At 70.8% G+C, this 56,453-nt stretch carries 51 protein-coding genes (2 of these 51 cut by a window edge); 28 read left to right on the forward strand and 23 right to left on the reverse strand.

Annotation, left to right across the window (positions count from 1 at the left end; genetic code table 11):
- Positions 1–64 carry the final stretch of a GAF domain-containing protein gene (locus I4J89_RS07965; RefSeq protein WP_196413187.1) on the forward strand. The gene continues 494 nt to the left of window position 1, outside the view, so the window shows 64 of its 558 coding nt (coding positions 495–558); its start codon lies off the left edge, out of view; its stop codon occupies positions 62–64.
- A 6-nt stretch (positions 65–70) separates the two neighbouring features.
- On the opposite strand, the gene I4J89_RS07970 is transcribed toward I4J89_RS07965, so the two are convergent.
- The 3 genes from I4J89_RS07970 to I4J89_RS07980 all read right to left on the reverse strand — a co-directional run bounded on the left by I4J89_RS07970 (position 71) and on the right by I4J89_RS07980 (position 4,865).
- On the reverse strand, positions 71–949 hold the full coding sequence (locus I4J89_RS07970) for a bile acid:sodium symporter family protein (protein ID WP_196413188.1): 879 nt from the start codon (positions 947–949) through the stop codon (positions 71–73).
- Positions 950–1,064: 115 nt separating this feature from the next.
- Positions 1,065–4,073, reverse strand: a complete 3,009-nt coding sequence (locus I4J89_RS07975; protein WP_196413189.1) for a glycosyl hydrolase — start codon at positions 4,071–4,073, stop codon at positions 1,065–1,067.
- Between the two features lie 336 nt (positions 4,074–4,409).
- Positions 4,410–4,865 carry a hypothetical protein gene (locus I4J89_RS07980; protein WP_196413190.1) on the reverse strand — a complete coding sequence of 152 codons (456 nt, stop codon included), beginning with the start codon at positions 4,863–4,865 and terminating at the stop codon, positions 4,410–4,412.
- Between the two features lie 274 nt (positions 4,866–5,139).
- Here I4J89_RS07980 and I4J89_RS07985 point away from each other — a divergent pair, with 274 nt between their 5' ends.
- A complete protein-coding gene (locus tag I4J89_RS07985) occupies positions 5,140–7,485 on the forward strand; it encodes an AbfB domain-containing protein (RefSeq protein ID WP_196413191.1) in 2,346 nt (781 codons plus the stop codon).
- Here the strand turns inward: I4J89_RS07985 and I4J89_RS49380 are convergent.
- The 3 genes from I4J89_RS49380 to I4J89_RS08000 form a co-directional block, all read right to left on the reverse strand.
- Entirely contained in the window at positions 7,374–7,919 is a 546-nt protein-coding gene (locus I4J89_RS49380) for a glycoside hydrolase family protein (protein ID WP_230858497.1), read from the reverse strand. The genes I4J89_RS07985 and I4J89_RS49380 overlap by 112 nt on opposite strands.
- Before the next feature lie 78 nt (positions 7,920–7,997).
- Complete coding sequence (locus tag I4J89_RS07995) at positions 7,998–9,395, reverse strand: family 43 glycosylhydrolase (RefSeq protein WP_230858498.1); 1,398 nt, start codon at positions 9,393–9,395, stop codon at positions 7,998–8,000.
- A gap of 136 nt (positions 9,396–9,531) precedes the next feature.
- Positions 9,532–10,320, reverse strand: coding sequence for an inositol monophosphatase family protein (locus I4J89_RS08000; RefSeq protein ID WP_196413192.1), 789 nt, complete (start codon positions 10,318–10,320; stop codon positions 9,532–9,534).
- Between the two features lie 84 nt (positions 10,321–10,404).
- On the opposite strand from I4J89_RS08000, the gene I4J89_RS08005 reads away from it, so the two are divergent.
- Positions 10,405–11,031: a TetR/AcrR family transcriptional regulator gene (locus tag I4J89_RS08005; RefSeq protein WP_196413193.1), complete on the forward strand. Its 627-nt coding sequence runs from the start codon at positions 10,405–10,407 to the stop codon at positions 11,029–11,031.
- On the opposite strand, the gene I4J89_RS08010 is transcribed toward I4J89_RS08005, so the two are convergent.
- The 3 genes from I4J89_RS08010 to I4J89_RS08020 all read right to left on the reverse strand — a co-directional run bounded on the left by I4J89_RS08010 (position 11,018) and on the right by I4J89_RS08020 (position 13,768).
- Entirely contained in the window at positions 11,018–11,503 is a 486-nt protein-coding gene (locus tag I4J89_RS08010; RefSeq protein WP_196413194.1) for a cupin domain-containing protein, read from the reverse strand. The genes I4J89_RS08005 and I4J89_RS08010 overlap by 14 nt on opposite strands.
- Before the next feature lie 120 nt (positions 11,504–11,623).
- A complete protein-coding gene (locus I4J89_RS08015; protein WP_196413195.1) occupies positions 11,624–12,205 on the reverse strand; it encodes a DUF3455 domain-containing protein in 582 nt (193 codons plus the stop codon).
- A gap of 126 nt (positions 12,206–12,331) precedes the next feature.
- The gene (locus I4J89_RS08020) at positions 12,332–13,768 is read right to left on the reverse strand and encodes an MDR family MFS transporter (protein WP_196413196.1); all 1,437 of its coding nucleotides are present in this window, start codon (positions 13,766–13,768) and stop codon (positions 12,332–12,334) included.
- A gap of 90 nt (positions 13,769–13,858) precedes the next feature.
- Between I4J89_RS08020 and I4J89_RS08025 the strand changes: the two genes are divergently transcribed.
- Positions 13,859–14,608, forward strand: coding sequence for a peptidylprolyl isomerase (locus I4J89_RS08025; RefSeq protein WP_309238231.1), 750 nt, complete (start codon positions 13,859–13,861; stop codon positions 14,606–14,608).
- On the opposite strand, the gene I4J89_RS08030 is transcribed toward I4J89_RS08025, so the two are convergent.
- A complete protein-coding gene (locus I4J89_RS08030) occupies positions 14,523–15,491 on the reverse strand; it encodes a S1 family peptidase (RefSeq protein WP_196413198.1) in 969 nt (322 codons plus the stop codon). The two genes, I4J89_RS08025 and I4J89_RS08030, sit on opposite strands and share 86 nt — an antisense overlap.
- A 158-nt stretch (positions 15,492–15,649) precedes the next feature.
- On the opposite strand from I4J89_RS08030, the gene I4J89_RS08035 reads away from it, so the two are divergent.
- The 3 genes from I4J89_RS08035 to I4J89_RS08045 all read left to right on the forward strand — a co-directional run bounded on the left by I4J89_RS08035 (position 15,650) and on the right by I4J89_RS08045 (position 18,777).
- A complete protein-coding gene (locus tag I4J89_RS08035) occupies positions 15,650–16,309 on the forward strand; it encodes a response regulator transcription factor (RefSeq protein ID WP_196413199.1) in 660 nt (219 codons plus the stop codon).
- Positions 16,306–17,412 carry a HAMP domain-containing sensor histidine kinase gene (locus tag I4J89_RS08040; RefSeq protein ID WP_196413200.1) on the forward strand — a complete coding sequence of 369 codons (1,107 nt, stop codon included), beginning with the start codon at positions 16,306–16,308 and terminating at the stop codon, positions 17,410–17,412. The genes I4J89_RS08035 and I4J89_RS08040 overlap by 4 nt, the downstream gene beginning before the upstream one ends.
- Positions 17,413–17,541: 129 nt before the next feature.
- Entirely contained in the window at positions 17,542–18,777 is a 1,236-nt protein-coding gene (locus I4J89_RS08045) for a YncE family protein (protein WP_196413201.1), read from the forward strand.
- A 16-nt stretch (positions 18,778–18,793) separates the two neighbouring features.
- On the opposite strand, the gene I4J89_RS08050 is transcribed toward I4J89_RS08045, so the two are convergent.
- A complete protein-coding gene (locus tag I4J89_RS08050; RefSeq protein ID WP_196413202.1) occupies positions 18,794–19,855 on the reverse strand; it encodes a class I SAM-dependent methyltransferase in 1,062 nt (353 codons plus the stop codon).
- A gap of 78 nt (positions 19,856–19,933) precedes the next feature.
- Between I4J89_RS08050 and I4J89_RS08055 the strand changes: the two genes are divergently transcribed.
- The gene (locus tag I4J89_RS08055) at positions 19,934–20,863 is read left to right on the forward strand and encodes a LysR family transcriptional regulator (RefSeq protein WP_196413203.1); all 930 of its coding nucleotides are present in this window, start codon (positions 19,934–19,936) and stop codon (positions 20,861–20,863) included.
- Here I4J89_RS08055 and I4J89_RS08060 read toward each other — a convergent pair.
- Complete coding sequence (locus I4J89_RS08060) at positions 20,826–21,755, reverse strand: LLM class flavin-dependent oxidoreductase (RefSeq protein WP_196413204.1); 930 nt, start codon at positions 21,753–21,755, stop codon at positions 20,826–20,828. The two genes, I4J89_RS08055 and I4J89_RS08060, sit on opposite strands and share 38 nt — an antisense overlap.
- 815 nt (positions 21,756–22,570) lie before the next feature.
- Here I4J89_RS08060 and I4J89_RS08065 point away from each other — a divergent pair.
- The 5 genes from I4J89_RS08065 to I4J89_RS08085 all read left to right on the forward strand — a co-directional run bounded on the left by I4J89_RS08065 (position 22,571) and on the right by I4J89_RS08085 (position 26,846).
- On the forward strand, positions 22,571–22,972 hold the full coding sequence (locus I4J89_RS08065; RefSeq protein WP_196413205.1) for a hypothetical protein: 402 nt from the start codon (positions 22,571–22,573) through the stop codon (positions 22,970–22,972).
- 156 nt (positions 22,973–23,128) lie between these two features.
- Positions 23,129–23,740, forward strand: a complete 612-nt coding sequence (locus tag I4J89_RS08070) for a response regulator transcription factor (protein ID WP_196413206.1) — start codon at positions 23,129–23,131, stop codon at positions 23,738–23,740.
- A gap of 127 nt (positions 23,741–23,867) precedes the next feature.
- Positions 23,868–24,428 carry a hypothetical protein gene (locus tag I4J89_RS08075; protein ID WP_196413207.1) on the forward strand — a complete coding sequence of 187 codons (561 nt, stop codon included), beginning with the start codon at positions 23,868–23,870 and terminating at the stop codon, positions 24,426–24,428.
- 177 nt (positions 24,429–24,605) lie between these two features.
- Positions 24,606–25,253 (forward strand): hypothetical protein, encoded by a 648-nt coding sequence (locus I4J89_RS08080; RefSeq protein WP_196413208.1) that lies wholly within the window; start codon positions 24,606–24,608, stop codon positions 25,251–25,253.
- Between the two features lie 159 nt (positions 25,254–25,412).
- Positions 25,413–26,846 (forward strand): GGDEF domain-containing protein, encoded by a 1,434-nt coding sequence (locus tag I4J89_RS08085; protein ID WP_196413209.1) that lies wholly within the window; start codon positions 25,413–25,415, stop codon positions 26,844–26,846.
- Between the two features lie 323 nt (positions 26,847–27,169).
- Here the strand turns inward: I4J89_RS08085 and I4J89_RS08090 are convergent, their stop codons facing one another.
- A complete protein-coding gene (locus tag I4J89_RS08090; RefSeq protein WP_196413210.1) occupies positions 27,170–28,636 on the reverse strand; it encodes a glycoside hydrolase 5 family protein in 1,467 nt (488 codons plus the stop codon).
- A gap of 323 nt (positions 28,637–28,959) precedes the next feature.
- Here I4J89_RS08090 and I4J89_RS08095 point away from each other — a divergent pair, with 323 nt between their 5' ends.
- On the forward strand, positions 28,960–29,733 hold the full coding sequence (locus I4J89_RS08095; protein ID WP_196413211.1) for a cyclase family protein: 774 nt from the start codon (positions 28,960–28,962) through the stop codon (positions 29,731–29,733).
- Entirely contained in the window at positions 29,730–31,361 is a 1,632-nt protein-coding gene (locus I4J89_RS08100; protein ID WP_196413212.1) for a thiamine pyrophosphate-binding protein, read from the forward strand. The genes I4J89_RS08095 and I4J89_RS08100 overlap by 4 nt, the downstream gene beginning before the upstream one ends.
- On the opposite strand, the gene I4J89_RS08105 is transcribed toward I4J89_RS08100, so the two are convergent.
- The gene (locus I4J89_RS08105; RefSeq protein ID WP_196413213.1) at positions 31,355–32,560 is read right to left on the reverse strand and encodes a helix-turn-helix domain-containing protein; all 1,206 of its coding nucleotides are present in this window, start codon (positions 32,558–32,560) and stop codon (positions 31,355–31,357) included. The genes I4J89_RS08100 and I4J89_RS08105 overlap by 7 nt on opposite strands.
- Before the next feature lie 49 nt (positions 32,561–32,609).
- Positions 32,610–33,578 (reverse strand): alpha/beta hydrolase, encoded by a 969-nt coding sequence (locus I4J89_RS08110; protein ID WP_196413214.1) that lies wholly within the window; start codon positions 33,576–33,578, stop codon positions 32,610–32,612.
- A gap of 206 nt (positions 33,579–33,784) precedes the next feature.
- Between I4J89_RS08110 and I4J89_RS08115 the strand changes: the two genes are divergently transcribed.
- Positions 33,785–34,894, forward strand: a complete 1,110-nt coding sequence (locus tag I4J89_RS08115) for a serine hydrolase domain-containing protein (RefSeq protein WP_196413215.1) — start codon at positions 33,785–33,787, stop codon at positions 34,892–34,894.
- Positions 34,895–34,926: 32 nt separating this feature from the next.
- Complete coding sequence (locus I4J89_RS08120) at positions 34,927–35,712, forward strand: MerR family transcriptional regulator (RefSeq protein ID WP_196413216.1); 786 nt, start codon at positions 34,927–34,929, stop codon at positions 35,710–35,712.
- Between the two features lie 90 nt (positions 35,713–35,802).
- On the opposite strand, the gene aztD is transcribed toward I4J89_RS08120, so the two are convergent.
- The 4 genes from aztD to aztB form a co-directional block, all read right to left on the reverse strand.
- The gene (gene aztD, locus I4J89_RS08125; RefSeq protein ID WP_196413217.1) at positions 35,803–36,972 is read right to left on the reverse strand and encodes a zinc metallochaperone AztD; all 1,170 of its coding nucleotides are present in this window, start codon (positions 36,970–36,972) and stop codon (positions 35,803–35,805) included.
- A gap of 82 nt (positions 36,973–37,054) precedes the next feature.
- Complete coding sequence (aztC, locus tag I4J89_RS08130) at positions 37,055–37,945, reverse strand: zinc ABC transporter substrate-binding protein AztC (RefSeq protein ID WP_196413218.1); 891 nt, start codon at positions 37,943–37,945, stop codon at positions 37,055–37,057.
- Positions 37,942–39,081, reverse strand: a complete 1,140-nt coding sequence (locus I4J89_RS08135; protein ID WP_196413219.1) for a hypothetical protein — start codon at positions 39,079–39,081, stop codon at positions 37,942–37,944. Before I4J89_RS08135 ends, aztC begins: the two co-directional genes overlap by 4 nt.
- A 21-nt stretch (positions 39,082–39,102) precedes the next feature.
- Complete coding sequence (aztB, locus tag I4J89_RS08140; RefSeq protein WP_196413370.1) at positions 39,103–39,936, reverse strand: zinc ABC transporter permease AztB; 834 nt, start codon at positions 39,934–39,936, stop codon at positions 39,103–39,105.
- 45 nt (positions 39,937–39,981) lie between these two features.
- Here aztB and aztA point away from each other — a divergent pair, with 45 nt between their 5' ends.
- The gene (aztA, locus tag I4J89_RS08145; protein WP_196413220.1) at positions 39,982–40,584 is read left to right on the forward strand and encodes a zinc ABC transporter ATP-binding protein AztA; all 603 of its coding nucleotides are present in this window, start codon (positions 39,982–39,984) and stop codon (positions 40,582–40,584) included.
- On the opposite strand, the gene I4J89_RS08150 is transcribed toward aztA, so the two are convergent.
- Complete coding sequence (locus I4J89_RS08150) at positions 40,557–40,919, reverse strand: winged helix-turn-helix transcriptional regulator (RefSeq protein ID WP_196413221.1); 363 nt, start codon at positions 40,917–40,919, stop codon at positions 40,557–40,559. The two genes, aztA and I4J89_RS08150, sit on opposite strands and share 28 nt — an antisense overlap.
- Positions 40,920–41,016: 97 nt before the next feature.
- Here I4J89_RS08150 and I4J89_RS08155 point away from each other — a divergent pair, with 97 nt between their 5' ends.
- A complete protein-coding gene (locus tag I4J89_RS08155) occupies positions 41,017–41,847 on the forward strand; it encodes an SDR family oxidoreductase (RefSeq protein WP_196413222.1) in 831 nt (276 codons plus the stop codon).
- On the opposite strand, the gene I4J89_RS08160 is transcribed toward I4J89_RS08155, so the two are convergent.
- Entirely contained in the window at positions 41,830–42,723 is an 894-nt protein-coding gene (locus tag I4J89_RS08160) for an ion transporter (protein ID WP_196413223.1), read from the reverse strand. The genes I4J89_RS08155 and I4J89_RS08160 overlap by 18 nt on opposite strands.
- Before the next feature lie 63 nt (positions 42,724–42,786).
- Between I4J89_RS08160 and I4J89_RS08165 the strand changes: the two genes are divergently transcribed.
- The 5 genes from I4J89_RS08165 to I4J89_RS08185 all read left to right on the forward strand — a co-directional run bounded on the left by I4J89_RS08165 (position 42,787) and on the right by I4J89_RS08185 (position 48,737).
- Positions 42,787–44,331 (forward strand): class I SAM-dependent methyltransferase, encoded by a 1,545-nt coding sequence (locus tag I4J89_RS08165; protein WP_230858500.1) that lies wholly within the window; start codon positions 42,787–42,789, stop codon positions 44,329–44,331.
- 332 nt (positions 44,332–44,663) lie between these two features.
- Positions 44,664–45,812 (forward strand): aldose epimerase family protein, encoded by a 1,149-nt coding sequence (locus I4J89_RS08170; RefSeq protein WP_196413225.1) that lies wholly within the window; start codon positions 44,664–44,666, stop codon positions 45,810–45,812.
- Positions 45,813–45,821: 9 nt separating this feature from the next.
- Positions 45,822–46,955 (forward strand): sugar ABC transporter substrate-binding protein, encoded by a 1,134-nt coding sequence (locus I4J89_RS08175; RefSeq protein ID WP_196413226.1) that lies wholly within the window; start codon positions 45,822–45,824, stop codon positions 46,953–46,955.
- Positions 46,948–47,976, forward strand: a complete 1,029-nt coding sequence (locus tag I4J89_RS08180; RefSeq protein WP_196413227.1) for an ABC transporter permease — start codon at positions 46,948–46,950, stop codon at positions 47,974–47,976. Before I4J89_RS08175 ends, I4J89_RS08180 begins: the two co-directional genes overlap by 8 nt.
- A complete protein-coding gene (locus I4J89_RS08185) occupies positions 47,976–48,737 on the forward strand; it encodes an ATP-binding cassette domain-containing protein (RefSeq protein WP_196413228.1) in 762 nt (253 codons plus the stop codon). The genes I4J89_RS08180 and I4J89_RS08185 overlap by 1 nt, the downstream gene beginning before the upstream one ends.
- A gap of 20 nt (positions 48,738–48,757) precedes the next feature.
- Here I4J89_RS08185 and I4J89_RS08190 read toward each other — a convergent pair whose 3' ends face one another.
- Together I4J89_RS08190 and I4J89_RS08195 are read right to left on the reverse strand one after the other, a co-directional pair.
- Complete coding sequence (locus I4J89_RS08190; protein ID WP_196413229.1) at positions 48,758–50,689, reverse strand: pentapeptide repeat-containing protein; 1,932 nt, start codon at positions 50,687–50,689, stop codon at positions 48,758–48,760.
- Between the two features lie 50 nt (positions 50,690–50,739).
- Entirely contained in the window at positions 50,740–51,504 is a 765-nt protein-coding gene (locus I4J89_RS08195; protein WP_196413230.1) for a GntR family transcriptional regulator, read from the reverse strand.
- A gap of 187 nt (positions 51,505–51,691) precedes the next feature.
- Here I4J89_RS08195 and iolC point away from each other — a divergent pair, with 187 nt between their 5' ends.
- The 4 genes in view from iolC to I4J89_RS08215 are tightly spaced (at most 15 nt apart) and all read left to right on the forward strand, a layout consistent with a single transcriptional unit that may run on beyond the window.
- On the forward strand, positions 51,692–52,627 hold the full coding sequence (gene iolC / locus I4J89_RS08200; protein WP_230858501.1) for a 5-dehydro-2-deoxygluconokinase: 936 nt from the start codon (positions 51,692–51,694) through the stop codon (positions 52,625–52,627).
- A complete protein-coding gene (locus I4J89_RS08205) occupies positions 52,611–53,468 on the forward strand; it encodes a Cgl0159 family (beta/alpha)8-fold protein (protein ID WP_196413232.1) in 858 nt (285 codons plus the stop codon). Before iolC ends, I4J89_RS08205 begins: the two co-directional genes overlap by 17 nt.
- 11 nt (positions 53,469–53,479) lie before the next feature.
- Positions 53,480–55,348 (forward strand): 3D-(3,5/4)-trihydroxycyclohexane-1,2-dione acylhydrolase (decyclizing), encoded by a 1,869-nt coding sequence (iolD, locus tag I4J89_RS08210; protein WP_196413233.1) that lies wholly within the window; start codon positions 53,480–53,482, stop codon positions 55,346–55,348.
- A 15-nt stretch (positions 55,349–55,363) separates the two neighbouring features.
- Positions 55,364–56,453, forward strand: partial view of a CoA-acylating methylmalonate-semialdehyde dehydrogenase gene (locus I4J89_RS08215; RefSeq protein WP_196413234.1) — the 5' portion only. The gene runs 407 nt beyond the window's last position; 1,090 of the gene's 1,497 nt are visible here — the first part of the coding sequence; it begins with the start codon at positions 55,364–55,366; its stop codon lies beyond the right edge, outside the window.

Here is a 56,453-nt window from a genome sequence, read left to right on the forward strand (position 1 = left end):
ACTGCGCCTCATGGTGATCCGCGGCGCCATGGCCGAGCAGCGCATGCGGGAGACGCTCCGCTGAGTACGGTCACACGTGTGCTTCCGCGCGCTTCCACCGGCGGGTGACGAGGAGTCCGAAGGCGGCGGCCGTGAAGAACATGACGATGCCGTACACGGCGGCGGGAATCGCCATCTCGGTGCTGTTCAGCAGGGTGGGGCTGAGGGCGATCGTGATCGCCAGGGTGCTGTTGTGGATGCCGATCTCCATGCCGGCGGCGATCGACTCGCGCCTGCCGACGCCGGCCAGCCTCGGCGCGCCGTAGCCGATGGCGAGGCTCGCGACGTTGAAGATCAGGACCGCGATGCCGACGGCGACGAGGTAGTCCGCGACGTTCTCGCGTTCCTTGAACACCGTGCCCATGATCACCGCGACGAGCACGACGACGGACAGGATCTTGACGGGCCGGGCCAGGCGGTCGGCCAGCTGCGGGAACCGCGCCCGCAGCGCCATGCCGGCGGCGACCGGCACCAGGACGATCGCGAAGACCTGTAGCACCTTGTCGAACTGCAGACCGATGGATCCGGCGTCGCCGAGGAAGTGCGCCGCCGAGAGGTTCACGACCACCGGCAGCGTCACCACCGCGAGCACCGAGTTGACGGCGGTGAGGGTCACGTTGAGCGCCACGTGCCCGCCGAAGAGGTGGCTGTACAGGTTCGCCGTCGTACCGCCGGGTGACGCCGCGAGCAGCATCATCCCGACCGCCAGCTCGGGTCGCAGGCCGAGCGCGACGACCAGCCCGAAGCAGAGCGCCGGCAGCAGCAGTGTCTGGCAGGCGAGCGCGATCAGGGCCGGCCGGGGGTAGCTCACGACGCGGCGGAAGTCGGCGACGGTCAGGCCGAGGCCGAGACCGAGCATGATGATGCCGAGCGCGATGGGCAGCCCGACGGACGTCAATGGCGAGTTCATGGTGCGGCATTCTGCCCCGGCGGTCAGACGTGAGGAATCCTCGATTCAGCCACTGGTGCACCAGCGGCCGGGGGCAACTGCCCCCGGCCGCTCTCCGTCTACCGCCCGGCGTTCGCTACAGCGGCAGCCACAGCGACAGCGCGTTCGGCGGCTCCCAGCCCGGGAGTGACGTGTGCGCCTGACGGCACTGGAATCGCGCCCCGTTGTAGGTCACCACGACTCCGTTCGCGTACGCGGTGTTGGGCGCCCATGCCGCGCCGGCAGGCGGTGCGGTCGTGGTGCCGCAGGCGCCGAACACCTTGAACTCGAACAGCGAGTAGCCGTACGGCGTGCCCCGCGTGGTGCCGTTCATCCGGACGTAGCGGGCGCTGCCCGACAGCGTCAGCGTGTCGCTTCCGCCGTCGCCGTCGGTCACGGTGGCGGCGGTGGTCCAGGTGGTGCCGTTCGCCGAGGTCTGGATGGTGTACGCCCGTCCGAACGCGGCCTCCCAGGTCAGCTCCGCCCGGCTCAGTGACTGGGTCGAGCCGAGGTCCACCTGTAGCCACTGCGGATCGGCGAAGGCGCTCGACCAGCGGGTGGTGGTGTTGCCGTCGACCGCGTAGCTCGCCGCGTAGTCGGCCTCGACCGACGACGCCGTGGCGGGCCGGCCCTGCGACAGCAGCGCCCCGGCGGTGCAGCTCGGCGGCGGAGAGCTGCTCGGCGGCGGAGAGCTGCTGGGCGGCGGGGTGACGACTCCACCGCCGTTGGCGTTGCCGCCGCTCCAGGTGAGACCACCCGCGGTGGCGGTCTTACCGGCCGCGACGCTGAGCACGCGGCCGTCCGAGAACGTCACGTTCAGGGTGCTGTTGGTGATGTTCGAGGCGACGTACGTCCTGACGCCGTTCTTCGTGAACACCTTCGCGAGCGGGTGGTTCGCCGTGACGGTCTTGTCGATCGTCCCCAGCGCCGCCAGGTTGCGGATCCAGTGGAACGTGTGCGCCTTGCTCTCGCCCTCCTCGGACGTGTACGAGCCGCCACTGGCCCGGAACTTCGCCAGCGCCGCGTCCGGGTCGCCCAGCGCGAGGTACTGCCAGTGCATGTCCCGCCACTGCTGTGGTTCGCCGCCGTTGTTGCGCACCAGTTCGGCGTACGTGTCGCGTACCGATTGCGGGTGATCGCCGAGGTAGAGCTGACCGCCGGTCATCGGCAGCATGTTGATGCCGACGACCAGGGCGTGCTCGCCGCTGAACCAGGTGGCGTACGCCCCGCCGGAGCCCCAGACGATGGCCGCGTAGTTGTGCCCCCACTGCGAGGGGAAGTTCTCGCCGGTGACGTCGAACCAGTACTCGTTGATCGCGGCGGCCTGGGTGGTGTGCAGCCAGATGCCCGCGTCGCGCACGGTGGTGTTGCCGGTGGCCTGACCCCATTGGATGAGTGCGTTGGAGAAGTTCTGGCCCTCCGACGACGACTCCTGGTTGTTGCCCGCGCCGAACGCGCCGTGCCCGGACGCCCAGTCGTGGCCGGCGTAGATGTCGAAGTCACGCAGGTACGGGAACCGGGTGTCGTTGCGGTCGTAGTTGTTCGCGTCGCGGATCAGCAGGTCGACCATGCCGCCGTACTGGGTGCCGGACGCCCAGGCCGGGTCGAACTTGGCGAGCGTGGCGGCCGCGGCCACGTAGTAGCCGTAGTGGAAGTGGTGGTCGTTGAGGTCCTCGTCGCTGGCGTACGACGCCGGGTAGCCGATGAGGGTGCCCCAGTTCTTGTCGTAGTAGAAGACCCGCGAGGTCTTGCCGGCCGACGCGGTGAACCAGTCGGTGATCCGGGTCTTGATGACGCTGAGCGCCTTGTCCCGCACCGCCACGATGCCCAGCTGGTCGGCGATCTCCGCGATCCGGGCCGCCCGGCCGAGCCCCTTGCCGGTCCAGTAGGTGTCGTCACCGCGGAAGTCGGCCGGGTTGTTGAGCTCGGCGTTGAGGTAGTTCGTGATCGTGGTCAGGTCGGCGCCGCTGCTGTCGGCGACCGCCGGAATCTCCGGCAGCACGCCGGTGTACTTCATCGTGGTCTGGAACTGCGTCCCGGTGACGATCTTCATCCGGCCGCGCGGTGAGACGTACGTCTGCGCCGCCGGGGTCGATCCGGTGAGGTAACGCCACTGGTGCGGGTAGAGCGCGATGACCGTACCCGTGCCGGTGCCTTCCCGGGCCGTGGTCGTGAAGCCGTAGGTCGTGTTGACCGTCCCGGACGCCTGGTTGTACGAGTACGACACGCGCGTGCCGGTCACGTGGTTGTGCGCGTACTGGTTCCAGGCGTCGGCCAGGGCGAGCTTGTCGGCGGTGCTGCTGCCCGACGTGGTCGGCAGGACGCCGACGGTGAAGTAGCCCTTACCGGCGAGGTTCGAGCGGAACGTGTTGCCGCTGGCGCTCCAGGTGGCGCCGGCCGGTGCCCACGCCACGTAGTCCTGGCCGGCGATCGAGAAGCCCAGCCGGTTGCCGCTGTTCGACCAGGCGGTCGGCGGGCCGGTCACGGTCAGCAGCGCGTCGCCGCCGGTCGCCTGAAAGTAGGTCAGCGGCAGGCCGTGGCCGATGGTGGCCTTCAGCGTGCGGGTGCCGTCGGTCCACGAGGGCGTGACGGTCCAGTCGGTCCAGTTGTCGACCAGGGCCTTCGGCGCGTTCAGGCCGGCCACGCCGGCGACCACCTTCTGCGCGTACGGGAAGTGGTATTCACCCAGGCCGGTGGGGCTGCCGCTGATCGCGGGCGTCTGCTCGTACGAGAAGCCGAGCCCGCTGGCCACCGGCTTGTACGCGGCCGGGTGACCGAACAGCGGCTGCGAGAAGTTGCACTCGTCGCCCTTCTTGAACAGCAGCGACGACCACCAGTCGTTGGTCGGCACGGCACCCTTGGGCGCGTTCGCGGTGACGTTCTCCCGCGGGTTGGTCGACACCGATCCGCAGCCCGACGGCAGCTTGGCGCCGGCCGGGAGGGTCTCGGTGTAGCTGCCGGCGCCGATCGTGGCGGCGCTGGCGCTGCCCGAGAACGAGACGGCCAGGACGCCGGAGCTGATCGCGACCACGGTGGCGGCGGCCAGACCGACCAGTCGGGTCCGTCTGCGGCGATGACCGCGTACCGGGGTGGGGGATGAATCCATGGACGAAGCCTCCGGTGGGGATGGGATCCGGGGAGCGGGCGAGACCGTGAGAGCGCTCTCTGGAGCGAGAGGCTAGCCGTCGGCAGACGGGTTGGTCAATGTTTCAGACGAGTTAACCAACCCGGGTCCAAAGATGGGGATACAACGATTCAGCGCTGCGAAATGCGTATTTCCATCGATCCAATTCTGATTAACGACGGTTTAACTTCGCAGATCTCTCGCGCTGTTCATCACAGCGTGCGAGGCGTTCGAATCGACGCGGGGCAGACCGCGGTGCCGGGCCGCGCGGCCCGGCGTCGCAGCTCAGCGGGCTGCCACCGGAGAAGTAAGAGCTGTCTACGCGGCGACGGCCCTGGCGATCTGGACCCGGCTGCGACGAGCGAAGGCGCGAGTGTCGGCGCGGGCGCCGTCCGTGCGATTGGCGCTGGCCGGGGCGGTCATGGCGACGCGGGTCCGGCGCAGGCTCGGATGCCGGGTCTCCCACGCCTCACGGACCCGGGACGGCAGGTGCAGATCGCGCCACACCCGGCGCAACAGGGCCGGGTTCAGCAGGTCCTCGACCTCGCCGCAGTTCGCTGCCTCGCACAGCACCTGCTTGTAGGCGTGCCGGCACTGGACCGGGTCGTCGAGGTCGTACCGGCGCCGGCTGGCGTGCCCGGCGGCCATGTGGTGCGGCACCTCGAGCGGGCCGACGCTGTGGCCGTGCAGGTCGTCGAGGCGGTCGGGAACGGAGGGTGCCCGCACCGGGGCGCTGCGGTTCTTACGGCCGTCGCGGGCGGCAACATACGACATGCCGTTCAGGCTAGGCGAGCGGCGGGGCCGGCACAGGCGCGTCGCCGGGACCGGTGATTGCGGTCCACCGATGAGGCGCAAGCGGTGTGCTGGGCCTGGTGAGGCGACGAACCGGGTGAGCGGATTTGTTCGGGCGCAGGGCGAACGCTGTTCGTTTCGGTTTGACTATTGCAAGGTTCCTTTCACATATGTCAATGTGCCGATGACGTACGTCGCATCCGTCGCCTGTGTGGCCCGCCCGTCCTCGCGGCCACATACCGCCCAAGGAGAGCGCATGTCCCAACGCACCCGTGGCCGTACCGCCGCGGCGTTCATCACCGCACTGGTCTCCGCCATCGCCTTCACCGTCGCGCCCGCCTCCACCGCGGCCGCCGCACCGATCAAGACGCCGCCGCTGAGCACGCCGTGGACCAGCCAGGTGAATCCGGCCGCGCCGCTGCCGGAGTACCCGAGGCCGCAGATGACCCGCCCGGACTGGCAGAACCTCAACGGCGAGTGGCAGCTGCGGCAGTCCGCCACGAACGACGCTCCGCAGTTCGGTGTGACCCTTCCCGAGCGCGTGAACGTGCCGTACCCGGTGGAGTCGGCGCTGTCCGGCGTGATGCGCCCGGCGAACGACAACCGCCACTACCTCTTCTACCGCCGCACCTTCACCGTGCCGGCCGGCTGGTCCGGCCGGCGGGTGCAGCTGCACTTCGGAGCCGTCGACTGGGAGACGACGGTGTGGGTCAACGGCCAGCAGATGGGAACGCACCGCGGCGGTTACGACCGCTTCGAGTTCGACATCACCCCGGCGCTCAACGGGGGCACCAACGAGCTGGTGGTCAAGGTCTGGGACCCGACCGACTCCGAGCAGAACGGCATGGTGCAGGCGGTGGGCAAGCAGACCAAGACGCCGTCCGGCATCTTCTACACCCCGAACTCGGGCATCTGGCAGACCGTCTGGATGGAGCCGACACCGACGTCGTCGATCTTCAGTGTCGACTACTACCCGAACCTGTCCAACAACACCTTGCGGGTACGCGTCTTCACCAGAGGAAACGTCACCGGCCACTCGGTACTCGCCGAGGCGATGAACGGTACGACCGTCGTCGGCTCGGCCACCGGCGGCTTCACCGACTTCTCGGTGCCGGTACCCAACGCCCGCCGCTGGTCGCCGAACGACCCGTTCCTCTACAACTTGCGAGTGACCCTGCGCAACGCGTCCGGGGCGAACGTCGACCAGACGACGCACTACTTCGGCATGCGCGAGGTCGGCGTGGCCACCGTCAACGGCATCCGCCGGCCCACCCTCAACGGGCAGTTCGTGCCGCACGTCGGCACCCTCGACCAGGGCTACTGGCCGGACGGCGTCTACACCGCACCCACCGACGCGGCGCTCGCCTCCGACCTGCAGCGGCACAAGGACCTCGGGTTCAACATGGTCCGCAAGCACATCAAGGTCGAGCCCGCGCGCTGGTACTACCACGCCGACCGCCTCGGGCTGCTCGTCTGGCAGGACATCCCGTCGATGACGGCGGACGGCGGCGTCAACGCCAACGCGGCGCAGCAGGCGCAGTGGGAGACGGAGGCGCGCGAGATCATCGACGAGCACCGGTTCTCGCCGGCGGTAGTGCTCTACACGCCGTACAACGAGGGCTGGGGTGAGCTCAACCTGGCCACCACGACACGCGTCGGCAACGAACTCAAGGCGTACGACCCGACGCGCTACATGAACGTGCACAGCGGCTACAACTGCTGCCAGTCCAACGGTGACCCCGGCAACGGTGACCTGAAGGACTGGCACTACTACACCGGGCCGGAAGCGCCCCGTCCGACGTCCACGCGATGGTCGGCGCTCGGCGAGTTCGGCGGGGTGGGGCTGCGCAGCCCGGGCAACGAGTACAGCCCGAGCGGCAACTTCCAGGCGTACGAGATGGTCGGCTCCTCGGCGGCGCTCACCGACCGGTACGTGCAGCTGGTCGACGCGTCGGCCCAGCTGATCCGCAACGGCGGGCTCAGCGCGACCGTCTACACCGAGATCACCGACGTCGAGGGCGAGGTCAACGGCTTCCTCACGTACAACCGCCGGGTCGTCAAGATGGATCAGGCACGGGTACGCGCCGCGCACCAGAACCTGTTCAACCAGGCGGCACAGGCGCCGCTGCCCCGGGTCGGGTTGCCGGTCAACTCGCGGATCTCGCTCCAGGCGCAGAACGTGTCCAGCCGCTACCTGCGGCACCAGAACTCCCTGGCACGCACCGACCCGGTGACCGGCTCGAGCGACGCACTGACCAGGAACGACGCGACGTTCGTGGTGCGGCAGGGCCTGGCCGACCCGGCGTGCTACTCGTTCGAGGCGGTGAACGTCCCGGGCAACTACCTGCGGCACGCCGACTCGCGCGTACGGATAGCGGCCGGCTCGGGCGCCCTCTTCAACGAGGACGCGACCTGGTGCGCGCGCCAGGGGCTGAGCGGTTCGGGGGTCTCGCTGGAGTCGTACAACTTCGCCGGCTCCTACATGCGGCACTACAACTCCGAGGTCTGGCGGTCGACCGGCTCCGGCGGCGCGGCCTGGAACACACCGGCCCTGTTCGGCAACGACACAGTCTGGAATGTCGTGGCGCCCTGGGCGCCGTGACCGGCGGTGCGGCGGCGGCGTTCGACGTCGCCGCCGCACCTGCCAGGGGTGTCCGTAACGCGCTTACGAGACCCGGAAGGTGGCGTCCTGCCGATCGCTCGCGCTGGAGCTCGAGCTGAGCGGGTCGATGCGCAGCGCGCCACCAGGCCGTCGTACTCGGCGGCGGTGATGCCGGTGATCGAGCCGTGCTTGGCGTTCAGCGGCGGCGTGTAGTCGCGCTGGTTGAGCAGGGTCCAGGAGTTGGCGCCGACGTTCGAGGTGGACCACGCGTAGTAGTCGTTGTTGACCGGGCTGAACGAGTCACCCCACAACCGCCAGCCGCTCCCGCTGTTGTTCTTGAAGTAGCCGAACACGTAGGCGGTGTTGGCCGTCAGAGCGGCCGACGGCGCGCCGAGCAGGGTGGCGCCACCGGTGGCGGTGGTCAGCGCGCCCATGGCGGCCAAGCGGGTGAAGTCGCGTCGAGAAAGGTGCGCGGGGATTCGCCTTTCTAGCCGATGATGCGCGAGCAGCGCTCAGAGGGTGGGGATGACCGGCTGGATGGTGCCGTCGGCGTTGAACCGCAGCGGGTCGATGGTGACCTCGCGATTGGTGCCGTTGCCGGCCGGGATCGCGAACCGGTGGTAGGCGATGTACCAGGCGTCGCTGTCGGGTGCCTTGACCACCGACTGGTGCGCCGGGCCCTTGATGCCGAGGCTCAGGTTCTTGGCCAGGATGGTGCCGCGGTGCGTCCAGGGGCCGTAGGGGGACGCGCCGGTGGCGTACTCGACGTGGTAGTTCTCCGAACCGGTGTCGTCGACCGAGTACGTCAGGTAGTACGTGGTGCCGCGCTTGAACACGAACGGGGCCTCGCGGAAGTTGGGCAGGCTGAACGTGCGTACCTGCCCGGCGTCGAAGGAGATCATGTCGGCGTTCAGCGGGACCGCGTACGCCGAGCCGTTGCCCCAGTACAGGTAGGACCGCCCGTCGGTGTCGGTGAAGACGTGCGGGTCGATCATCTGGCCGCTGCGGAAGCCGGCGGGCACCAGGGGCCGGCCGAGCGGGTCGGTGAACGGGCCGGTCGGGCTGCTGGAGGTCGCGACGCCGATGCTGGTCGCCGCGCTGAAGTAGAAGTAGTAGCGGTTGTCGCGGTACGCGATCGTCGGCGCCCAGGCCCGGTCGTCGGCCCAGCTGATCTGCGGCCCGAGATCCAGGATGGTGCCGTGGTCGGTCCAGTTCACCAGGTCGGTGGAGGAGAACGCCTTGAACCGGGCGCCGCTCCAGCCGTTGTACCCGTCGGTGGTCGGATAGAGGTAGTAGCGGCCGTTGAGGTAGGCGATGTTCGGGTCGGCGTACAGGCCTTTGACGACCGGGCTGCGGCGGCCGGCCACCCACGGTGCGGTGATCCGGTACGAGCTGTCCGCGGCGAAGGTGGCCGGGTTGGTCGTCGACGGGTCGAGCCACAGCTGGTTGTCGCGGTGCCGGATGAACCGGCCGGGATAGTTGAGCGACTCGAGTCGTACCGACCCGGCGGCGGAGCCGTCCCGGACGCAGAAGGTGGCGTCGGCGAGGAAGACGGCGGTGCCGGCGTTGGCCTCCAGCCGGATCCGGTAGTCGCGGTGGCGTAACCACATGCCGTTGGCTGCCTGGAACGACACACAACCGGTGCCGCCCGCGAGCCCCGGGGTCACCGTGAAGGTCGCGTCGCTGCGGGCCTGTGCGGAGCTGCTGGAGCTCACCGCGGCGATGCCGCCGAGGTAGTCGGCGTGCCGCAGATAGGAACCGGGCACGTTCACCGACTGGAGCGACCGGGCACCGGTGGGGATCTCCGCCGCGAGGGCGGGCTGTGCCGTGGCGGTCACGGCCAGGGACGCGCCGAGGGCGATCGTCGTTATCCGGCCCACCAGTTTCCGGCCATGACGGGGCGAGGACATGGGGATTCACTTCCTTCGTGGACGCGGGGGAGTCCGGGGGACGGTCGCGGCGAGCTTTCCGCCCCGCTTCGCAGAGTGTTATCGCTCACATAGATGAGTGTCAAGCAGCTTGCGGCTGACCTCAGCAGCAGGCGTCCTACGTGTTCCCGTTAACAAAGGCGCGGACCCGCTCGGACAGGGCAGGCCACAGCGGTGCGGCGGCGCCGATGGTCAGCTCGGTGGAGAAGTCCGGGCCGTGCCCGCCGAGGACCACACCGGCCTCGCGGGCGATCAGAGCCCCCGCGGCGATGTCCCACAGGTTCGTGTCGAGCGCCAGCCCACCGTCCAGTCGTCCGGCGGCCTGGTACACCAGGTTCAGCGCCGCCGGGAGCCGGCGGATGTCGCCGACCAGCGGGAGCAGTTCCCGGATCACCCGGCCCGCGCGGGCCTTGGTCCGCGGGTTGGGCTGGAAGCTCACGCCCACGAGCGCCTCGTCCAGGGGCGGCCCGCTCGACGCCGAGATCGGCTCGCCGTTCAGGAACGCTCCGCCACCGTCGACGGCGCTGAAGATCTCGTTCGCGGCGGGATCGTGCACGACCGCCATCCGCGCCCGGTCCTCGTGATACAGCGCGACGCACACCGACCACGGGCCGGTGCGGCTGATGTAGTTGCGGGTGCCGTCCAGCGGATCGATGACCCAGACCCAGCCGCTCGTACCGGCTCGGCCGTGCCCCTCCTCGGCCTGCACCGCGTCGTCGGGCCAGGCCGAGTGGATCGCGTCCACGATGAGACGTTCGCTGGCGATGTCGACATCGGAGACGACGTCGTTGGCGTGCGCCTTGGGCGCACCCATCTTCAGGGTGTCGCGTCGCTCCAGTTGCAGCCGGCCGGCGCGGACGGCCAGTGCGGTGGCAAGGTCGCATGCCGCGAGGAGATCTCGATCCATTGCCGCGAGACTATCGGACGCGATTTCGACATACGATGTGTATGTCGAAATTGACGGTGCCGGGAAGCGTGGGAGGACGGCCGCATGGCGACCCGCAGGTACGACCAGGTGCTCCGCGCGGAGGCCGCCCGGGAGACCAGGCGGCGGATCCTCGAGGCGGTCGGGCGGCGCCTGCGGGAGGTGCCGACCGAGCAGCCGAGCCTGGAGCAGGTGGCGCGGCTGGCGAACGTGTCGCGGTCGACCATCTACGCGGACTTCGGCTCGCGTGCCGGTCTGTTCGACGCGTTCGTGGTCGACCTCTGGGAGCGAACCGGGCTCAGCGACCTCAGCCGGGCCGTCGCGTCCGACGACGCACGGGAGCACCTGCGGGAGGGCATCGCCGCGGCCAGCCGGATGAAGGGGCGGGACCTCGCGATCTACCGGGTGTTGCACGCCATGGACCGCCTCGACCCCGAGTCGGCGGGCGGCGCGGTGCGGCACATGGAAACCGACCGGCGGGCGGGCGTGGAGAGCCTCGCCGCGCACCTGGAACGGGACGGCGCGCTGCGCGAGGGTCTCAGCGTCGAGCAGGCCGCCGACGCGCTGTGGGTGCTGACCAGCTTCGAGAGCCTCGACCTGCTGGTCACCGGCCGCGGTCTTACGGTCGACGAGGCGATCGAGACCCTGGTGACGATGGCCGAGCGAGCGGTATGCCGCCTCAGGCGGCGTTGAGCCCGAAGCGGCGTACGACGTCGGCCAGCCACGGGGTGTCGACGAACTCGAGCCCGTGCTCGGCAGCGAGGGCCGCACCGCGCTCGGGGTCGGCCTCGCCGGACTCCAGCAGGTCGGCGACGGCACGGAAGAACAGCTCGAACCCGGCCGGGCTGATCACCTCGATCATGCGGGCCGGCTGGGAGCCGGCGTTCCACATGGCGTGCGCCTCGCCGCGTGGCTTGGTTATGTAGCCGCCCGCTCCGAGGACCGCCTCCTGGTCTCCGGAGCGGAAGCCGATCAGGCCGCGGGTCACGATCGAGTACTCGTCCTCGCGCGTGTGGACGTGCGGCGGCACCAGGGCACCCGGCGGGAACTCGTGCTCGACGATCGCCAGGGCGCCGCCGGTGTCGGCGCCCCAGAGCTTGAAGTCCACGGTGATGGCGCCGAGGTTGCCGCTGCGACCCTCACCGGGGTGGACGACCCGGATCATCGCCGGCCTCCGTACGTCGTTCGCTTCATGGAGACTCAGTCTTGATTTCGGCGGACAGGCTGTCAAGCGAATACAGCGACGGCTGGCACCGTCCCGGGACGGTGCCAGCCGAGATGCTGATCAGGCGGTGGGAGCGTCCCAGAAGACGTAGAGCGACCCGTACGGCACGCTGGCCGTCTGCCCGGCGGTGCAGGCACCGGTCGGCGCCACCCCACCGGAGGTGCGCAGCCGGTTGATGTAGTCGGCCCGGCTGAGGACGCCTTCCCCGGAGCGGGAGGCCACCTTGAGCAGCAGCTCCGGGATGGTGCCGGCGCGCGGTGACGACTCGACGCGGGTCGCGGTGACCAGGGAGCCGTCCCGGACCGACTGCCAGCTGGGGCCGGCGAAGTGATGCACGCGGCCGCCGGTGCCGATCAGCTGGGCTTCGGGAACCGATGCGCCGGTGTAGGCGCCGGTGGTCGCGCCGGCCGGCACGACGCAGGTGTAGGTCTGCGTGCCGCTGGTGACCAGGTAGGCGCCGACCAGCCGGGAGCCGGCCGGCGGTTGGATGATTTCCGGGATGAGCGGTGCGGTGGCCGCGTGGCTGTCGGCGGCGCCGGCGACGGCCGAGGTCTCGAAGGTGACGGTGACGGCCGCGGTGGCGACCGCCGCCATGCCCACCGCGGCGACCGCGCGGATCCGGGACCGAGTCGTGCTGAGCATGTTCCCCCCTGCGTAGGAAGGTGGGCGGAGCTGCCCACCGTCCTGACACACGGAAGTCATCCGCTGACGGATCTACATCGCTCGATTATTGGCCGATCGGTCCGGCGCCCTCTCGTCCGAACGGACTCACTCGTTGTCGCGTTTCGGCTCCTCGGTTCCGCTGGTGAGCGCGGCGTCGGCGGAGCGGGGGATCAGCATCGCGAGCCCCACCATCACGGCCGCCACGATGGTGACCCCGATGAAGATCCGATGTATGGCCGTGGTCATCGTGGCCGGGGTTGCCGGCCCACCGCCGACCGTCGCGTTGACGAGCGCCCCGAACACCGCGACGCCGAGGGCGCTGCCCAGGGAGCGCAGGAAGATGTAGTTCGCGGTGACCACGCCCCGATCCGCCCAGCCGACACTGGACTGCGCGGCGATTATGGTCGGCACCGAGGTCAGGCCCATGCCGAGTCCGGCGAGCAGGCAGTAGGCCGCGACCTCGAGCACGCTGGAGTCCCGGCCCAGCCGGAGCGTCATCAACGCCGAGCCGAGCAGCAACAGCACGCTGCCGATCAGCGCGCACGCGCGGAACCCCCATCGCAGATACACCTTGCCGGCCTGGCTGGCCGCGAGCGGCCAGCCGATGGTCAGCGCACCCAGCGCGAAGCCCGCCACCAGCGGTCCGGTGCCGAGTCCCTCCTGAACGTAGGCCGGTACGTACGAGCTGAGGACGAGCAGGATGGCGCCCACGCCGATCGCGAGCTGGCCGCTGACCAGCAGCAGCCGGCGCCGGAGAACCCACAGCGGCAGCACCGGATCCGCGACCGCGCGCTCGGCGACGCCGAACGCCACCAGCAGGACGGCGCCGGAGGCGAGCACCACGACGCTCGCCGGCGAGTCCCAGGCCCAGGCCTGGCCGCCCTCCAGCACGCCGAGCATCAGCAGCGTCAGCCCGGCGGTGAGCAGTGCGGCGCCGCGGTAGTCGACAGCCGGCCGGCCCCGCCGCACCCGCTCGTGGAACCGGCTACCGATCATCGCCCCGGCGGCCAGGCAGAGCGGGATGTTGACGAAGAAGATCCAGCGCCAGGAGACGTACTCACTGAAGACGCCGCCCAGGGTGGGTCCGACGACCGAGGCGAGGCCCCAGACGCTCGCCACGTAGCCCTGCACCCTGGCCCGTTCCCGCACCGAGTAGAGGTCGCCGATGATGGTCACCGTGGACGGCATGATCGCGCCGGCTCCGAGCCCCTGCACCGCCCGGAACGCGATGAGCAGCCCCATGCTCCACGCCGCACCGCACATGATCGAGCCGAGCAGGAACAGCCCGATGCCCCAGAGGATCACCGGCTTGCGCCCGAAGAGGTCGCTGAGCTTGCCGTAGATCGGCACCGAGACAGCCTGGGCGAGCAGGTAGACGGAGAAGACCCAGGGCAGCTCGGCGAAGCCGCCGAGGTCGCGCACCACCGACGGTACGGCCGTGGCGATGATGGTGGCGTCGATGGCGACCAGCCCGGTCGACAGCATCACCGCCGCGAGCACGGGCCCGCGCTCGGACCGCAGTCCGATCTTCGTGTCAGCCATTGGGTTCACGGTACCCAGCGCATTGGCCGGCGGAACTGGCCGAGCACCGCGTCTCAGATAGATTGTCGTAAATCAATGAGGGAGGACAACGTGGTCCAGCACCATCGGCAGCCCGCTCGTACGTGGCTGCGCCAGGCACTCGTCGTCACCGCCGCAGCCGCCCTGCTCTCCGTCGCCGCGCCGAGCCCGGCCCGCGCTGAGGGTGAACCGGCGCCCACCACCGGCCCCTGCCAGTACACCCCGACACCGGACGAGCCCGCCGCCCGTCCGGTGTCGTTGCCGCGCGACCCACGGCATACGCCCGACCGGGGCACGGTCACGGCTGTGCTGCGTACCAACCTCGGGCCGATCCCGCTGGTGCTGGACCGGGCCGCCGCGCCCTGCACGGTGCAGAGCTTCCTTCATCTGGCCCGGCACCGGTTCTACGATCGGACGATCTGCCACCGCCTCACCGCGTACCCGACGCTGAAGGTCCTGCAGTGCGGCGACCCGAGCGGCACCGGCTCGGGCGGTCCGGGCTACCGCTACCGCGACGAGTTGCCCACCGACCTGCCGCCGGCCCCCACCGATCCGACCGGTGTCCGCCGGCTCTATGCCCGTGGTGTGCTCGCGATGGCCAACGCCGGTCCGGACACCAACGGCAGCCAGTTCTTCCTGGTGTACGGCGATTCCGCGCTGCGCCCGAACTACTCGATCTTCGGTCACGTGACCTCGCGGGGGCTGGCGACGCTGGACCGGGTCGCGGCCGGCGGCATCACGCCGACCGCTGAGGACCCCGCTCCGGTCGACGGGACGCCCGCCCTGCGTACCGAGATTCGTAAGGTCCGCACGCATCGCTGACCCACCGTCGCCGCGCTGCTGCGGAAGTGGCCCGTCGTCGGACGACGGCGGCGGCGACGGCCGCTGCCAGCAGGAGCGCGGCGGCGCCGGCCCAGGCCAGGACCACCGGACCGGCTGGTGCGGGCCGGTCGTTCATGGTGCTGGTGATCCAGTCCCCGAGATTGTCCGTTCGGGCGCTGAAGTCCGGGCCGGGATGGGGGCAGCCGGGGCCGCTGCTGACGACCGCGGCCAGGACGGCTGTCCCGTCGGGCAGTTCGCGGAAGTAGGGCCCGCCGGAGTCATGCGGGCACGGGCTGGTGTCCGGGCGCGGGGCCAGGCCGGAGGCTTCGACGAGCGTGTCTCCGACGGCGTCGACGGTGAACTGCCCGGTCTGCATCCGATCGGTCGGTACGATCGCGCCGCCGTCGACGGTCAGCCCGAATCCGGTCAGCCGCAGGACTTCTCCCACCCGTGGCGGGCTGGTGGCGACCGGGATCGGAGTGACGCCGGTGACCGGATCGGCCAGCTCGGCGAGGGCCACGTCGGTGTGTTCGGCCTGGTGCACGGTGACGACCTCGGATTCGTACCCGTCCCGGCTGTGCAGGTCGGTGCGACCCACGGTGGCGATGGTCCGCCGCGCCACCACCCGGCTCACCCGCCGGCCGTTGCCGTCGCGGAAGCAGTGACCGGCGGTGATCACCCAGCGGGGTGCGATGAGGGCGCCGGAGCAGGAGCTGTCCCGGGTGCCGCCGCCGTCGGCGGGCAGTCCGGTCATGGTGAGCAGGACCGAGAAGTCGTAGGCGTCGGCGGGGGCGTTCTCCCCGTACGCGATCGCCGCGGCGGGCTTGGCCCCCAAGGGTGCGGCAACCACGACCAGCAGCAGAACTATGAGATGATTCTTCATATTTCTGAGCACGAGTGACCGTCCATAACTGGGATGTTCAAGGGCCGACCATGTTTCCGGCCGCCCCGTCCGGCGAGCGTCATCGGCGCCTTTATCAACCGCTTACCCGCGCTGTGAAAGCCTGTCGGACGGCGGTGATCGGAGCGGGAGGGCGAGGGATGCGGGTGCTGGTGGCGGACGACGAGCGGCTGCTGGCCGACACGGTGGCTCAGGGGCTGCGCCGCCTGTCGATGGCCGTCGACGTGGTCTACGACGGTGAGGCCGCCCTGGAGCGCCTCGGCGTCAACCGGTACGACGTCGCCGTCCTCGACCGGGACATGCCCGGCCGTACCGGTGACGAGGTGTGCCGGTGGGTCGTCGACTCCGGCGACACCACCAAGGTCCTGCTGCTGACCGCCGCGGCCGGGATCCGGGACCGGGTCGAGGGGCTCGGCCTCGGCGCCGACGACTATCTGACCAAGCCGTTCGCCTTCGCCGAACTGGCCGCGCGGGTGCAGGCGCTGGCCCGCCGTTCGGCGCCGGCGCTGCCGCCGGTGCTGGAGCAGGACGGGATCGTGCTGGACAGCACCCGGCACACCGCGTTCCGGGACGGGCGGTTGCTGTCGCTGTCGTCGAAGGAGTTCGCCGTGCTGCACGTGCTGATGCGAGCCGGCGGGCGGGTGGTCAGTTCCGAGGAGCTGCTGGAGAAAGCGTGGGACGAGCACGCCGACCCGTTCACCAACACCGTACGGATGACGGTCATGACCTTGCGCCGGAAGCTCGGTGAGCCGCCGGTGCTGCACACCGTGCGCCGCGCGGGATACCGGCTCGGCGTATGAGTACCGGTTCCCCCGCGCGGCGGATCCTGCTGCTCTGCGCGCTCGTGCTGGTCGGCGCCCAGTTCGCGATGCCGGCCACCGAGCTGGTGCTGATGCTGTGGCGCGAATTCGGCCCGTCCTGGTGCCGGCTGCCGATCGGCCGCGCCCCGGACGCCGGCGCCTCGTTCGTGTGCGTGCAGCTCTACCGGCGCCCCAGCATCCCCACCGCCTTCACCCTGGCGCTCGTCCTGGCGGCCATGCTCGCCGCCGGCTACCCGGCGGTACGGTGGTGCCTGCGCCCGCTGCGTGACGTGGTCGGCGTGATCGCCAACGTGGGTCCGCAGAACCTGGGCTTCCGGCTGCGCCCGGGTTCCGGCAGCGACGAGCTGGCGGTGCTCGGCCGCGCCGTCGACGAGATGATGGACCGGATCGCCGTCGGTTACGAGGCCCAGCGCCGGTTCGCCGCGGACGCCTCCCACGAACTGCGCACCCCGCTCGCGGTCCAGCGCACCCTGATCGAGGTCGGTATGGCCGGGGAGCTCACCACCGACCAGCTCGGCCTGCTCACCACCCAGCTGCTGGCCACCAACGAGCGCAACGAGCGCCTGATCGAGGGCCTGCTGGTTCTCAGCGAGAGCGACCGCGGCCTGGTGGCGCGGACGCCGCTGCGGCTCGACCGGATCACCGCCGACGTCCTCGCCGCGCACCGGGCGCGGGCCGCGGACGCCGGTGTGACGATCACCAGTGACCTCAAGCCGCGGGTCGTTCTCGGCGAGCAGATCCTGCTGGAACGGCTGATCACCAACCTGGTGCAGAACGCGGTCAAGTACAACCGGCCGGACGGCACGATCGACGTCCGGGTCGGCGACAAGCCCGCGCTCGTCGTGGTGAACACCGGGGAGGACGTTCCGCCCGAGGAGGTGGCCGCCCTGTTCGAACCGTTCCGGCGCCGGGCGGCCGCACGTATCGACCACAGCGGCGGGGCGGGGCTCGGGCTGGCGATCGCCCGGTCCATCACCCAGGCGCACGGTGGCCTGATCACGGCGTCCTCCACCGGGCGTGACGGCCTGACCGTCCAGGTGTCGTTCCCGCCGGTGGCGGGTGACGCGAAAGCCGCGATCTGAGGTCGTGGGCTGCCCGATCTCTCGGTTTCAGATGGCCGGGTAATACGACATCTATCAATGTGAGCCGTCCTCTTGTTTCATGAGCGTTACTGCCCAGTAGCGGGAGAGCGGATTGATGGGAGTCACGTCATGGTTTCGTTCGTACCTTTGAAACGCCTGGTCGCGGCTGCCCTCGGCGGCCTGCTCGCAGTCGGCGCCGCCACCGTGCCGGCCGCCGCCGCGCCGGCCCTGCGTCAGGTGATGTTCGTCGGCAACAACTGGGACGGCACCGTCGACGTCATCGAGCCCAGCGGCGGCTACACCCGCATCGGGCGTCTCTCGGTGGTACCGGACCGGGCACAGCGGCTCACCGAGATCTACCTCAACCCGATCCGGCTGGCCTTCTATCTCGGCATCCAGCAGGGACCGGGGGAGGGGCACGACCAGCTCGTCGACGACATGTACACCACACCCGCCGGGGACGCCCTGGTCGTCTCCCGGCCGAGCTTCGCCGACGTGGTCTCGATCGACCTGGCCACCGGGGCGGTGCGCTGGCGGTTCCCGGTCAGCGGCTTCCGCTCCGACCACATGGCGGTCTCCCCGGACGGGCGTACGGTCGCGGTCTCCGCCTCCACCGGCAACACCGTGCACATCCTGGACATCGTCACCGGCCGGCAGGTCGGCTCGTTCGCCACCGGCGACAAGCCGCACGAGAACCTCTTCACCGGCGGCGGCCGATACCTCTGGAACATGTCGATCGGTGAGGTCAACACCGACCTCGACGCACCCTGGCTGGACTTCACCAAGGGCGACCGGAAGATCACGATCGCCGACACCGGTACGTTCCGGGTGGTCAAGACCATCGACATGCGGCCCCGGCTGGACGCCTTCGGCCGTCGGGACCTGTCCGACGCGATCCGCCCCGCCGTACTCACCCCGGACGAGTCGAAGCTCTACTTCCAGGTCTCGTTCTTCGCCGGCCTCGTCGAGTACGACGTGACCACCGACAAGATCACCCGGGTACGGGAGCTGCCGCAGAACCCGGCCACCGACCCGGACCGCACCACCTGGGTGAACGACTCCCGCCACCACGGCCTGTCGATCAGCCGGGACGGGGCGAAACTGTGCGTCGCCGGGACCATGGACGACTACGCCACCGTGGTCGACCGCGCCACCCTCACCCCGGGACCGCTGGTCACCGCGATCAAGCCGTACTGGGCCACGGTGAGCGCGGACGGCCGTGACTGCGTCGTCTCCGAGGCGGGCGCCGACCGGGTCACCGCGATCAGCTTCGCCACCGGACGGGCGGTCGCCTCCGTCCCGGTCGGGGACCACCCGCAGCGCGTGCGCATCGGTCAGGTCCCGGTCGGCTGGACCGCTCCCTGACCGCGCGCCGCGAAGTTTACGGCCGGACCTCGTACACGTTGTTGAAAGGTGTCTGCGCCGCCAGGCGGAATCGGGTGAACCCGGCGGCGGTGGCGACCTCGCGGACGCGCGCCGGCCCGGCCTGGGTGCCGAGGGCCGCGCCGGGCTCCTGGGACAGCGACGCCGGGGTGCAGAGCAGCGTCGAGAACCCGTAGTAGGCGCGGCCCACCGGGGTGAGGTTGTCCTCGACGTGGTCGCCGGCCGCCGGTTCGACGATCATCCAGGTGCCGTCCGGGGCGATGATGTCTCGGACGTGCCGGGCGGCGCCGGCCGGGTCGCCCATGTCGTGCAGGCAGTCGAACATGGTCACCAGGTCGTGGTCGCCGCCGCTGGCCCCGGTGGCGGAGCGGACCTCGAACCGGACCCGCTCGCGCACCGCCGCGGCGGATGCCCGCTCGCGTGCGGTGGCGATCGACTCCGGGTGGTAGTCGGAGCCGGTGAACGTCGACCTCGGGTACGCCTGGGCCATCAGGATGGTGGAGGCGCCGTGACCGCATCCCACGTCGGCCACTCTCGCGCCCCGCTGGAGCTTGTCGACCACGCCGTCCAGGGCGGGAAGCCACGAGCTCACCAGGTTGGCCGCGTAGCTCGGCCGGAAGAACCGCTCGCAGCCGAGATGGACGTCGTCGTTGTGCTCGTGCCAGCCCACCCCGGCGCCACGGCGCGCGACGTCGATGATCCGGTACGCGTCACGAACCGTGCCGTGCGCGATCTGGAAGAACCCGGGCAGGAACGCCGGGCTGCTCTCGTCGGTGAGCGCCACCGCGTGCTCGGCGGGCAGCGTGTACCGGCGGGTGCCGGAGTCGTACTCGACGAATCCGCCGGCGGCCTGCGCGTTCAGCCACTCCCTGGCGTACGGCTCGCCGGTCTCGGTCCGCTTGGCCAGCTCCGCCGCGGTCGTCGGCCCGTGCGCGGCCAGATCGCGGTAGTAGCCGAGCCGGTCGCCCATGACGACGAGAGCGCAGTTCAGTGTCGCCCCCACCTCGTCGACCGCACGGAACACGAAGGCCATCAACTTGTCGGTATCGATGCTGTTCATGGGCTCCGACGCTAGGCTGACGCCGCATTAGAACCAATGCTGATGGCTGGAGGCCCATTAGTGGAGCTAATAGGACACGTGCGCGCCATCCGCGTGCTGTGCGAGGTAGCCGTCCACGGATCGTTCTCCGCCGCGGCGGAGGCGCTCGGCCTCACTCAGTCCGCGGTGAGCCAGCACGTCGCCGGGCTGGAACGGCAGACCGGGCTGCCCCTGGTCGAGCGGGGCACCCGCCCGCTCGCGCTGACCGACGCCGGCCACGCCCTGGTCCGGCACGGCAGGGCGATAGCCGCCCGCCTGGACAGCGCCGAGCAGGACCTGGCGGAGATCGCCGGCCGGCGCGGCCGCCGCCTGCGGTTCGGCAGCTTCCCGACCGCGCTGACCACCTTCGTCCCGGCCGCCCTGGCCCGGTTGCGCAGCCGGCAGCCCGCCACCGCGCTGACCGTGGTCGACGACCACCTGCAGGGACTGCTGCCGCGGCTGACCGACGGCGAGCTCGACCTCGCGGTGATCTACGACCACGAGGTGCTGGCCGGGTCCACCCGATTCGACGGCGGCCGGGTCCACCTGTTCGACGACACGTTCCAGGCCGTACTGCCGCGCGGGCACCGGGCCGCGGCCGGCGACCGTACGGTCGAATTGACCGACCTGGCGGAAGAGGCCTGGGTCGGCGGGCGGCCCGGAAGCGCGTGGTTCACCATCGTCCGGCATTCCTGCCGGGCGATCGGCTTCGACCCGCGGGTGTCGCTCACCTCCGACGACTACCGTGCCGTGCAGGCCTTCGTCGCCGCCGGTCTCGGGGTGGCCGTGATACCCGGCCTCGCCGTGGCCCGCGCGCCGGCCGGCGTCGAGGTCCGGCGGCTCCGCGTGGGCGCGCCGGTGCGACGGATCTCGGTGGCCTACCCGGACAGCGCGTACCAGCCGCCGGTCGTCCGCGAGATGATCACGATCCTGGAAGGCGTGACCCAGCGGCTCAGGGGCGTGCCACGAGCGGCACGACGTCCCGCATGAAGCGTTCCAGCTGGTCGTGCGGGTCGGCGAGGGGCCAGATGAAGACCTCGCCGATCCCGGCGTCGAGGTAGGCGCGCAGTGTGGCGGCGCAGTCCGCCGCCGGACCGACGAGGACCCGCTGCCGCAGCTGGTCCGGAGCGCGGTTCAGCATCCGGCCCAGCGCGGACAGCCGCGCCTCGCGGGCCGGGCCGCTGCCGGTCACATAGGTCCACATCGTGGCCAGTGCGCACCCGAAGCCGTCCCGGTCCTTCCCGGCCCGCTCCAGCGCCGCGCCGAGCCGTACCCGTGCCGCGGCCACCTGCCCGGGCGACGCGTTGTAGGCGGACGCCAGCCAGCCGTCACCCAGCCGCGCGACGCGCCGCAGGCCCGCCTCGGAACCCCAACTGCCGATCCAGATCGGTGGTCCCCCGGGGCAGGCCGGCGCCGGCCGCAGCGCCGAGGCCGCGGCATAAAACCTTCCCTGGTACGCGGAGGCGCCGCTGCCCAGGTAGGTGCGGAGTGCCCGGATCGCCTCGTCCAGACGCGGCCACCGCTCGTCGAAGTCGAGGCCGGCGAGAGCGTAGTCGCGCGCTGACGAACCGGGCCCGACGCCGAGGGTCAGCCGGCCCCCGGAGACGATGTCCAGCGCGGCGGCGGCCTTCGCCAGTGCGGCCGGACCCCGGACCACCGGCAGGGACACCGTGGTCGCCAGCCGCATCTCACCGCTGCGCTCGACGACGCTGGCCAGCGCGACGAGCCCGTCCAGCCAGGGGTGCTGGAACTCGAGGTGGTCGTTGGCGCTGATCGAGGCGTACCCGAGCTGGCGGGCGGTGTCGACGTAAGCGCCCAGGTCGCCGGGCCGCCAGCCCCGGCCGTCGAAATCGATCAGGGGCAGGTGCGCGCCGAATCGCATGACCACAGCTTGTGTCAGCCCTCGGCTAATGGGTAGTCAAACGTCGATGGATTGACGAATGCGCCGGTGGGAGGTGGATCGTGCGCGGGAATGTGGCGGCGGCGCCCGTTCAGCGCATCGCCCGTCTCCTGTTGATGATCGGCCTCGTGGTGGCCGCCTACTTCGCGTTGAGCATTCTTGACCACGCGGCGCGAGCCGATGACGGCCTGACGGACCAGGTGGGCAATGCTGATCCACTCGCTTCCGTCGAGAAACTGGGCGCCTCTGCCTCGAAGGACCGGAAAGCTCCGAAGGACTCAGCTTTCCAGGCCGCGCCCCCCAGCGCTTCGGCCCCGAAAGCGGAGGCCCGGGAGGCCGTGAGAGCGGAGGTCCGCAAGGCCGCGAAGCCGGAGGTCCGGAAGGCCGTGAAAGCGGAGGTCCGGAAGGCCGCGGTTCCGAGAATCAGGGAGCGGACGAGTCCGGCCTCGGCAGTCGAGACGCGAGTGGGCACGGCTCGGAAAGTGGTCGCCCGCAAGGTTTCGACCTCGCGGGTCAAGGAGGCTTCAGTCCTGCGGGCAGACACGGCGCGCCTGGTGGGCGAGCAGCTGAAGGCTTCAGTTCCGCGGACAGACGCGGTTACGGCATTGACGCGCGTCACGGCCGGGCGGACCGTACCGGCGGCCGCGACCCGGGCGACCGAGCAGCTGAAAGATCTGAGACTCGCGGCGGAGCATGAGGCGGCCGCGATTCGCGTACCCGCGGCTGTTCCAACCCTGCCCCCACTGCCGGCTGAACCGAAGGCTCCCACGCCGCCCGCCCTACCTGCCCTGCCGGCGGTGCCGTCCGTCTCGGCACCGCAGGTGCCGTCACACCCGGCCTCGCCGCTCGCACTCTTCTCGGCCACCACGCCGATGGCGATGGCACCACTCACGCTGCCCGGCGCCTCCGACCTGTCGGCCGCGCACGTTCGGTGTGACCTCGCGGAACCGGCCGGCACCAGGCAGGACGGGACCGCGCTGAGCCCCGTACCGACCGCGCCACCACCCGCTTCGCCGCCGCATCCGCGTGACCACTCCGCCGGCGGCACCCACCTCCGTGACTCCGGCGGTGGTAACGCACCCCTGATGGGCACCGTCCCGTCCTCCTGGCGGCCGGAACTCACGGCCGCCGCCGTCCCGCCGCCCGCCGACGCGAGCACCCCCGGACGAACCGTCCGGTACAGCGGCCCTCCCAGCTGATCCCGCGGTCCGGAATCGGGCCGACGCCGGTGAACCGACCCGGCGCCGTGCCATCAGCCGGCCTCCGGAAGATCTGAGCTCGGCCCCTCCGGGCCTGAAGCCACATCGGACGCCGGCATTCCCACCGCGAAGCTCGACCTTGGCTGGGAGGCCATCGTGATCCGCATTCTGCTCGTCGAACCCATGAATCTGCTGCGCGGCGCCCTGGCCGCGACGTTATCGCTGGAAGAGGACTTCACCGTGGTCGCCGAACTGGGCTGCCTCGGTGAGGCGCTGGCCATGGCCCGCGCCGTGCCGCCGGACGTGGCGGTGATCAACGTGGGGCTGCTGGCCGGAGACGGCCTTCCCCTGTTCACCCGGCTCAGCGTGGAGCAGCCCGGCTGCGCCACGCTGGTGCTGGCCGGCCCGGACGCCCCGGGGCGCGTCAAACGTGCGCTGGACGTTCACGTCAGCGGCGTGGTCGGCACCCAGGCCACCCCGTCCGAGCTGGTGCGCGGCATCCGGCAGCTGGCCCGGGGCGAACGCGTCATCGACGCCGGCCTGGCCGTCGCGATGCTCGGCGCGCCCCGCAGCCCGCTCTCGGCGCGCGAGCTGGACGTGCTGAGCGTCGCCGCGTCCGGGGTGCCGTCCGCGGAGGTCGCCGCCAAGTTGCACCTGACCGCCGGCACCGTCCGCAACTACATCTCGGTGATCCTCCGCAAGACCGGTGCCCGCAACCGGCTGGAGGCCGTGCGCGTCGCCGAGGACGCGGGCTGGCTCCAAACGTGACTTTTGTCAGCGGTTCCACCTCACTCCTCTCACCGTCATCCGATGACAGCGCTCACTGGGACCGGCCCACGCGGACATCGAGGCTTATCGGTGAATGGCTCGAGGATCCCTATCAACAGGAGGAACGATGACACACCGGCAACGGCTCTCGATGATCGTCGTCACCTTGCTCGCGGCGTTAGGGCTGGCCGCCGTGGGCGCGAACCCGGCCAGCGCCGCACCGAACACCCGGACGGCCGTACCGGCCGCCGCCGTCCCCAGCATCCCGATCGCCGGCACCTTCACGGACGCCGCCGGAGGCACCGGCTCCTTCGCCGGTAGCTTCACCCCCACCAACTTCTCGGCGCGGAACGGAAACCTGCTGGCCACCGGCACGCTGACCGGCACACTCACCGACTCGGCCGGCAGTGCCGTCGGCACGGTCACCCGGACCGTCAGCATGCCTGCGGCCGTGGCCCAGGCGACGTGCCGGATTCTCGACCTCACTCTCGGCCCTCTGCACCTGGACCTGCTCGGTCTGGTGGTGGACCTGAACCGGGTGCACCTGACGATCACCGCTGAGTCAGGGCCCGGCAACCTGCTCGGCAATCTGCTCTGCGCGATCGCGGGCCTGCTCGACCGGAACCCCGGCGCCGGCACGCTCGCGGCGATCCTCAACTACCTTCTGGCTCTGCTCGGACAGCGCTGACCTGCTCTTCCAGCCGGCGGGAACCACTGCACCGGCCGCGGCCGCACCCGATCGGGTGCGGCCGCGTCATCAGTTCCGTACGCGCCGGGAGGGATATCCGGGGCTGTCATGTGTCGGTGCCGCGGAAGCGGGTAGCTGACAGATGATCGGGAACGTCGATGAATGGAGGCGAAGCGGATGGCTGCCACCAAGACCGCCAGGAACCGGACGAGCCGTAACGACACTCCGAACACACCGGACGTGAGCGAGAGCAAGATCGCCCGGATGAAGGTCGACGAGCTACGCCGAGAGTTGAAGAACCGCGGCGTCAAGGGCACCGCGAGCCTCAAGAAGCCGGAGCTGGTCAACAAACTGGTCAAGGCCGAGGTGCGGTCGGCGAAGAGCGACCGGAAGAACCCGACGAGCCGCAACGACACCCCGGACACTCCCGGGGTCAGCGAGAGCAAGATCGCCCGGATGAAGGCGTCCGACCTGCGCACCCGGCTGGCGCGGCGCGGCGTCAAGGGTACGGCCGACATGAAGAAGCCGGAACTGGTCGAGAGGCTCGTCAAGGCCGAGCTGAAGTCGACCAAGAACGCCAAGCCCAACGTTCGCTCCGGTAAAGACAACCGGAAGAACCCGACCAGCCACAACGACACCCCGAACACGCCGGGGATCAGCGAGAGCAAGATCGCCCGGATGAAGGTCGACGAGCTACGCCGAGAGTTGAAGAACCGCGGCGTCAAGGGCACCGCGAGCCTCAAGAAGCCGGAACTGGTCGACAAGCTGGTGCGGACCCTCACCGGAAAGGGCGGCAAGCGGACCAGCAGGGCCAGCGCCGCCTGACATGTCACACTGTCGTCCCGCTTCCACCTCGCGCAGGTCGGCGAGCTCGGCGGCCATCTGCCGGGTCGCCGGCTCTACGAGGCGCGCCCGCTGAGTTGCTTCCCGGTAGCAAGAGCCGGCAATTCCTGAAACCTTCCATCAGGTGCCGATGGGGCAGCCATGACCCGTCGGATGCTCGGTCTCTACGTCGCCACGGCTGGACTCGCCGCTGCGGTGGCGGGCGTGACCTCCGGGACGCCCCTCGGCGACCTCGTGTACTTCGGTGCCTACCTGACGATCGTGGTGCTGGTCTGCTGGACCGCGACCAGGAGCAGCCGTGGCGGTGACCGGCTGCCCTGGCTGTACGTGGCGTTCGGGCAGGTCGCGTGGCTGCTGGGCGACGGCATCTATCCGATCAGCATGCTGCTGCACCGGGACGGCGACGTGGCATGGTCCGCCGTCCTGTGGACCATCGGCTACCTGTCGTACGGCGCCGCGCTGGTCGCGATGGCACGCCGTCGCGCGGGCCGATGGCTGCGGCCGGCCGTACTCGACATGCTCACCCTGGTGGTCGCCGCGTCGATCGTCATCTGGATCATCTTCGTCTCGCCCTACCTCGGCGAGCTGGCCGTCGACCCGCTCGGCGCCTACCTGTACGTGATGGGTCCCCTCGGCGACATCGCCATCCTGGCGGGCGTGATCCTGCTGGTGCTGTCCCCGGGCCGGCGGACCGGTGCCACCCGGTTGCTGCTGCTCTCCGCGGTCCTGCGGATCGCGTCGGACCTGGGCTCCACGTTCATCCCCTCGCTGGACCTGGCGATCGCGGTCGGCACCGGCGTGATCCTGCTGAGCAACGCACTGCTCATCGCGGCCGCCCTGCACTCCAGCAGCGACGAACTGACCGTTCCCGCCCGCCGGCGCCCCACGTTGCATCCCGCTCGCGTGTGGTTCCTCGGCGTAGGCCTGCTGACCGCCCCGGCGGTCCTGTTCGCCCGCCGCGAGTACGCCGAGTCCGAACGCATTCTGCTGTTCGCCGCCACGGTCATCGCCGCCGCGTTCATCCTGGCCCGGTTCTCCAGCGCGCTGCGCTCGCTGGAGCGGGCCGAACGCGAGCTCGACCACCGCAGCCGGCATGATCCGCTGACCGGCCTGGCGAACCGGTCCGCGCTGCACGAGGAGCTCGAGGCGTGCCCGCTCGGCTCGACCGTGCTCTACCTCGACCTGGACGGCTTCAAGGCGGTCAACGACACCGCCGGGCACGCCGCCGGCGACACCATCCTGCGGGTCGTGGCACAGCGGTTGCGGTCCGCGGTCCGCGGTTGCGACACGGTGGCACGGCTGGGCGGGGACGAGTTCGCGGTGGTACTCACCGGCCTCGGCGAGGCCGACGGCATCCGGGTCGCCGACCGCATCCTGCAAGACGTGGCGCTGCCGGTCGAACACGAGGGCGCCTGGTACAACGTCGGCGCGAGCATCGGCATCGCCTGCTGCGACGCCACCGGCCACGCGGCCCAGTGGCGGCCGGCAGCCCTGCTCCGAGCCGCTGACACGGCGATGTACCAGGCCAAAGGGCTCGGCCGAGGCCGCTGGGTCCTGGCCGGCGGCCCATCCTGACCCCGGCCCCTTCACGCGCGGCGCACCCAGCCGCCGAGCCGACCGGCCCAGCGGCCACGCCGGCAACGGCCACACCCTGCCGGGTACGGGTGACCGCCCGTCCCGCCGAAGCCGCCCCGTCGCCGCTCTCCCAGCGCGAGCCGTCAGCCGCGAGCTGCCCCAGCGCGACGCCGGGAAACAGCGGTCACCCTTTGCACGCGGTGGTGCTTCCAGTCCACGGTGGCGCTCTCAGCCTGCGGTGGAGTGACGGCCGAGCCGGGTGAGCCGTCGCCCACGCACGTTGTCGGCCCGGCTCCGTGCGTAGGCGACGGCTGGGCGGGGTCTCAGGACACCGCGACGTCGTCGAACCACACGGTGCCGGTGTTGTCGCCGCACTTCAGGTGCAGCTGCACGCCCGCGGCCCCCGCCGGGGCGACGGTCTCCACGACGAGCTTCGTCCAGCTGGTGTTCCCGGCCGGCAGGCGGTTGGAGGTGTTCTGGCCGATCCACGTCCCGTTGATGTCGAACCAGCTCAGCGCGATCTCGGTGACACCGGTGGCGGCGGCGCCACGAGCGTACGCCTCGGCCCGCCACTGATAGCCGGCCTGGACCGGCGTGATCGGTGAGGTGACGAGTGAGGGCAGGCCGCCAGGGGTACGGGTGGTCCCCGAGAACCGGGCCGACTGGACTCCGGTACGCGCCGTCCCGGTGGTGATCACGGCAGCACCGGCCTGAGGCAGGTACTGCCGCCACGGCGAGTCGATCGCGGCGGCCTCGAAGCTCAGGTTGAGGATGCTGTTCGGCGTGGCCCCGGTCGTCCACGCGGTACCCACCACGGAAGCGCCGATCTTCGCGGCGCCGTCGGTGCGGTAGAGGCCGTACTTGTACTGAGCGGGTTGGGTGGACACGGCCGAGTTCGGGGGGATGGCACCAGGGGAGAAGTCGTTGAGAATCCACGGTGCGACGGAACCGACGCTTGCCTCCCGGGCGGCGCGGAAGACCCGGGACAGGTAGGCGGCCTGCTCGCCCTCGGTGCCGCTCACGGTGCTGACACCGGTCTCGCCGATGATCACCAGGTCAGGGGCCACCGCGGCCTGGGCGCGGCGGATCTCGGCGAGGGACCGCTCCGAGGATCCGTAGAAGTGGAAGTCGTAGTAGTCCAGCGGCGTACCGGTCAGCTGGGACTTGAGGCCGGCCATGCCGGTGGCGCCGCTGCCGCCGTCGACGGACAGGGTGAGCGGCATGGCCGGAGCGATGCCGCGGATCGCGGGGATCACCTGACGGACCCAGGTCACCGCGACGGCGTCGTTCGGCTGGAACTCGTTCTTCACCTCGACGGCGATCACCCGCGGGTCGTTCGCGTACGGCGCGAGCAGGGCCTGGGCCCAGGCAATGCTGTTGGCCACGTCGGGATAGTTGGACCACCAGTCGAACAGCGTCAGCTTGACGCTCAGGCCGCGAGCCCCGGCGATGCCGATGAACTGGCTGAGCTTCTGGGTGTACTCGGCGGTCGGCGCCGGATAGCCGAAGGTCTGCGGGAAGACGATGACCCGGACGTTGTCCGCGCCGAGCGCGGCGGCCCTGGTCAGGTCGGCGTCGATGCGAGCCGGGTCGAAGTTCGTCCACATCGCCGTCCAGCCCGCGTTCGACGGGTAGTAGTTGATCGTCTTCGCGGTTCGGACCGCGGTCATCCGGCTCGCCAGGGTGGGCGCGGCGGCGGTGGTCGCGGCATGGGCGAGGGGAACCGGCAGCACCATGCTCAGCAGCACGGAGCCGGCCAGAACGGCGGCGCGGAAACGGATTGTGAGCATGGGGGGACCGGGCTTTCTACAGAAGTGCGTCCGGAGTCGCCGCAATAACGGCCCGTTCCGGTAAGAAGCGACGTTCGGCGGGCGCGGGGGGACACCTAGGCGGATCGTCGTTGATGTGCCGTCTCGATGCCGGCTGACGCGGCGAGGTATCTATTGACGACAGTAAGTGCGGTGGGTGGGGTCGGCAATGACTACCGTGTGCCAGGCTGGCGGCCCCGACGGGCCTGGCGGCGTGCTGTTTCCGGGCTCGGGTCGTACCGGAACGATCACCGCGGCCGTACGCTCAGGCGGTCACCGTCCGCACTCGCCGATGTGGAGTTCCGATGAGCGTTCTTCAGGCCCTGCTGTCCGGAGTGAGCGGCGGCACCATCGAGGTCGTCGATCTCACCGCACCGCTGTCCGCGTCCACGCCGATCCTTCAGCTGCCGCCGCCGTTCGCCAACACGATCCCGTTCCGCCTCGAGGAGATCAGCCGGTACGACGACCGCGGCCCGGCCTGGTACTGGAACGACATCCACACCGGCGAGCACACCGGCACCCACTTCGACGCGCCGGTGCACTGGGTGACCGGCCGCGACGGCGACGACGTCTCGCAGGTCCCGCCCCAGAGGCTGATCGCACCGGCCGTCGTCATCGACGTCGCCGACCAGGCCGCCGCCGACCCGGACTTCCTGCTCGACGTCGAGCACGTCCGCGAGTGGGAGGCGGCCCACGGACCGCTGCCCGACGGCGGCTGGCTGCTGCTGCGGACCGGCTGGGACGCCCGCTCCGGAGACCAGGAGGCGTTCCTCAACGCGAACGACACCGGCCCGCACACGCCCGGTGTCTCACCCGAGGCCGCGAAATGGCTGGCCACCGAGAGCCCGGTGATCGGCATCGGGGTGGAGACGGTCGGCACCGACGCGGGCGCGGCGCACTCGTTCGACCCGCCGTTCCCGTGCCACTCGTACCTGCTCGGCGCCGGCAAGTTCGGCCTGACCCAGCTGCGCAACCTGGACCGGCTGCCGCCGACCGGCGCCGTCGTGATCGCCCCGCCGCTGCCGATCGTCGGCGGATCCGGCAGCCCGGTACGCGTACTGGCCCTCGTCGAACGATGAGAGTCGCCGATCTGGTCGGGTCGACGCTCGCCGACCTCGGCGCCGATCACGTGTTCGGCGTCGTCGGCAGCGGCAACTTCCACGTCACCAACGCGCTCGTCGCCGGCGGGGCACGGTTCGTCGCCACCCGTCACGAGGCCGGCGCGGCGACGGCCGCGGACGCGTACGCCCGGGTCAGCGGCCGGGCCGGCGTGGTCACGGTGCACCAGGGCTGCGGTCTGACCAACGCGATGACCGGGATCGCGGAGGCGGCGAAAAGCCGTACCCCGCTCCTCGTTCTCGCCGCCGAGCCGGCGGCTTCGGCGGTGCGCTCCAACTTCCGGGTCGATCAGGACGCCCTGGCCCGGGCGGTGGGCGCGGTCAGCGACCGGGTGCACGGCCCGGCCACCGCGGTCGCCGACACCGTACGGGCGTGGCGGATCGCGGTGGGGGAGCGGCGTACGGTCGTGCTGAACCTTCCGCTGGACGTGCAGGCCGCGACCGGGGAGCCGGCTGCGGTTCCGCCGGCTCCGCTCGTGCGGCTGCCGCGCGCCTCGGATCAGGCGACCGCCGCTGTGGCGGATCTGCTCGCCGGGGCCGCACGACCGGTTTTCATCGCCGGGCGCGGCGCGCTCGGCGCGCGCGCCGAGCTGGAGGAGCTCGCGGCTGCCTGCGGCGCGCTGCTGGCCACCTCGGCCGCGGCGAAGGGCCTGTTCGCCGGGAACGCGTGGAACCTGGACGTGTCCGGCGGCTTCGCCACCCCGCTCGCCGCCGAACTGATCGCCGCCGCGGACGTCGTGGTGGCCTGGGGCGCCTCGCTGAACATGTGGACCAGCCGGCACGGCACCGTGATCGGCGCGGACACCACGGTCGTCCAGGTCGACCTCGACCCGGCCGCGATCGGTGGCCACCACCGCGTCGACCTCGGCGTGGCCGGCGACGTCTCGTCGAGTGCCCGCGCGGTCCGCGAGGCGCTGACGCGCCACAACCCCGGATATCGGACCGATTCGGTACGGCTACGGCTGGGCACGGACGGTCGGTGGCGGGACGTGGCGTACCCGGACGACGGCGACCCCACCCACATCGACCCGCGCACCGTGACCATCGCACTCGACGACCTGCTCCCAGCCGAACGGGTGGTAGCCGTCGACTCGGGCAACTTCATGGGCTATCCGTCGATGTTCCTGTCCGTTCCAGATCATCATGGGTTCTGCTTCACCCAGGCGTTCCAGTCGATCGGGCTCGGGCTGGCCAGCGCGCTCGGCGCGGCCCTGGCCCGCCCGGACCGGCTGCCGGTGGCGGCGTGCGGCGACGGCGGCTTCCTGATGGGCATCGCCGAGCTGGACACCATCCGGCGGCTCGGCCTCGGCATGCTGATCGTGGTCTACAACGACGAGGCGTACGGGGCTGAGGTGCACCACTTCGGTCCGGGCGGGCATCCGCTGTCCACAGTGATGTTCCCGGAGACGGATCTCGCCGCGATCGGGCGCGGGCACGGCTGCGCGGCGGCTACCGTACGGGCGCCGGCCGACCTGGCGGCGGTCAAGGAGTGGCTGGCCGGCCCGCGCGACGTGCCGATGGTCGTCGACGTGAAGGTGGCCGCCGGCCGCCCGTCGTGGTGGCTGGACGAAGCCTTCCGCGGTCACTGAGGCGGGTTGCGGTGCAGGCGGCGCAGTGCCAGCGCGACTTGCAGGCGCAGCCGGCCCTGCGGTTCCCGGATGTCCCAGTCCAGCAACCGGCGGGTGTGCGTCAGTCGCTCCTGCAGCGTGGAGTGGTGCAGCCGTAGTGCGGTCGCGGCGGCCCGCAGGCTGACCGCCTCGGCGACGGCGTCCAGCGTGGCGAGGGCCCACGGTGCCGAGGCCGCGGCCCGGTCGAGTGCGCGCACGTCCGGGACCGGCTCGGTGCCGGGTCCCGCCGCGTCGGCCAGCAGGATCAGGCCGCCGAGCCGGTCGGCGTGCACGACCCGCGGGCCGGGGTCCTGCTCGGTGCCCTCGGCGGTGAAACGCAGGGCCGTGCGGGCGGCGGCGTAGGAGGCGGGCAGGGCGGCGACGGGACCGGCCGGTCCGATTCCGGCGCGTTGCCGCGGATCGGCGTGCCGGCCGTCAGCACCTGGCAACACGACCCCGTGCCGCTCGTCGTTGGCCGGCAACACGACCCCGTGCCGGCCGTCGTTGGCCGGCAGCGCGGCCCCGTGCCGGCCGTCGTTGGCCGGCAGCGCGGCCCCGTGCCGGCCGTCGTTGGCCGGCAGCGCGGCCCCGATCCAGGCCGGGCCCGTTGACGGGCCGGGCGAGCCGGCCCCGACGGACGGGTCACCGTCGGCAGAGCCGGGGAGCAGGAGGGCGGCTCCGTCGGCGAGCGCGATCGCCCGTACCGGATCGGTGGGTTCAAGGCCGAGCCGGGCCGCGGCCGCAAGGCGCTGCGCTTCGGGCGCCGTGCCGTCGAGCGTCAGCTCGACCGATGCCGGATCGGTCGGCGGCGCCAGCCGGCGGGTGCGTTCCAGGACCGCGCGGGCGGCGCCGGACGCCCGTTCCAGGATCATCGCCTCGACCGGACCGGGCGGTCCGGGACGTTCCAGCCAGAGGACCGCCCCGTCCGCGACCGCCGCGGACATCCACGACGGATCCGGCGGCCTGGCCGTCGCGTCGGTGCCGTCGGGCTGGACCCGCAGCTGGATCCGCCGCCCGTCGTCGGCCAGCCGCGCCGGGCACCCGGCGAGCACGGCGGCGCCCCGGACGATCGCCTGCAATCCGGCGCGCCCCTCGGTGAGCCGGTCGAAGTACGCGATGACCCGCAGCGCCGCCCCGGCATCGGGGTCGAGCGCGGCGAGCCGGACAGCGAGGTCCTTCACCGGATCATCGTCCCTCGTCACCCGGCCGTCCGCTATGCGCCGCCGGCGGCTAGGCGCCGAGGAGGCGGCGCAGCCAGCGTACGCGGGCCGCCCGGGCCTCCTGTGAGACGGCGGCCTGGGGTGCCAGCCCGTCGAACCCGTGGAACCCGCCGGCCCAGACGTGCAGCTCGGCCTGGCCGCCGGCCTGCCAGATCCGGCTGGCGTAGGTCACGTCCTCGTCGCGGAACGTCTCCGCCGAGCCGACGTCGATGAACGCCGGCGGCAGGCCGGACAGGTCGGTGGCACGGGCCGGAGCCGCGTACGGTGACACGTCCGGCCCGCCCCGGTCCGCGCCGAGCAGGGCGGTCCAGCCGGTCTCGTTCGAGGTTCGGTCCCACACGCCGCGCCCGGCCATCTGTACCGCCGACGGGGTGTCGTTCCGGTCGTCGATCATCGGGCAGAGCAGCATCTGCCCGGCCAGCGCGGGCCCACCGCGGTCCCGGGCGAGCAACGCCAGCGCCGCGGTCAGTCCGCCGCCCGCGCTCCCGCCCGCCACGATCAGGCGCTGCGGGTCGATGCCGAGTTCCGCGGCGTGCTCGGCCGTCCACACCAGACCCGCGTAACAGTCCTCGACCGGAGCCGGGTGCGGATGTTCCGGTGCCAGCCGGTACTCGACGGAGACGATCACCGCCGGCACTTCGGTGGCCCAGTCCTGCGGGCCGTCGACGCCGCTGCGGTTGTTGCCGAGGATCATGCCGCCGCCGTGGGTGTGGTAGATCCCCGGCAGGGCGGTCCGCGCGCCGGCCGGCGTCAGAACGAGCAACTCGATGTCCGGCGCACCGGCCGGCCCGGGCACCATGCGCCGGGCGACGGTGAACGCGCCACCACGCGAGAGATCCTCGTCGGTCGGGTCACCGAGCAGCGCGCCGTCGCGCATGGGCTGGATCATCTCGGCGGTCAACGAGGGCGGCAGGCGCTCACCGATCACATCGAGCGCGGCGGCCAGCTCGGGGTCGAAGGGCGGCGGGATGGTCGTCACGAATGGGCCTCCGGGAGATCGACGTTGTCACTCATTTTCGTGGGCCCGTCGCGGGAGGCGGTCCGCCAGGCGGCGGGAACACCCCGCCATCCGGCGGGGGCAGCTGTGAGCCAGGTCATGGTTGAGGTTGACCTTGGGTCAGGGCCGAAGCTCGTCGCAGCGGCACGACGCCGGCCGGACAGCACAGACCTCAAGGAGCAACCGCCATGTCCATCGCCTTTTCCGACCACGACAAGACCACGGCCGAGCGCCCGGGGTTGCGGGAAGCGATCGAGATGATCGTCGGCTCCGGGTTTGTCGGTGTCTCGCTGCGCGTGCACGACGAACGGGGTGAGTGGGCCGGCAGCGCCGGGGCGGCCGAGCTGGGTGGGGCCGCGAAGCCGCCGGTCGACGGGCATCACCGCATCGGCAGCAACACCAAGACGTTCACCGCGACTCTCGTCCTGCGGCTGGTGGCCGAGGGCAGGTTCGGGCTGGACGACCCGGTCGCCAAGCACCTGACCGGGTACGAGGTGGACGAGCGGATCACGGTGCGGATGCTGTTGCAGCACACCAGCGGCGTCTTCAACTTCACCGGCGAGGTCTACCCGGACGGGACGATCGCGCCGGGGATCCCGATTCCCTATGGCACCACGGGCCAGGAGTGGCTGGACGGCCGGTTCAAGACCTACCGGCCGGAGGACCTGGTCCGGCTGGCGCTGGCCCGGCCGGCGCGGTTCGAACCGGGTACGGGCTGGAGCTACTCCAACACCAACTACGTCCTCGCTCGGCTGCTGGTCGAGAAGGTCACCGGCCGCTCGTACGCCGACGAGATGCGGCGGCTGATCATCGGGCCGCTCGGGCTGTCCGGGACCGTGGTGCCGGACGCCTCGCCGGAGCTTCCCGAGCCGTACGCCCACGCCTACTACCGCCACGGTGACGTGACCGTCGACGTCACCCGCCAGAACCCGTCCTGGATCTCCACCGGCGGTGACATGATCTCCACGACCCGCGATCTGCACACGTTCATCTCCGCGCTGCTGGGCGGCGAGCTCCTGCCGGCACCGCTGCTGGCCCAGATGTGCGCCCCGCACCCGACCGGCATCCCGAACATGGACTACGGCCTGGGCGTTTTCGTGGTGACCACCGACGGCGGCGGCACCCTCATCTCGCACAACGGCGCCGCCGTCGGCCACGCGGCGCTGATGTACAGCACACCCGACGGCCGCAAGACCCTCACCGCCACGCTGAACTGCGTCGACGACGCCGGCCTGTCCATCGGGGCAGCATTCCTGACCGCCCAGCAGCGGCTCGTCGACGAGTTCTTCGGCGGTTGAGTCCGGCGTGGATCACGGGGCAGGCTGAGCGGATGCGGAACGGAGTCACGATCGGGCAGGCGGCGGCGTTCGTCGGCGTCACGGTCAAGACGGTGCGGCACTACCACAAGCTCGGCCTGGCCGAGGAGCCGGAACGCGACAGCTCCGGCTACCGGCGGTACGGATCGGCCGACCTGTTGCGGCTCGTGCAGGTCCGGACGCTGGCCGAGGCCGGGGTGCCGCTGGCCGGGATCGGTCCCATGCTCGACGCCGACGCCGAGCGGTTCGCCACCGCGCTCAGCGACGTCGAGCGGCAGCTCACCGAACGGATCGAGGAGTTGACCGCGCGACGTGACACGCTGCACCGGCTCGCCGACGGCGACCGTACCCTGCTCCCCGATCGTGCCGCGGCACTGCTGGAGCGGATGCCCGGCCTCGGGTTCTCGGCGGACGAGGTGGCCGCCACCAGGGACGGCTGGGTGCTGGCCAAGGCGCTGGTTCCGGAAGGCTTCGACGACTACCTCACCCACTTCGAACACGCCCTGCAAGACACCCGGCTCGTCACGTTGACCAGGCGTGCGGCCGAGGCCGCGGCCTGGGAACCGGACGATCCCCGCATCGCCGAACTCGCCACCGCCGCGGCCGAGCAATACCTCGCCAACCCCGCGCTGCTGAGAACAGTGACCGGCCTGCAAGCTCGCACCGAGGCCGCGACCCGGTACACGCTGATCGCTCACCACGGCGAAGAGCCGACGCCGGCCGCGGCGCGGCTGACCGCGCTGTTCGAGAACGAGCTCCGTGCCGCCGGCATCCGTATCCCCAGGCCGCTCTCGCATTGACCGCGCATCTATCCAGCTAGGTTCCTAGGATGCCTAAGGGGTGGTGTCGGGGCTCTCCGAGGGGAGTCAGAGAGCCCCGAGCGGGGGGCCTCAGTGCGCCGACATCGCCCCGCTGATCTCGTTGGGGACGGCGTCGAGCGTCACGGAGCCGGAGATCTTGCCGGTGGCCAGCTCAACCTGGTGGACCTTCTTGGTGGCCGGCTCGGTGATGTAGGCGTCCCCACCACGGACGAACAGGGCCGGACGCGGCTGCTGCCAGTCCACCGGCTCCGTCCAGGCGCCGACGACCGGCCACGAGTTGGCGATCTTGCCGGCCGCCGGGTCCACCACGTGCAGCTTGCCGTCGGTGCCGAGGATCAGTCCTTCGCCCTTCGGCCCGCGGCCCAGCGACCGGAAGCTGTAACTGACGCCGGCGGGCATCGGCACGACCTTCAGGGTGGCGGCCGCCGTGTCGATCAGGGAGAACTGCGTGGGGAACTCCCGCTCGGCATCCGAGTCGATCTTGTAATCGCCGAGCAGGACAGGGGAGGCGTCGCTACCGGCCTGGGTGCCGACCGCGCTGTACGCCCGGTCGCCCTTGACCTTGACGAAGGCGCCGTTCTTGTACAGCAGCACGCCGTCCTTGCAGCCGAGCCCGACGACCTCACCCTGGGCGACCGCTTCGCCATGGACGCCGGGGCACTGCTCGCTGCGGGCGATCTCCTTGCCGTCCTTGTCGAGGGCGATGGCGCCCGGGCGGTCCTCCTCGGTGCCGAGGGTGACCACGAGGGTGCCGTCGGCGAGTTCGACGGCTACGCCGTGGTGCGGCTGGGCGGTCTTGTACTGGCGGCCCTGTGGTTTTCCGGCGGCCAGGTCGGCGGGGTTGAAGCTGTGCACCTCGCCGGTGCCGTCGGTGAACAGGATGGTGCGGTCGCCGTGCAGCACGACGTGGCCGGGCTTGGCGCCGGGGTAGCTGATGTCGGTCATCTTGCCGGCGGCCGCGTCGAGCACCTGGAATCCGGCTTCGGTGGAGACGACGACGTTGCTGTCGTCGCCGGCCGGGTTGATCCGGTTGAAGCCGGCGAGGGTGACGTTGTGGGTGACCTTCAGGGTTTCGCCGTCGAGGACGTAGATGCCGCCGTCGTAGGTGATCGCGACCGGTTCGGTGGCGGTGGACGAAGTGGACGCGGCCGGCGAGGTGCCGGCGTCGTTGGCGCAGGCGGAGAGGGTCAGTGAGGCGGCGGCGAGGGCCGCGAGGCCGCGGAGGGCGTGTCGGTTCAAGGAAGTCTCCCCAAGTTTCGAAAACGAAAACCATTTTCAATTAGGACCGTACAGTAGCCCGGTGGCGGGTGGTCCGGGAGGGTCAGGCGGACAGGCCGCCGAGGATCGCCGTGGTGTTGAAGCGCATCATCGCCAGATAGCTCGGGGCTTCGGCGCTGAGCGATTCGGAGTACAGGCCGATCACGCGTACGTCGATGCCGGCTTCGTCAGCGAGGACCCGCGCGAGGCGCGCCGGCTGCGCGGTGTCCGCGAAGATCGCGGGCACCCGATGGGTGCGGACGGCTGTCACCAGCGACGCCAGGTCGGACGCGCTCGGTGACGCGAGGGTGGTGCCGCTCGGGATGATCGCGCCGATCACCGTGAGGCGGTAGCGGTCGGCCAGGTAGCCGAAGACGTGATGGTTGGTGACCAGGACCCGGCGATGCGCCGGGATCGCTGCGAACCGGGCCGTCAGCTGCGCGTCCAGGTCGCTGACCTGAGCGGCGTACGCGTCCGCGCGTCGCCGGACGACAAGAGCGTCCACCCCGTCCACATGCGTGATGATCTCGTCGGCCAGCAGCCGTACCGCGGTGACGACCCGGGCCGGATCGGTCCAGAAGTGCGGGTCGGGCAGCCCGGCGGCGTCGCCGTCGCGGTACTCCATCGGTTCGACGCGCGCGCCCACCTCGACGGTGGGCACCCCTTCCGCGGAAGCGGCCGCGACGTGGTGCAGGACGCCTTCCTCGAGCCCCAGGCCGTTGTAGACGACCAGGTCGGCGGTCTGCATGCGGTGCGCCTCACGCGCTGAGACGGCGAACGAGTGCGGGTCGGCGTCCGGCTTCATCAGGACGCTGACCCGGGCCTGGTCACCGGCGATCTCGGTGACGACGTCACCGAGGATGTTCGTGGTCACCACGATGTGGGCGTTCTCGGGCGAGGTGCAGCCGGTCAGCAGCCCGGCGACGAGGGCGAGGGACGCCAGCGCTCTGTTCACCGGCCGACCTCCACCATGAGATCGGGCTGCTCGGCGGTGCGCAGGGTGCGGGCGGTCCGTAACCCGTCCCGGTAGTCGATCTCGCGGATCACCCGCTCCCGCGGCGACGACAGGTAGGCGCGGTTGACGTCGACGGTCAGGCTCGTCGCGGGCACGTGCGCCTGCGCGAGGATCTTGCCGGTGCCGAGGTCGTAGCTGAGCAGGGCGCCGGAGGCGTCGAGGGCGAGCACGGTGCGGCCGTCCGCCGGGGAGGCGGCCGCGGTGATCCGGCGACCGGCGGACGGCACGTGCCGCAGGGTGGCCTTGGCGGCGTTGACCGACCAGACGCCGGTGTGGCCGGCGAGCGCGGCCTCGTTGCTGCGCGGGCGGTATCCGAATCGGACATGCGAGCCGGGCGGGCGTGGTGACGCGAGGATCGTCGCGGAGAGCGGGTTGCCGTGCTTCACGCGTACCCAATGATTGTCGCAAGCGAAGATCGCGCCACCGCGCAGGACCACCGCATCGCGCGGCGCCCGGCACGGCGCGGTCAAGGCGCCGCTTTCGCGGCCGTGCGCGTCGGTGGCGACGATGCGCTCGCCGCCCATTCCGATCAAAAGACCATCGGCGTACGGGAGAGCGAGCGGTCCCGTGCCACCGGCGGTGATCCGCGCGAGCTCGACGAGCCGGCCGGCTTCGAGCCGGCGGCGGTCGAGGACCCGGATCCGCCCGTCGGCGGTGCCGATCGTGGTGTGTGCCCCGAACCCGGTGACGGTCGCGATCTTCGTGTCGAAGGTGAGCGTGCCGAGTGAGCGGGCCGGTGCGCGGTAGTAGTGGACGTGGTCGGTGTGATCGACCGTCCACACGCCGCTGTCGACGATCTCCAGCCGCCGGTCGCCGTCGGTGACGTAGACGAACCGGCCGTCCTCGCTGACCTGCTGCGCGCCGATGCTCAGCTCGATGGCCGAGGGCGACTCGGTAGCCAGGTCGAGCAGGTGCAGCCGGTGCGAGCCGCGGGCCGCGTACGCGATGGCCGGCTGCGCCTCGGGTGACTCCTCGGCGCCTTCGACATAGCCGTGCGGCTGCTCCTCGGGCGGTGGTGAGCCGCAGGCGGACAGGGCGAGCGCGACGCAGAGCGCCGCCACGCTGGTTCTCTTCATGAGCACGGGATTCCTTTCGAACTAGGCGGTTCCGGTGCGGTGCCGCAGCACCGCGGTGGTGGCCCGGCGCGCGCCCAGGATCACGAAGAACAGGCAGACCGCGACGGCGGCGATGGTGGCTCCGGCGGCGGTGGCCGCGTACCAGGAGATCCACAGGCCGATCACGGTGGCGGCCGAGCCGATCACGAAGGCGGCGAGCATCACGGCCGGCAGCCGGCGGGCGACCAGCAGTGCCGCGGCGGACGGGGCGATGAGCATGCCGAAGGCGAGCAGCGTGCCGACGACGCTGAACGCGACCGCCATCGTGATCGTGAGCAGCACGAGCATCACCGCGTTGGCCAGGCCGGGGCGCAGCCCGAGCGTGTGGGCCTTGCGGTCGTCGAAGGTGAGTGCCAGAAACGGCCGGTAGCAGACGACCGTGACCGCCGCGACCAGGACGACAGCGCCGGCGAGCAGCAGCAGGCCGTCCTCCCGGATCGCCAGTACGTCGCCGAACAGGAACGCGGTGAGGTCGGTGGCGAACGACCGGGAGTGCGAGACGACGATGACGCCGGCCGAGAGCATGCCGACGAACAGCAGGCCGATGCTGGTGTCGCGGCCGAACTCGCGGCTGTCGCGCAGCGCGTTCACGCCGACGGCCATGGCCAGCGCGCTGGCGGCGGCACCGACGACGAGGTTGCCGCCGACGATCGAGGCGATCGCGACGCCAGGCAGCATGCCGTGGCTCATCGCCTCGCCGAGGAAGGTCATGCCGCGGGCGATCACCCAGACGCCGACCAGGGCGCAGACCGCGGCCAGCAGTACGCCGCCGGTCAGTGCGCGGGCGACGAAGGACACGGTGAAGGGTTCGAACATCACCCCGGTGAGCGTACTGGTTATGAAAACCGTTATCGTTAAGGGGTGTTGATCGCTGATCAGGTGGGCTTCCGGTACTCCGGCGTGACCGTCCTGCGCGGGGTGAACCTGCGCGTCGAAGCCGCGACGACGCTGGCGGTGACCGGCGCCAACGGCTGTGGCAAGAGCACCCTGTTGCATCTGCTGGCGGGCGTCGAGCGGCCGAGCGAGGGCAGCGTCCGCCGTGCGGCGGGCAGCCGGGTCGCCCTGCTGCCGCAGCGCACCAGCGGCATCGACGGGTTACCGCTGACCGTCGCCGAGTGCGTACGGATCGGGCGGTTCACGCCGCGCCGGCTGCTGGGCCGTACCGACCGGACCCGGGTCGCGGAGATGATGGAGCGCCTGGACATCGCCCACCTGGCGCGACGGCGGCTACGGGAACTGTCCGGCGGGCAGCGGCAGCGCACCCTGCTCGCCCAGACCCTGGTGCAGGACGCCGACGTCTACGTGCTCGACGAGCCCACGGTCGCCCTCGACGTGACCAGCCGGCAGCAGGTCCACGAGGTGTTCGCCGAGCGCGTCCGCGCGGGCGCGGCGGTGATCCTGGCCAGCCACGACGCGGCCGAGGCGGCGATCGCGGATCAGACCTTGGACCTGGCCGCGTCGTAGGACTCGCGGGCCCGGTCGACCTCGGGCAGCTTCTCGGCGGCCCAGGTGGCCAGGCCGGCGAAGAGCGGGGCCAGGCTGCGGCCGAGGTCGCTGATCTCGTACTCCACCCGGGGCGGGACCTCGGGGTGGTAGGTGCGGGTGATCAGGCCGTCGCGTTCCAGCTGGCGCAGGCGCTGGGTGAGCACCTTCGGCGTGATCGTGGTGATGCGCCGCTCCAGCTCGACGAAGCGCTGCCGGCCGAACTCGTGGAGCGTCCACAGGATCGGCGTGGTCCACCGGCTGAACACGATGTCGACCACCGGAGCGATCGGGCAGGCCTGTTCCGGATCGGTCACGGTCGCTCCCTGAGGATAGTCACTTTCCTGTAGGTACCTACTATATCCAGGGTGTTAGCGTCGCTCCACGTTGTCCGAACGACGGCAGGAGCCAGAGATGTACGTGGTTACGGGGGCTACCGGAAACGTGGGCCGGCCGCTGGTGCGGGCGCTGACCGGTGCCGGTGAACGGGTACGCGCGGTGTCGCGCCACGCGCCGGAGCCCGATCGCGCCGACCTCACCGATCCGGAGAGTCTGCGGGAGGTGGTGCGAGGCGCGCAGGGGTTCTTCCTGCTCGTCTCCGGTGCCGGCGCGCACCTGGACGCACCGGCCATCCTCGACGTGGTGAAAGCGGGCGGTGTGCGCCGGGTGGTGCTGCTGTCCTCGCAGGCGGCCGGAACCCGGCCGGCGTCGCCGTCGCACGCGCCGCTGCGGGCGCTGGAGGACGCCGTGCGCCAGTCCGGCATGGAGTGGGTGGTGCTGCGGCCGGGCGGGTTCGCCTCGAACGCGTTCGCGTGGGCGGAGAGCGTGCGGAACCGGCGCGGGGTGGCCGCGCCGTTCGGCGACGTCGGGCTGCCGGTGGTGGACCCCGGCGACATCGCCGAGGTCGCGGCGGCCGCGCTGCGCGAGCCGCGGCACACCGGGCAGGTGTACGAGCTGACCGGCCCGGAACTGAGCACCCCGCGCCAGCGGGTCGCCGCGATCGCGGACGCGCTCGGTGAAGCGGTGGAGTTCACCGAGCAGACGCCGGCCGAGGCGCGCCGCCAGATGCTGACGTTCATGCCGGAACCGGTCGCCGACGGAACCCTGGACATCCTCGGCCGGCCCACTGCCGCCGAGGTGCGGATCAGCCCGGACGTGCAGCGGGTGCTCGGGCGCCCGGCACGCGGCTTCGCCGGCTGGCTCGGGCGCCACCTCGACGCCTTCCGCTCACCGCCGCGACACTGACGGAACCGTCCGGCCCTCCTCGCGGTCGATGCGCAGATCCTGCTCCAGCTCGGCGATCAGAGACCGCAGGTCGTCCAGCCGCTGACTGATCATGATCCGGTCGATCTCGTCGGGGATGCCGTCGCGGTCCTCGTCGGTGGCCAGGTGCTCGGTCATCTCCAGGCGGCGGGCCTCTTCCATGGAGTTCACGATGACCGCGATCAAGATGTTGAGCAGCAGGTTCACCGTGATCAGCACGTAGCTCACGTAGTAGACGAGGGTCCACGGTGACAGCTCGAGGCCCTGCTGGATCAGGTCCGGCAGGGTCTCCAGCGACAGCAGGACGAACAGGGTGAGCACGGCCCGGCCGATGTTGCCGTACTGCTCGGGCTGGGCGGTGCCGAAGATCAGCCAGCCGGCCATCCCGTACACGTAGAGGGTGACCAGGGCCAGCGCCAGGAAGCCGCCGACGCCGGGCAGGCTGCGCAGCAGCGCGGTCACGATGGTGCGCAGGCCGGGGGAGAAGCGGACCAGGCGCAGCACCCGGGCGATGCGGATCACGCGGAGAGCGGGCGAGTCGCCGTGCAGGCCGGGGAAGAAGGCCAGCGCGATCACCACGAAGTCGAAGACGTTCCAGCCGTGCTTGAAGAAGTCCTGCGGCCGGTTGCCGTGCGCCAGGATCCGCACCGCGATCTCGGTGACGAAGACGGCGCGGAAGAAGTACTCCATCCAGTGCAGCGGCGGGCCGGCGGCACCCAGATGCGGGTAGGTCTCCAGACCGAGGACCACCGCGTTGAGGCCGATCACGGTGACGATGAAGATCTCGAAGATCCGGGACTCGGTGATCGCCGCGCAGATGCCCGCGAGGCGTGACTTATCCATCGGCGGCGCAGACATGCAGCCACCCTACTTTCGCGCCGTCGTCGCACGTGCGGCCGCAGCGCCGGTAGGATCATGGGCTTGGCCCGGCGACACCATGGGGTGATCACGATCCACTCATCTCAGCGCTTCGTGCTCTTCCCGGGGCGCCACCACCTGCTGACCCGGTTCCAGGCGGAATACCTGAGCCGCTTCGAGGCCGGGACGATCGTGTGGGCGGTGACCTCGGCCAACCACGAGAACACCAAGCGCAACCCCGTCCCGTACCACCGGCGGGAAGCCGCGATCGAGCGGTTCAGCCTGCTCGGCGGGCTGCGCTCGCTCGTCGTACCGATCTTCGACGCCGCGCCGACCGACGCCTTCGCCGAGGTCACCCTCAAGACCATCGCCGTCGCCACCGGCCTTGATCTCACCCCGGCGGACACCGTCGTGGCCTGCTCCACGCCCGAGGTCGCCGCGCTCTACCAGCGGCTCGGCTTCCCGATCGCGCCGGTCGAGGCCGATCCGACCCTGCGCACCACGCCGGAGCGGCCCTGGGACGTGCTGTTGCGGCTGGCCGCCGGCGACGAGACCTGGCGCAAGCTCGCCCATCCGGCCACCGTCGACGTCTACGAGCGGTACCGGCTGGTCGACACGGTCCGCACCGTGGTCAACGACCCGCTGGTCGGTGCCGAGGGCGGCCTCACCGCCACCCGCGACTACCGGACCTACGTGGAGGCGTTCGCCGACGCCGCCGAGCGCAAATGGGCGGCGGTACGCCGGCACGTGCAGCCCGGCCGCATCGTCGACATCGGCTGTGGTGCCGGCGCCGTGCTCGAACTGGCCGACCGGGAACCCGGCCTGCACGAGAGCGACCTGATCGGCGTCGAGGTCGCGCGTCACCTGTACTCCGAGTGCGTGCACAAGAAGGCCCAGGGCGTGTTCCGCAACGCCAACGTGTACTTCTACCAGCGCAACGTCCTCGGCGGCGCGATCTTCGCGGACCGGTCGGTGGAGACCACGCTCACCTTCGCGCTGACCCACGAGATCTGGTCCTACGGCCGGCAACGGGAGTCACTGCTGCGCTTCGCCCGCCGGATCTTCGACCACACGGCGCCCGGCGGCGTCTGGATCAACAGCGACGTGTGCGGCCCCGACGACCGCCGCCGCGAGGTGATCCTGCTCCTGTCCACCGCCGACGGCGACAACCCCGCGGGTGCCCGGCCGGATCTCGCCGGTCTCTCTTCCGAGCAGGTCAAGGTGTATGTCGAAAGCCTGTCCACCCGGGCCCGGCTGGACCAGTTCGCGGCCGACTTCGCGTTCCCGTTCACCTTCGAGGCCGTCGGCGACGGCGCGGTCCGCATCGAGCTGGGCGCCGCGATGGACTTCCTGACCCGCAAGGACTACGTGGACAACTGGCTGTCGGAGACCAGGGAGCAGTTCTGCGGCCTGTCCTTCGCCGAGTGGTCCGAGCTGCTCACCGAGGTCGGCTTCGAGCTGGACCCGGCCTCGGCCCCGATCCGCAACGACTGGATCATCGAGAACCGGATCGCCCCGGTCGCGTCGCTGACCGACCTCGACGGTCGCCCACTCGACTGGCCCGTCACCCACCTGCTGGCGGTCGCCCGGCGTCCCCGCAACGGCTGAGCGGGATTCCCCAGGCGGCGCGTTTACCACCATGGGTGAACAGCACCGAACCGCCATGCGGCCGCGCGGGAGGTTAACGCTCACATCTACTGGGAGCGCTCCTCCGAGCGACCGGCCCCGGGGACCGGATCATCTGATCCGCCGCCGTCGATCAGCTGATTGACGCTGGCCTATGGGAGTGCCTACGGTCCGGGACAGCACTCGTATCCGGGCCGGTTCCGATCGCGGAGCCGACCGGCTCCGGCAACGCTCACCGCCGGGGCCCTTTCACCCGAGATCCGTCCGCCACGCCGGCGGCGGCGTGGCGCTTCGCCTATGGGACGAGGCACGAGATGACGGCACTGATACGCGCGGGCACCGTCCTGCTCATGATGATCATCGTCGGCGTGCTGGGTGCGCCGACGTCGCAGGCCGGCGGGAAGCCCACCATCACCAAGGAGGCCTTCGGCAGCGCCGGCGGCCTCAGCGTCGAGCGGTACACGCTGACCAACGGCCGGCTGCGGGTCCGGATCCTGACCTACGGCGGGATCCTGCAGACCATCGAGACGCCCGACCGCACCGGGCGGCTCGCCAACGTGACCCTCGGCTTCGCCGACCTCGACGGCTACCTGGACAGCAACAACGCGCCCTACTTCGGCGCCATCATCGGCCGGTACGGCAACCGGATCGCGAACGGTACGTTCGTGCTCGACGGTGTCACCTACCGGCTGGCCACCAACAACGCGCCCAACCACCTGCACGGCGGCAACGTCGGCTTCGACAAGCGGGTCTGGGCCGCCACCCCGGTCACCGGGCCGGACAGCGTCGGGCTGCGGCTCGCCTACACCAGCCCGCACGGCGAGGAAGGCTACCCGGGCACCCTGCGCACCACGGTCACCTACACGGTCACCGCCAGGCAGGAGATCCGGATCGACTACCACGCCACCACCGACCGGGCGACCATCGTCAACCTGACCAACCACGCCTACTGGAACCTCGGCGGTGAGGGCACCGGCACCATCGACGACCACCTGCTGCGGATCAACGCCCGCCGGTACACGCCGGTCGACGCCACCCTGATCCCGACCGGCGCGATCGACGCGGTGGCCGGCACGCCGATGGACTTCACCCGGCAGACGCCGATCGGCGCGCGCAACCGCAGCGACTTCCAGCAGATCGTGTACGGCCGCGGTTACGACCACAACTGGGTGCTCGAACCGCAGCGGGGGCTGGGCTTCGCCGCCCGGGCGACTGATCCGGACAGCGGGCGCACCCTCAGTATCCGTACCACCGAGCCCGGCCTGCAGTTCTACGGCGGGAACTTCCTCGACGGCACCCTGTACGGCACGAGCGGCCGCGCCTACCGCCAGGGCGACGGATTCGCCCTGGAGACCCAGCACTTCCCCGACTCCCCGAACCACCCGAACTTCCCGTCGACCGTGCTGCGGCCGGGGGAGGTCTACCAGTCCACGACGATCTACCAGTTCGGCGTGAGCCGCTGAGAGGCATCCATGTCCAGAATTCATCCCAAGGTCGAGGAGGCCGTCGACACGCTGGACCTCAACCCCGTGACGCGGCGCCGGCTGCTGTCCGGGACCGGGCTGTTCAGCGCGTCACTGGCCGCGGGCGCCCTGCTGAGCGCCTGCTCACCGCAGCAGGACGACGAGCCGACCGGGGGCGCCGGCAACTTCCCGGAGACCCCGAAGTGGAAGTTCACCTTCGTCAACCACGTGACGACCAACCCGTTCTTCACCCCGACGCAGTACGGCATGGAGGACGCCGCCACCCTGCTCGGCATCGAGAAACCGCAGTGGACCGGGTCGCAGAACTCGATCGTGGCCGAGATGGTCAACGCGACGAACACCGCGATCAGCGCCAAGGTCGACGGGATCGCGATCGCGGTGGTGGACCAGAACGCCTTCCGCGGGCCGGTCGACCAGGCGCTCGACGCGGGCATCCCGGTGGTGTCGTACAACGCCGACGGGGCCCGCGCCGACACCGGCACCAACCGGCTGGCCTACATCGGGCAGGGCCTGTACGAGTCCGGTTACGCGCTCGGGCAGCGGGCGTTGCAGCAGGTGGAGTCCGGTGAGGTGGTCGGGTTCATCGCCACGCCGGGCGCGCTCAACATCCAGCCGCGCATCGACGGGGCGCAGCAGGCGATCAAGGACTCCGGCAAGGCGGTCACGTTCACCGCGGTCGCCACGAACGCCGACGTCACCCGCGGGTTGTCGATCATCGACGCGTACGCGCAGGGCCACCAGAACCTGGCCGGCATGCTCGCGGTGGACGCCGGCTCCACCTCGTCGGTCGGGCAGACCGTCAAGAAGTACGACATGCGGGCCAAGAGCCTGAAGGTGGCCGGCGGATTCGACCTGATCCCGGAGACGCTGACCGGCATCCAGGAGGGGAGTCTGGACTACACCATCGACCAGCAGCCCTACCTGCAGGGCTTCCTGCCCGTCGTCTATCTCTACCTGTACAAGCTGTCCGGCGGGCTGATGGCGCCCAGTGAGACCAACACCGGTCTGCTGTTCGTCACCAAGGAGAACGTGGCCCCGTACCAGAGCACCAAGACCCGCTACCAGGGCTCGGCGACCGACCAGGTGCTGGTGCCGAGGTCCGGGCCGATTCCCCATGGCTGACCCGGCCGTGGCCGAGGTGAGGGCCGGCCGGCGCGGGCCGGCCCTGACCGCGGGCCGTCGTGTCCTGGACGGTTTCCTGCGCCGCCGGGAGGCGAGCGTGCTGCTCGTCGCGCTCGGGTTGATGATCTACTTCCGGTGGGCCAGCCCGGTGTTCCTCACCCGCAACAACCTGGTGAACATCGCGCAGGCCACCGCACCGGTCGCGATCGTCGCGGTCGGTATCGTCCTGCTGCTGGTCAGCGGCGAGATCGACCTGTCGGTCGGCATCGTGGCCGCGCTGGCCCCGTTCCTGCTGCACTTCGCGATCGACTTCTACGGCCAGCCGGTCCTGGTCGGTCTGCTGCTGGCGCTGCTCATCTCGGCGGGCATCGGTCTGGTCAACGGCCTGATCGTCACCAAGCTGAAGGTGCCGTCGTTCGTCACCACCCTGGGCACCTTCTTCGCGGTCCAGGGCATCCTGCTGATCACCTCGCACGCCTATCCGGTGCCGATCCCGGAACCGGCCAAGGGCACCTGGCAGACCTGGCTCGGCGCCGGCCCGTGGGCGAGCATCACCTGGGCGATCGTCATCGTGGCGATCTTCCACGTGATCCTCACCCGGACCCGGTGGGGCCTGCACACCATCTCGGTCGGCGGCAACCCGGTGGGCGCCACCGAGGCCGGCATCCGGGCCTCCCGCATCAAGATCGGAAACTTCATGGTGACCAGTACGCTCGGCGGCCTGGTCGGCATCATGGAGGCCTTCCGGATCAACACGATCGACCCGAACATCGGCGGCGGCACCACCCTGACCTTCTACGCCATCTCGGCGGCGGTCATCGGCGGCACCGCACTGGCCGGCGGTTCCGGCACCATCGTCGGCGCGTTCCTCGGCGCCCTGGTCCTCGCCGAACTGCAGAACGGGTTCAACCTGATCGGTTACAGCGCCAACACCATCTACCTGATCCTCGGCCTGGCCATCCTGGTCTCGATGATCGCCAACCAGTACCTGTCCCGACTACGCCGAGCAGGGGGGACCTGATGACCGGCGACGCGCTGCGGGTGGTCGGCGTGGCGAAGCGGTTCGGCGCGCTCACCGCACTGCGCGACGTCAACCTGCACGTCGCCAAGGGGGAGGTGCTCGGCCTGATCGGCGACAACGGCGCCGGCAAGTCCACCCTCATGAAGATCATCTGCGGGTTCCACCGGCCGGACGCCGGGCAGATCGTCGTCGACGGCACCGAGGTCGTGCTGCGCAGCGTCGATCACGCCCGCTCGCTCGGCATCGACACCGTCTACCAGGACCTGGCGCTGGTCAACGAGCTCTCCGTCTATCACAACATGTTCCTCAACCGGGAGCTGGTGCGCTGGCCGCTGCTGAACAACCGGGCCATGCGCCGTCGCGCCGAGGAGCACCTGCGCGACATGGGCGTCAACCTGCCCGACGTCACCGTCGAGGTGGCCAAGCTCTCCGGCGGTCAGCGCCAGGCCATCGCGGTGGCCCGCTCGGTCTACTCCGACGCCCGGATCCTGCTGCTCGACGAACCCCTGGCCGCGATGGGTGCCAAGGAGGGCACGCTGATCCTCGACCTGATCCGCGACCTGAAGGAGCGCGGCGAGGTGTCGATCATCATCATCGCGCACAACTACGCGCAGGTCCTGGACGTGTGCGACCGGGTCAACCTGCTCCAGCACGGCGAGATCACCTTCGACAAGCGGGCCACCGACACGTCCCTGGAGGAGCTGACCGAACTGGTGGTCGCCGAGTACCGCACCTCGCGCAACCGCCGCCGGCACGCCTAGGTGGCTGCTGATCGCTACACCTAGCGCTTGACCCGGCCGCGCAGGGACAGGGCCGCGAGGCCGAGAAGGAGCGGCCCGAGGATTCTGAGCACGATCTGGCACCACCGCCCCACCAGGGTGGTGGTGCGCTGTTCCGGTCCCCGGAAGACGACCGTAGCGCTCTCGGCGCAGTAGACGAGTGCCGGGAGCAGATTGGAGCGGAAGTCGTTCGCGGCTTTCGCCGGCGGTCGCGCGGTGAGCTCACCGGCGGGCGTGATCCAGAAGGCCTGCGGTGTTCCCTGGGCGCCGATCGCGGCCACGTACGCCGGTGGAGTCGACGGCGGGCTGAAGCCGGCCCAGGCGACCACCGCGGTCGACACGCCGACGAGCAGAGCGAGAAAGGCCAGAGCGCGCGAGGCGCGCAGCGCGTATCCCGAGGTCAGCCAGTACGCGGTGAGAAGAAGGCGTTCCAGCCCGCGTGCGGCCGCGCGCCGCATCTCCATCTCGCCGTAGTAGAAGTCCGCGGCGTCGGGCTCGTTCTTGCTGTCCTCCAGCCCTTTGCGGAGTTCCCGGTAGGTCCGCGCGGCTCGCCGGGGATCGACGCCGGACCGGCCGGTCCCCAGCGGCAGCAGGCGCGACCAGTCGTCGCGCCGGCCGGCCGGGCCGTCGAGAGCCCGGTACAGGACTTCCTCGAGCACCACGTGCCGCGCTGTCCAGCGCCGTGTCCACGGGGTGCGCTCGAAGGAGAACGCCGGATCCTCGATGATCATCTTGTCCAGGTTGTGCCCCTCGGAGAGCCGGCACCTCCGCAGGCCGATGTCGGTGACCGTCAGGTTCGTCAGGTCTGATCCCTTGACGCTGATCAGCCCCCTCGGCGTCCCGGAGCCACGTCCCGGGCCGGCCAGCGTCGTCGGCCCGTCGAAGACGCACTCCTCGAGCGAGATCCGGCCCCCGGCCACGACGATGGCGCTGGCGCCGCCGAGAACGGCCCGTTTGAGGGTGACGAAGTCCGCCACCATGTCGAAACGGGCCTCGTTCCTGAAGGTCACCCGTTCCAGAACCAGGCCACCCCGGAAGTGCGCGAAGTTGAAGAAGACCGGGCCCTCGAAGACGACATCCTCGAAGACGACCGCCGACCGGAACAGTCCCTCCTGGAACGTGACCGGGCCGTGAAAGGTCACATTGCTGAAGCGGAGGTGGTCCTGGAACAGCGCCTGGCTGAAGCTGACCTCCTGTTCGAAGGAGCAGTCCTCGAACCGCATGCGACCCTGGTAGGTTCCCCGGTCGTATTCCACGTCGCCGTGGAAGGTGCAACCGGTGAAGTCAGCGGTGTCAAGCATGGTGACCGCGGTGAGGCTCGCCGAGCCGGTGAACGCCACGCGCCGGAAGGTCACCGGTCCGAAATACGTGCCGCGGTCGAGGTCGAAGTCGTCCGCGAAGGTCGCGTCCGTGAAGTCCAGGCTGTCGTTGAAGGTCGCCTCGGCGAAGTCGAGGCCGGTCGCCTCGGACCGATCGATCCGGACCGGGCCGTGGCACACGCCGCGGCGAAAGCTGATTCCCCTCGGAAACGCCACGCCACTCACCTGCAGCTCGCCCTGCGCGGTCGCGTGTTCCAGGAGGGCGTGGTCCAGAAATCGGGAGTCCCGCAGGGCGAATCGGCCTCGGATGGTCGCGCCCGCGAAGGTGAACTCGCTGCGGAAGGTGCAGTTCTTCAGCCGGAAATCGCCGGCGATGGTGCTGTTGTTGAGCTGCAGCGACCCGAGAACTTCCAGATCGTCGAAGACGATGTCGCCTTCCAGCGTCGCCGCCTCGAAATCCACGTCCTCCGTGATGGAGCTTCGGCGGATGCGGACGTCGCCCTTCGCGGTGCCCTGCCGCATGGACAGGGTGGACAGCGCGGCGCCGGTGACCCGTACGTCGCCGTGCACCTCGGTCACACGGATCTCGTCGTGCACGTCGTCCCGGGCAGGCATGGGCAGAGGCTACCGATCGGAGTCGATCACGAGGACGGGCGGATGCCACTTCAGCCGGCGGAAAGGTTGATCTCGAAGCTGTAGCGGCTCGCGCGGTAGACGTGGCTGCCGTACTCCAGGGCGCGGCCGCCCGCGTCCCACGCGGTGCGGGTCATGGTCAGCAGGGACGCGCCGCGTCGCTCGCCGAGCGTGCGGGCCTCGGCGGTCGTCGCCGAGCGGGCGCCGATCACCTGGGTGGCGATCCGCGGCACGTGGCCGGCGCGGCGCAGCAGCACGTAGAGGCCGTGCTCGGCGAGTTCCTCGCGGGCCGGCTCCAGCACGGTGCGCGGGATGGCGTTGCGCATCAGCGCCAGGGGCTCGCCGGAGGCGTAGCGCAGGCGCTCGATCCAGGTGATCTCGGTGCCCGGCGGCAGCTGGAGGGCCTGCGCGATCGCGTCGGAGGCCTGCGTGACGCGCAGGTCGAGCACCTCGGTACGCGGTTCCCGGTCGCCGGCCACCAGGTCGTCGTAGAGGCTGGACAGCTCGACCGGGCGGCGGACGCTGGGGTGGGCGACGATCGTGCCGACGCCGCGTTTGCGGACCAGCATGCCGCGCTCCACCAGGTACTGGATGGCGCGGCGGGTGGTCGGCCGGGAGACCCGCAGCCGCTCGGCCAGATCGACCTCGTTCTCGATCCGGGCGCCGACGCCGATCTCCCCGGACTCGATGAGCTCCTGCAGCTGGGTGGCGACCTGGAAATACAGCGGGACGGGGCTGGTCCGGTCCACATCGACCCGGCGGACAAGGTTGCCTGGGTCGGACAGTTCCGAGGTCACGACGTCCCCCTGTGGTCTGCGCGTCTTTGTGAGTTTGTCAGGACAAAGTATTGACGGGGAAGTCTTCACGTTATTACATCGACGTTAACGAACCTAGGGTTATCGATTGATCACCCAGTGTTGATCTCCAGTCTCCACTCGCCGCATCCAGAGGGGAACCCGTATGCCCGCGGACGAGGTACTCACGATGGGACGCATCGGGGTAGATCTGTATCCGCAGCAGGCCGGCGTGTCGCTGCGCGAGGTCCGGACCTTCGAGAAGTTCCTCGGCGGCAGCCCGTCCAACGTGGCGGTCGCGGCGGCCCGGTACGGCCGGCGCACCGCCGTGATCACCCGCACCGGGGACGACCCGTTCGGGGAATTCCTGCACGACGCGCTGCGCGGGTTCGGCGTCGACGACCGGTTCGTGACCCCGGTCGCCGGCCTGCCCACCCCGATCGCGTTCTGCGAGATCTTCCCGCCGGACGACTTCCCGCTCTACTTCTACCGTCAGCCCAAGGCCCCGGACCTGGAGATCTACGAGTCCGAGCTGGATCTCGACGCGATCGCCGCGGCCGACGTCTTCTGGGTCACCGGGACCGGGCTGTCGCAGGAGCCGTCGAGATCCGCGACGCTCGCCGCGCTGCGCCACCGCGACCGGCGCGGCATCACCATCTTCGACCTCGACTACCGGCCGATGTTCTGGCCGGATCGCGAGGACGCCCGCCGCTGGTACGCCGAGGCCCTGCCGTACGCCACCGTCGCCGTCGGCAACCTCGACGAGGCCGAGACCGCCGTCGGGCAGCGGCGCCCGGCGGAGGCCGCCGCCGCCCTGCACGACGCCGGCGTCGAACTCGCCGTCGTCAAACAGGGCCCGGCCGGGGTCCTCGCCTCCCAGCACGGCACGCGGGTGTCCGTCCCGCCCGCCCGGGTCCGGGTGCTCAACGGCCTCGGCGCCGGCGACGGCTTCGGCGGGGCGCTCTGCCACGGCCTGCTCGCCGGCTGGGATCTCGAGACGACGATGCGCTTCGCCAACGCCGCCGGAGCCATCGTCGCCTCGCGACTGTCCTGCGCCGACGCCATGCCCACCGAGGCCGAGGTCCGCGAGCTGCTTCAGGAGGCCACCCATGCCGGACGTCGGTGACCTGGTCCAGGCCCGGGTGAACCGCCCCGAGGCGATCGCCCGGGCGGCCGCCGTCCGCCGCCGCCCCACCTCACTGCTCGGCCCGCACGGCCGCCTCATGATCATCGCGGCGGATCATCCGGCGCGCGGCGCGCTGCGGGCCGGCGCCGACCCGATGGCCATGGCCAACCGCGCCGACCTGCTCGACCGGCTCGCCGTCGCGCTGTCCCGGCCGGGTGTCAACGGCGTGCTCGGCACTCCGGACATCCTGGAGGACCTGCTGCTGCTCGGCGTCCTGGACGACAAGGTGGTGATCGGGTCGATGAACCGCGGCGGGCTGGCCGGCACCGCGTTCGAGATCGACGACCGGTTCACCGCGTACGACGCGGAGAGTATCGCCGCGGCCGGCTACGAGGGCGGCAAGATGCTGCTGCGCATCGACCCGCAGGACCCGTCGACCGTCGCCACCCTGCAGGCCTGCGGCAACGCGGTCAGCGAGCTGGCCGCCCGGCAGGTGATGGCGATGGTGGAGCCGTTCATCTCGCATCGTGTGGACGGGCGGATCCAGAACGAGCTGACCGCCGAGGCGATGACCCGCGCGGTGACCGTGGCGGCCGGGCTGGGCACCACGAGTGCGTACACCTGGCTCAAGGTGCCGGTGGTCGAGGACATGGAGCGGGTGATGGCGGCGACCACGCTGCCCGCGCTCATTCTCGGCGGCGACGCGGAGGCGTCCTACCAGCAGTGGCAGAAGGCGCTGAGCCTGCCCACGGTCCGGGGTCTGGTGATCGGCCGGTCCCTTCTGTATCCACCGGACGGCGCGGTCGCCGACGCGGTCGACCGGGCCGTGAACCTGCTGTGAAAGGGAATGTCATGAGGTTGACGGTCGCGCAGGCCGTGGTGCGGTTCCTGGCGAATCAGTGGACCGAGCGCGACGGCGTCGAGCAGCGCACCATCGCCGGCTGCCTGGGGATCTTCGGGCACGGCAACGTGGCGGGTGTCGGGCAGGCGTTGTTGCAGGCGCAGCGCGAACGTCAAGTCGGCACTGCGCCGGATTTTCCGTATGTTCTTGCCCGCAACGAGCAGGCCATGGTGCACACGGCGGCCGGGTTCGCCCGGATGCGGAACCGGCTCGCCACCTACGCCTGCACCGCGTCGATCGGGCCCGGCTCGACGAACATGCTGACCGGCGCCGCCCTGGCCACGGTCAACCGGCTGCCGGTGCTGCTGCTGCCGTCCGACGTGTTCGCCACCCGGGTGGCCACGCCGGTGCTGCAGGAACTGGAGCACCCGGGCGCCGGCGACGTGTCGGTCAACGACGCGTTCCGGCCGGTCTCCGCCTTCTTCGACCGGATCTGGCGGCCCGAGCAGCTGCCCGCGGCGCTGCTGGCCGCGATGCGGGTCCTGACGGACCCGGCGCAGACCGGAACGGTCACCCTCTGCCTTCCCCAGGACGTGCAAGCCGAGGCGTACGAGTATCCGGACGAGTTGTTCGCCAAGCGGGTGTGGCACGTCTCCCGCCCGGTGCCCGAGCCGGCCTTCGTCGAACGGGCCGCCGAGGTGATCCGCACCGCGCGGCGGCCGCTGCTGATCGCCGGCGGGGGAGTGATCTACTCCGAGGCGTCCGAGGCGCTGGACCGGTTCGCCCGGGCCACCGGCATCCCGGTCGCCGACACCCAGGCCGGCAAGGGCGCGCTGAGCTGGGACCATCCGAACTCGGTCGGCGGGGTTGGGTCGACCGGCACACCGGTGGCGAACCGGCTGGCCCGCGACGCCGACGTGATCATCGGGGTGGGCACCCGGTACAGCGACTTCACCACCGCGTCACGGACCGCGTTCCAGCACCCGGACGTGCGGTTCGTCAACCTCAACGTGGCCGCCTTCGACGCCGCCAAGCAGTCCGCGTACCCGATCGTCGCCGACGCCCGGGCCGGCCTGGAGGCCCTGCTCGCCGCCCAGCTCGGCCGGCGTTTCGACCTCGGCTACCAGGGCGAGGTCGCCGCCTGGCAGCAGACCGTGGACCGCGCGTACCACCTCGGGCACGGGCCCCTGCCCGCCCAGAGCGAGGTGATCGGTGCGGTGAACGAAGCGTGCGGAGCACGCGACGTGGTGGTGCAGGCGGCCGGCAGCATGCCCGGGGACCTGCAGCTGCTGTGGCGCTCCCGCGACCCCAAGCAGTACCACGTCGAGTACGGCTACTCGTGCATGGGCTTCGAGATCGCCGGAGCGCTCGGGATCAAGCTGGCCGACGAGTCCCGCGAGGTGTACGCGCTGGTCGGCGACGGCTCCTACCTGATGATGGCGCAGGAGATCGTCACCGCGATCGCCGAGGGCGTGAAACTGATCGTGGTGCTGGTGCAGAACCACGGCTTCGCCTCGATCGGCGCGCTCTCCGAGCAGTCCGGCTCACAGCGGTTCGGCACCGCCTACCGCTACCGCAACCCGGAGACCGGCGACTACGACGGTGCCCGGCTGCCGGTGGACCTGGCCGCCAACGCCGAGAGCCTGGGCGCGCAGGTGATCCGCTGCCGTACCGTCGCCGACCTGGCCGACGGCCTGAAGCGGGCCCGCGAGTCCGACCGGCTGACCGTCGTGCACATCGAGACCGACCCGCTGTCCCCGGTGCCCTCGTCCGAATCGTGGTGGGACGTGCCGGTCGCCGCGGTCTCCACCCTCGACAGCACCCGCGCCGCGCGCGAGTCGTACGACGCCGCCAAGCGCGCCCAGCGGCAACACCTCTGACAAGGAGCCTTCGAAGTGGCAACCATCGAGCACTGGATCGGCGGCCAGTTCACCGCCGGCGCGTCGACCCGCCGGAGCCCGGTCTTCAACCCGGCCACCGGGCAGCGGCAGCACGAGGTCGTGCTGGCCACAACCGCCGACGTGGACGCCGCCGTGCAGGCCGCGGCCACCGCCTTCGAGTCGTGGAGCCAGGCGTCGCTGAGCGCCCGCACCAAGGTTCTGTTCAACTTCCGGGAGCTGGTCAACGCGCGGGTCAAGGACATCGCCGAGATCATCTCCGACGAGCACGGCAAGGTGCTGTCCGACGCCGCCGGCGAGGTGCAGCGCGGCCTCGAGGTGATCGAGTTCGCCTGCGGCATCCCGCAACTGCTCAAGGGCTCCTACTCCGACCAGGTGTCGACCGGCGTGGACGTGTTCAGCTTCCGCGAGCCGCTCGGGGTCTGCGCCGGGATCACCCCGTTCAACTTCCCGGCCATGGTGCCGATGTGGATGCATCCGGTCGCCATCGCCTGCGGCAACACCTTCGTGCTCAAGCCCAGCGAACGGGACCCGTCCGCGTCGAACTACGTGGCCGGTCTGTGGCGCGAGGCCGGCCTGCCGGACGGCGTCTTCAACGTGGTGCACGGCGACAAGGAGGCGGTCGACGCTCTGCTCGACCACGCCGGCGTCGCCGCGATCTCGTTCGTGGGCTCGACCCCGATCGCCCGCTACATCCACCAGAAGGCCTCCGCCGCCGGCAAGCGGGTGCAGGCCCTCGGCGGGGCGAAGAACCACGCGATCGTGCTGCCCGACGCCGACCTCGACTTCACCGCCGGTCACCTGACCGCCGCCGCGTTCGGTTCGGCGGGGGAGCGGTGCATGGCGATCTCCACGGCGGTGGCCGTCGGTGCCGCCGGCGACCCGCTGATGGAACAGGTCTCGCGGATGGCCTCGGAGGTGATCGTCGGCCCCGGCCGGGACCCACGCAGCGAGATGGGCCCGGTGGTCACCTCGGCCGCCAAGCAGCGCATCGAGTCGCTCATCGGCAGCGGCGAGCAGCAGGGTGCGAAGGTCCTGGTCGACGGGCGCGGCCTGACGATCCCCGGCCACGAGGAGGGCTTCTTCG

Source organism: Actinoplanes aureus (assembly GCF_015704865.1).
GTDB classification, from domain to species: Bacteria; Actinomycetota; Actinomycetes; order Mycobacteriales; family Micromonosporaceae; genus Actinoplanes; species Actinoplanes aureus.

What these genes read in the sequence shown, in the direction of transcription:
- I4J89_RS08045 (WP_196413201.1), top strand. Translation starts at nt 17,542, where the DNA reads ATGGTTTCGTTCGTACCTTTGAAACGCCTGGTCGCGGCTGCCCTCGGC.
- I4J89_RS08090 (WP_196413210.1), bottom strand. Translation starts at nt 28,636, where the DNA reads ATGCTCACAATCCGTTTCCGCGCCGCCGTTCTGGCCGGCTCCGTGCTG.
- aztB (WP_196413370.1), bottom strand. Translation starts at nt 39,936, where the DNA reads ATGTTCGAACCCTTCACCGTGTCCTTCGTCGCCCGCGCACTGACCGGC.
- I4J89_RS08175 (WP_196413226.1), top strand. Translation starts at nt 45,822, where the DNA reads ATGTCCAGAATTCATCCCAAGGTCGAGGAGGCCGTCGACACGCTGGAC.
- I4J89_RS08075 (WP_196413207.1), top strand. Translation starts at nt 23,868, where the DNA reads ATGACACACCGGCAACGGCTCTCGATGATCGTCGTCACCTTGCTCGCG.
- I4J89_RS08120 (WP_196413216.1), top strand. Translation starts at nt 34,927, where the DNA reads ATGCGGAACGGAGTCACGATCGGGCAGGCGGCGGCGTTCGTCGGCGTC.
- I4J89_RS08020 (WP_196413196.1), bottom strand. Translation starts at nt 13,768, where the DNA reads ATGGCTGACACGAAGATCGGACTGCGGTCCGAGCGCGGGCCCGTGCTC.
- I4J89_RS08155 (WP_196413222.1), top strand. Translation starts at nt 41,017, where the DNA reads ATGTACGTGGTTACGGGGGCTACCGGAAACGTGGGCCGGCCGCTGGTG.
- I4J89_RS49380 (WP_230858497.1), bottom strand. Translation starts at nt 7,919, where the DNA reads ATGGGCGCGCTGACCACCGCCACCGGTGGCGCCACCCTGCTCGGCGCG.
- iolD (WP_196413233.1), top strand. Translation starts at nt 53,480, where the DNA reads ATGAGGTTGACGGTCGCGCAGGCCGTGGTGCGGTTCCTGGCGAATCAG.
- I4J89_RS08190 (WP_196413229.1), bottom strand. Translation starts at nt 50,689, where the DNA reads ATGCCTGCCCGGGACGACGTGCACGACGAGATCCGTGTGACCGAGGTG.
- I4J89_RS08160 (WP_196413223.1), bottom strand. Translation starts at nt 42,723, where the DNA reads ATGTCTGCGCCGCCGATGGATAAGTCACGCCTCGCGGGCATCTGCGCG.
- I4J89_RS08100 (WP_196413212.1), top strand. Translation starts at nt 29,730, where the DNA reads ATGAGAGTCGCCGATCTGGTCGGGTCGACGCTCGCCGACCTCGGCGCC.
- I4J89_RS07970 (WP_196413188.1), bottom strand. Translation starts at nt 949, where the DNA reads ATGAACTCGCCATTGACGTCCGTCGGGCTGCCCATCGCGCTCGGCATC.
- I4J89_RS08050 (WP_196413202.1), bottom strand. Translation starts at nt 19,855, where the DNA reads ATGAACAGCATCGATACCGACAAGTTGATGGCCTTCGTGTTCCGTGCG.
- I4J89_RS07980 (WP_196413190.1), bottom strand. Translation starts at nt 4,865, where the DNA reads ATGTCGTATGTTGCCGCCCGCGACGGCCGTAAGAACCGCAGCGCCCCG.
- I4J89_RS08095 (WP_196413211.1), top strand. Translation starts at nt 28,960, where the DNA reads ATGAGCGTTCTTCAGGCCCTGCTGTCCGGAGTGAGCGGCGGCACCATC.
- I4J89_RS07975 (WP_196413189.1), bottom strand. Translation starts at nt 4,073, where the DNA reads ATGGATTCATCCCCCACCCCGGTACGCGGTCATCGCCGCAGACGGACC.
- I4J89_RS08085 (WP_196413209.1), top strand. Translation starts at nt 25,413, where the DNA reads ATGACCCGTCGGATGCTCGGTCTCTACGTCGCCACGGCTGGACTCGCC.
- I4J89_RS08080 (WP_196413208.1), top strand. Translation starts at nt 24,606, where the DNA reads ATGGCTGCCACCAAGACCGCCAGGAACCGGACGAGCCGTAACGACACT.
- iolC (WP_230858501.1), top strand. Translation starts at nt 51,692, where the DNA reads ATGGGACGCATCGGGGTAGATCTGTATCCGCAGCAGGCCGGCGTGTCG.
- I4J89_RS07995 (WP_230858498.1), bottom strand. Translation starts at nt 9,395, where the DNA reads ATGTCCTCGCCCCGTCATGGCCGGAAACTGGTGGGCCGGATAACGACG.
- I4J89_RS08000 (WP_196413192.1), bottom strand. Translation starts at nt 10,320, where the DNA reads ATGGATCGAGATCTCCTCGCGGCATGCGACCTTGCCACCGCACTGGCC.
- I4J89_RS08180 (WP_196413227.1), top strand. Translation starts at nt 46,948, where the DNA reads ATGGCTGACCCGGCCGTGGCCGAGGTGAGGGCCGGCCGGCGCGGGCCG.
- I4J89_RS08035 (WP_196413199.1), top strand. Translation starts at nt 15,650, where the DNA reads ATGCGGGTGCTGGTGGCGGACGACGAGCGGCTGCTGGCCGACACGGTG.
- I4J89_RS08060 (WP_196413204.1), bottom strand. Translation starts at nt 21,755, where the DNA reads ATGCGATTCGGCGCGCACCTGCCCCTGATCGATTTCGACGGCCGGGGC.
- I4J89_RS08170 (WP_196413225.1), top strand. Translation starts at nt 44,664, where the DNA reads ATGACGGCACTGATACGCGCGGGCACCGTCCTGCTCATGATGATCATC.
- I4J89_RS07985 (WP_196413191.1), top strand. Translation starts at nt 5,140, where the DNA reads ATGTCCCAACGCACCCGTGGCCGTACCGCCGCGGCGTTCATCACCGCA.
- I4J89_RS08185 (WP_196413228.1), top strand. Translation starts at nt 47,976, where the DNA reads ATGACCGGCGACGCGCTGCGGGTGGTCGGCGTGGCGAAGCGGTTCGGC.
- I4J89_RS08010 (WP_196413194.1), bottom strand. Translation starts at nt 11,503, where the DNA reads ATGATCCGGGTCGTCCACCCCGGTGAGGGTCGCAGCGGCAACCTCGGC.
- I4J89_RS08205 (WP_196413232.1), top strand. Translation starts at nt 52,611, where the DNA reads ATGCCGGACGTCGGTGACCTGGTCCAGGCCCGGGTGAACCGCCCCGAG.
- I4J89_RS08040 (WP_196413200.1), top strand. Translation starts at nt 16,306, where the DNA reads ATGAGTACCGGTTCCCCCGCGCGGCGGATCCTGCTGCTCTGCGCGCTC.
- I4J89_RS08015 (WP_196413195.1), bottom strand. Translation starts at nt 12,205, where the DNA reads ATGCTCAGCACGACTCGGTCCCGGATCCGCGCGGTCGCCGCGGTGGGC.
- I4J89_RS08005 (WP_196413193.1), top strand. Translation starts at nt 10,405, where the DNA reads ATGGCGACCCGCAGGTACGACCAGGTGCTCCGCGCGGAGGCCGCCCGG.
- I4J89_RS08030 (WP_196413198.1), bottom strand. Translation starts at nt 15,491, where the DNA reads ATGAAGAATCATCTCATAGTTCTGCTGCTGGTCGTGGTTGCCGCACCC.
- I4J89_RS08115 (WP_196413215.1), top strand. Translation starts at nt 33,785, where the DNA reads ATGTCCATCGCCTTTTCCGACCACGACAAGACCACGGCCGAGCGCCCG.
- I4J89_RS08135 (WP_196413219.1), bottom strand. Translation starts at nt 39,081, where the DNA reads ATGAAGAGAACCAGCGTGGCGGCGCTCTGCGTCGCGCTCGCCCTGTCC.